At 65.1% G+C, this 56856-nt stretch carries 53 protein-coding genes (1 of these 53 running past the window's edge); 8 read left to right on the top strand and 45 right to left on the bottom strand.

What is annotated here, in order from left to right; genetic code table 11:
• Window positions 1-815, bottom strand: partial view of a ring-cleaving dioxygenase gene (locus ACAD63_RS24300; protein ID WP_135703056.1) — the 5' portion only. The gene continues 136 nt to the left of window position 1, outside the view; the window shows 815 of its 951 coding nt (coding positions 1-815); it begins with the start codon at window positions 813-815; its stop codon lies beyond the left edge, outside the window.
• A 276-nt stretch (window positions 816-1091) separates the two neighbouring features.
• Here ACAD63_RS24300 and ACAD63_RS24295 point away from each other — a divergent pair, with 276 nt between their 5' ends.
• On the top strand, window positions 1092-2003 hold the full coding sequence (locus ACAD63_RS24295; protein ID WP_434034682.1) for a LysR substrate-binding domain-containing protein: 912 nt from the start codon (window positions 1092-1094) through the stop codon (window positions 2001-2003).
• A gap of 271 nt (window positions 2004-2274) precedes the next feature.
• Here the strand turns inward: ACAD63_RS24295 and ACAD63_RS24290 are convergent, their stop codons facing one another.
• Both ACAD63_RS24290 and ACAD63_RS24285 read right to left on the bottom strand, forming a co-directional pair.
• Complete coding sequence (locus ACAD63_RS24290; protein WP_255519633.1) at window positions 2275-2652, bottom strand: hypothetical protein; 378 nt, start codon at window positions 2650-2652, stop codon at window positions 2275-2277.
• Between the two features lie 124 nt (window positions 2653-2776).
• Window positions 2777-3418, bottom strand: coding sequence for a TetR/AcrR family transcriptional regulator (locus ACAD63_RS24285; protein WP_240745825.1), 642 nt, complete (start codon window positions 3416-3418; stop codon window positions 2777-2779).
• Between the two features lie 129 nt (window positions 3419-3547).
• Between ACAD63_RS24285 and ACAD63_RS24280 the strand changes: the two genes are divergently transcribed.
• Window positions 3548-4411, top strand: a complete 864-nt coding sequence (locus ACAD63_RS24280; RefSeq protein ID WP_135703057.1) for an NmrA family NAD(P)-binding protein — start codon at window positions 3548-3550, stop codon at window positions 4409-4411.
• 590 nt (window positions 4412-5001) lie between these two features.
• Here ACAD63_RS24280 and ACAD63_RS24275 read toward each other — a convergent pair.
• Complete coding sequence (locus ACAD63_RS24275; protein WP_240745826.1) at window positions 5002-6033, bottom strand: hypothetical protein; 1032 nt, start codon at window positions 6031-6033, stop codon at window positions 5002-5004.
• A 158-nt stretch (window positions 6034-6191) separates the two neighbouring features.
• On the bottom strand, window positions 6192-7205 hold the full coding sequence (locus ACAD63_RS24270) for a carbon-nitrogen hydrolase family protein (protein WP_135703058.1): 1014 nt from the start codon (window positions 7203-7205) through the stop codon (window positions 6192-6194).
• Window positions 7206-7555: 350 nt separating this feature from the next.
• On the opposite strand from ACAD63_RS24270, the gene ACAD63_RS24265 reads away from it, so the two are divergent.
• Window positions 7556-8515 (top strand): GlxA family transcriptional regulator, encoded by a 960-nt coding sequence (locus ACAD63_RS24265; protein ID WP_133095736.1) that lies wholly within the window; start codon window positions 7556-7558, stop codon window positions 8513-8515.
• 205 nt (window positions 8516-8720) lie between these two features.
• On the opposite strand, the gene ACAD63_RS24260 is transcribed toward ACAD63_RS24265, so the two are convergent.
• The 7 genes from ACAD63_RS24260 to ACAD63_RS24230 form a co-directional block, all read right to left on the bottom strand.
• A complete protein-coding gene (locus ACAD63_RS24260; protein WP_135703059.1) occupies window positions 8721-10178 on the bottom strand; it encodes an AdeC/AdeK/OprM family multidrug efflux complex outer membrane factor in 1458 nt (485 codons plus the stop codon).
• Complete coding sequence (locus ACAD63_RS24255; RefSeq protein ID WP_135703060.1) at window positions 10175-13327, bottom strand: efflux RND transporter permease subunit; 3153 nt, start codon at window positions 13325-13327, stop codon at window positions 10175-10177. The genes ACAD63_RS24260 and ACAD63_RS24255 overlap by 4 nt, the downstream gene beginning before the upstream one ends.
• 27 nt (window positions 13328-13354) lie before the next feature.
• Complete coding sequence (locus tag ACAD63_RS24250; protein WP_434034462.1) at window positions 13355-14512, bottom strand: efflux RND transporter periplasmic adaptor subunit; 1158 nt, start codon at window positions 14510-14512, stop codon at window positions 13355-13357.
• 186 nt (window positions 14513-14698) lie between these two features.
• Window positions 14699-14992, bottom strand: a complete 294-nt coding sequence (locus ACAD63_RS24245) for a DsbA family protein (protein WP_135703062.1) — start codon at window positions 14990-14992, stop codon at window positions 14699-14701.
• A 100-nt stretch (window positions 14993-15092) separates the two neighbouring features.
• Entirely contained in the window at window positions 15093-15584 is a 492-nt protein-coding gene (locus tag ACAD63_RS24240; protein WP_135703063.1) for a YkgB family protein, read from the bottom strand.
• A 207-nt stretch (window positions 15585-15791) separates the two neighbouring features.
• On the bottom strand, window positions 15792-16097 hold the full coding sequence (locus ACAD63_RS24235; RefSeq protein WP_133095741.1) for a carboxymuconolactone decarboxylase family protein: 306 nt from the start codon (window positions 16095-16097) through the stop codon (window positions 15792-15794).
• 163 nt (window positions 16098-16260) lie between these two features.
• Complete coding sequence (locus ACAD63_RS24230; protein ID WP_255519632.1) at window positions 16261-16614, bottom strand: PaaI family thioesterase; 354 nt, start codon at window positions 16612-16614, stop codon at window positions 16261-16263.
• A 4-nt stretch (window positions 16615-16618) separates the two neighbouring features.
• On the opposite strand from ACAD63_RS24230, the gene ACAD63_RS24225 reads away from it, so the two are divergent.
• A complete protein-coding gene (locus ACAD63_RS24225) occupies window positions 16619-17044 on the top strand; it encodes a MarR family winged helix-turn-helix transcriptional regulator (RefSeq protein WP_255519631.1) in 426 nt (141 codons plus the stop codon).
• Between the two features lie 127 nt (window positions 17045-17171).
• Here ACAD63_RS24225 and ACAD63_RS24220 read toward each other — a convergent pair whose 3' ends face one another.
• The 3 genes from ACAD63_RS24220 to ACAD63_RS24210 all read right to left on the bottom strand — a co-directional run bounded on the left by ACAD63_RS24220 (window position 17172) and on the right by ACAD63_RS24210 (window position 20116).
• Window positions 17172-17573, bottom strand: a complete 402-nt coding sequence (locus ACAD63_RS24220) for a cupin domain-containing protein (RefSeq protein ID WP_133095743.1) — start codon at window positions 17571-17573, stop codon at window positions 17172-17174.
• Between the two features lie 387 nt (window positions 17574-17960).
• Window positions 17961-19004 carry a phosphate ABC transporter substrate-binding protein PstS gene (gene pstS, locus ACAD63_RS24215; protein ID WP_434034461.1) on the bottom strand — a complete coding sequence of 348 codons (1044 nt, stop codon included), beginning with the start codon at window positions 19002-19004 and terminating at the stop codon, window positions 17961-17963.
• 326 nt (window positions 19005-19330) lie between these two features.
• Window positions 19331-20116 (bottom strand): SDR family oxidoreductase, encoded by a 786-nt coding sequence (locus ACAD63_RS24210; RefSeq protein ID WP_434034460.1) that lies wholly within the window; start codon window positions 20114-20116, stop codon window positions 19331-19333.
• 99 nt (window positions 20117-20215) lie between these two features.
• Between ACAD63_RS24210 and ACAD63_RS24205 the strand changes: the two genes are divergently transcribed.
• Window positions 20216-21127 carry an AraC family transcriptional regulator gene (locus ACAD63_RS24205; protein WP_195427124.1) on the top strand — a complete coding sequence of 304 codons (912 nt, stop codon included), beginning with the start codon at window positions 20216-20218 and terminating at the stop codon, window positions 21125-21127.
• A 31-nt stretch (window positions 21128-21158) separates the two neighbouring features.
• On the opposite strand, the gene ACAD63_RS24200 is transcribed toward ACAD63_RS24205, so the two are convergent.
• The 22 genes from ACAD63_RS24200 to ACAD63_RS24095 all read right to left on the bottom strand — a co-directional run bounded on the left by ACAD63_RS24200 (window position 21159) and on the right by ACAD63_RS24095 (window position 42976).
• The gene (locus ACAD63_RS24200) at window positions 21159-21743 is read right to left on the bottom strand and encodes an NADPH-dependent FMN reductase (protein ID WP_135703068.1); all 585 of its coding nucleotides are present in this window, start codon (window positions 21741-21743) and stop codon (window positions 21159-21161) included.
• A 27-nt stretch (window positions 21744-21770) separates the two neighbouring features.
• A complete protein-coding gene (locus ACAD63_RS24195; RefSeq protein WP_240745828.1) occupies window positions 21771-22292 on the bottom strand; it encodes a DUF4863 family protein in 522 nt (173 codons plus the stop codon).
• The gene (locus tag ACAD63_RS24190) at window positions 22289-23311 is read right to left on the bottom strand and encodes an amidohydrolase family protein (RefSeq protein ID WP_133095748.1); all 1023 of its coding nucleotides are present in this window, start codon (window positions 23309-23311) and stop codon (window positions 22289-22291) included. Before ACAD63_RS24190 ends, ACAD63_RS24195 begins: the two co-directional genes overlap by 4 nt.
• Window positions 23312-23317: 6 nt before the next feature.
• Window positions 23318-24124: a 2-keto-4-pentenoate hydratase gene (locus tag ACAD63_RS24185; RefSeq protein ID WP_195426915.1), complete on the bottom strand. Its 807-nt coding sequence runs from the start codon at window positions 24122-24124 to the stop codon at window positions 23318-23320.
• Complete coding sequence (gene dmpG / locus ACAD63_RS24180) at window positions 24121-25161, bottom strand: 4-hydroxy-2-oxovalerate aldolase (protein ID WP_135703070.1); 1041 nt, start codon at window positions 25159-25161, stop codon at window positions 24121-24123. Before dmpG ends, ACAD63_RS24185 begins: the two co-directional genes overlap by 4 nt.
• Before the next feature lie 11 nt (window positions 25162-25172).
• Window positions 25173-26123: an acetaldehyde dehydrogenase (acetylating) gene (locus tag ACAD63_RS24175; RefSeq protein WP_133095751.1), complete on the bottom strand. Its 951-nt coding sequence runs from the start codon at window positions 26121-26123 to the stop codon at window positions 25173-25175.
• The gene (mhpD, locus tag ACAD63_RS24170) at window positions 26120-26947 is read right to left on the bottom strand and encodes a 2-keto-4-pentenoate hydratase (protein ID WP_135703071.1); all 828 of its coding nucleotides are present in this window, start codon (window positions 26945-26947) and stop codon (window positions 26120-26122) included. The genes ACAD63_RS24175 and mhpD overlap by 4 nt, the downstream gene beginning before the upstream one ends.
• Window positions 26944-28434 (bottom strand): 2-hydroxymuconic semialdehyde dehydrogenase, encoded by a 1491-nt coding sequence (locus ACAD63_RS24165; protein WP_434034459.1) that lies wholly within the window; start codon window positions 28432-28434, stop codon window positions 26944-26946. Before ACAD63_RS24165 ends, mhpD begins: the two co-directional genes overlap by 4 nt.
• A gap of 143 nt (window positions 28435-28577) precedes the next feature.
• A complete protein-coding gene (locus ACAD63_RS24160; RefSeq protein WP_431189867.1) occupies window positions 28578-29660 on the bottom strand; it encodes a porin in 1083 nt (360 codons plus the stop codon).
• A 158-nt stretch (window positions 29661-29818) separates the two neighbouring features.
• A complete protein-coding gene (locus ACAD63_RS24155; protein ID WP_135703073.1) occupies window positions 29819-30781 on the bottom strand; it encodes a LysR family transcriptional regulator in 963 nt (320 codons plus the stop codon).
• Between the two features lie 25 nt (window positions 30782-30806).
• Window positions 30807-31457: a flavin reductase family protein gene (locus tag ACAD63_RS24150; protein ID WP_135703074.1), complete on the bottom strand. Its 651-nt coding sequence runs from the start codon at window positions 31455-31457 to the stop codon at window positions 30807-30809.
• A 25-nt stretch (window positions 31458-31482) separates the two neighbouring features.
• Entirely contained in the window at window positions 31483-32031 is a 549-nt protein-coding gene (locus ACAD63_RS24145; protein ID WP_135703075.1) for a 3-hydroxyanthranilate 3,4-dioxygenase, read from the bottom strand.
• A 13-nt stretch (window positions 32032-32044) separates the two neighbouring features.
• The gene (locus ACAD63_RS24140; protein WP_135703076.1) at window positions 32045-32494 is read right to left on the bottom strand and encodes a RidA family protein; all 450 of its coding nucleotides are present in this window, start codon (window positions 32492-32494) and stop codon (window positions 32045-32047) included.
• 47 nt (window positions 32495-32541) lie between these two features.
• The gene (locus tag ACAD63_RS24135; protein ID WP_135703077.1) at window positions 32542-34143 is read right to left on the bottom strand and encodes an MFS transporter; all 1602 of its coding nucleotides are present in this window, start codon (window positions 34141-34143) and stop codon (window positions 32542-32544) included.
• Window positions 34144-34352: 209 nt separating this feature from the next.
• Complete coding sequence (locus tag ACAD63_RS24130) at window positions 34353-35507, bottom strand: patatin-like phospholipase family protein (RefSeq protein ID WP_135703078.1); 1155 nt, start codon at window positions 35505-35507, stop codon at window positions 34353-34355.
• A 263-nt stretch (window positions 35508-35770) separates the two neighbouring features.
• Window positions 35771-36190, bottom strand: a complete 420-nt coding sequence (locus ACAD63_RS24125; RefSeq protein WP_133095759.1) for an organic hydroperoxide resistance protein — start codon at window positions 36188-36190, stop codon at window positions 35771-35773.
• 99 nt (window positions 36191-36289) lie between these two features.
• Window positions 36290-37804 carry a fumarate hydratase gene (locus ACAD63_RS24120; protein ID WP_135703079.1) on the bottom strand — a complete coding sequence of 505 codons (1515 nt, stop codon included), beginning with the start codon at window positions 37802-37804 and terminating at the stop codon, window positions 36290-36292.
• Between the two features lie 18 nt (window positions 37805-37822).
• The gene (gene gtdA / locus ACAD63_RS24115; RefSeq protein WP_434034458.1) at window positions 37823-38866 is read right to left on the bottom strand and encodes a gentisate 1,2-dioxygenase; all 1044 of its coding nucleotides are present in this window, start codon (window positions 38864-38866) and stop codon (window positions 37823-37825) included.
• Window positions 38867-38890: 24 nt separating this feature from the next.
• Window positions 38891-39529: a maleylacetoacetate isomerase gene (maiA, locus tag ACAD63_RS24110; RefSeq protein WP_434034457.1), complete on the bottom strand. Its 639-nt coding sequence runs from the start codon at window positions 39527-39529 to the stop codon at window positions 38891-38893.
• Between the two features lie 13 nt (window positions 39530-39542).
• Window positions 39543-40241, bottom strand: a complete 699-nt coding sequence (locus tag ACAD63_RS24105; protein WP_135703082.1) for a fumarylacetoacetate hydrolase family protein — start codon at window positions 40239-40241, stop codon at window positions 39543-39545.
• A gap of 68 nt (window positions 40242-40309) precedes the next feature.
• Complete coding sequence (locus tag ACAD63_RS24100) at window positions 40310-41509, bottom strand: 3-hydroxybenzoate 6-monooxygenase (RefSeq protein ID WP_434034456.1); 1200 nt, start codon at window positions 41507-41509, stop codon at window positions 40310-40312.
• An 84-nt stretch (window positions 41510-41593) separates the two neighbouring features.
• Window positions 41594-42976 (bottom strand): MFS transporter, encoded by a 1383-nt coding sequence (locus tag ACAD63_RS24095; RefSeq protein WP_434034455.1) that lies wholly within the window; start codon window positions 42974-42976, stop codon window positions 41594-41596.
• Window positions 42977-43046: 70 nt separating this feature from the next.
• Here ACAD63_RS24095 and ACAD63_RS24090 point away from each other — a divergent pair, with 70 nt between their 5' ends.
• Window positions 43047-44051, top strand: a complete 1005-nt coding sequence (locus ACAD63_RS24090) for a LysR family transcriptional regulator (protein ID WP_434034454.1) — start codon at window positions 43047-43049, stop codon at window positions 44049-44051.
• Window positions 44052-44168: 117 nt separating this feature from the next.
• Here the strand turns inward: ACAD63_RS24090 and ACAD63_RS24085 are convergent, their stop codons facing one another.
• Both ACAD63_RS24085 and ACAD63_RS24080 read right to left on the bottom strand, forming a co-directional pair.
• Complete coding sequence (locus ACAD63_RS24085; protein ID WP_255519627.1) at window positions 44169-44303, bottom strand: hypothetical protein; 135 nt, start codon at window positions 44301-44303, stop codon at window positions 44169-44171.
• Between the two features lie 9 nt (window positions 44304-44312).
• Window positions 44313-44474, bottom strand: a complete 162-nt coding sequence (locus ACAD63_RS24080; protein ID WP_434034453.1) for a carboxymuconolactone decarboxylase family protein — start codon at window positions 44472-44474, stop codon at window positions 44313-44315.
• Between the two features lie 145 nt (window positions 44475-44619).
• Between ACAD63_RS24080 and ACAD63_RS24075 the strand changes: the two genes are divergently transcribed.
• Window positions 44620-45549, top strand: coding sequence for a helix-turn-helix domain-containing protein (locus tag ACAD63_RS24075; RefSeq protein ID WP_434034452.1), 930 nt, complete (start codon window positions 44620-44622; stop codon window positions 45547-45549).
• 144 nt (window positions 45550-45693) lie between these two features.
• On the top strand, window positions 45694-46155 hold the full coding sequence (locus ACAD63_RS24070) for a DUF6130 family protein (protein ID WP_434034451.1): 462 nt from the start codon (window positions 45694-45696) through the stop codon (window positions 46153-46155).
• A 25-nt stretch (window positions 46156-46180) separates the two neighbouring features.
• On the opposite strand, the gene ACAD63_RS24065 is transcribed toward ACAD63_RS24070, so the two are convergent.
• The 6 genes from ACAD63_RS24065 to ACAD63_RS24040 form a co-directional block, all read right to left on the bottom strand.
• Window positions 46181-47653, bottom strand: a complete 1473-nt coding sequence (locus tag ACAD63_RS24065; RefSeq protein WP_434034450.1) for a benzaldehyde dehydrogenase — start codon at window positions 47651-47653, stop codon at window positions 46181-46183.
• A 188-nt stretch (window positions 47654-47841) separates the two neighbouring features.
• Complete coding sequence (locus ACAD63_RS24060; RefSeq protein WP_135703087.1) at window positions 47842-48399, bottom strand: RrF2 family transcriptional regulator; 558 nt, start codon at window positions 48397-48399, stop codon at window positions 47842-47844.
• A gap of 70 nt (window positions 48400-48469) precedes the next feature.
• Window positions 48470-49939: an efflux transporter outer membrane subunit gene (locus ACAD63_RS24055; protein ID WP_135703088.1), complete on the bottom strand. Its 1470-nt coding sequence runs from the start codon at window positions 49937-49939 to the stop codon at window positions 48470-48472.
• Window positions 49940-50032: 93 nt separating this feature from the next.
• The gene (locus tag ACAD63_RS24050) at window positions 50033-53218 is read right to left on the bottom strand and encodes an efflux RND transporter permease subunit (RefSeq protein WP_135703089.1); all 3186 of its coding nucleotides are present in this window, start codon (window positions 53216-53218) and stop codon (window positions 50033-50035) included.
• 103 nt (window positions 53219-53321) lie between these two features.
• The gene (locus tag ACAD63_RS24045) at window positions 53322-54569 is read right to left on the bottom strand and encodes an efflux RND transporter periplasmic adaptor subunit (RefSeq protein WP_135703090.1); all 1248 of its coding nucleotides are present in this window, start codon (window positions 54567-54569) and stop codon (window positions 53322-53324) included.
• A 303-nt stretch (window positions 54570-54872) separates the two neighbouring features.
• Window positions 54873-56624, bottom strand: a complete 1752-nt coding sequence (locus ACAD63_RS24040) for an FAD-dependent oxidoreductase (protein WP_135703091.1) — start codon at window positions 56622-56624, stop codon at window positions 54873-54875.
• Window positions 56625-56856: the final 232 nt, after the last annotated feature.

The raw sequence follows: 56856 nt of genomic DNA, 5'->3' as shown, positions 1-56856 counted from the left end.
AACATCACGCCGCCGGGCATCTTGAAGTACATCGAGCGGAAATAGTTGCGGTGCACCGATTCGGAGGTGTCGATGTAGCCCAGCGCAAACAGCTTCTCCTTCAGGATCGCCTGCTGTTCGACGTTGTCCACGGCGAACGCCACATGGTGGATCGTACCCTCGCCGTAGATCGACGAGCCCTGGTGCCGGTCCGGCTCGTGCTGGAACTCGACGACCGTGCCCGGGCCGCCGGTGTACGTCTCGAAGCGGTAGTAGGGTCCCGACTGGCCAACGTGGCGGAAGCCGATCGCTTCGCTCATGAAGCGGATCGATTCGGCGACATCGCGCAGCGACAGCGTGATGCTGTGCACGCCGCGGATGGCATGGGCCTCGGGGATATCGCTGGCCACGCAGGCCGGACGCGGGTCCAGATCCGTTTCGACGAGATCGAACTCGATGCCGCACGGATGCTGGAACCGCTGGCGGCGCTCGCCGAAGCGCTCGACGATCTCGCTGTCATACGGCACGTTCATGGCATCGAAGCGGCTGCGCCAGAACTCGAGCGAGCCCGTGGGCACCGAGTAGTTGATGACCCGCACCTGGCCCGATCCCTGGCGCGCCATGACCCCGCGCTGGCGGAACGGGAACGACGTCACCAGGGTCCCCGGATCGCCATTCGCGTTGCCGTAGTAGAGGTGGTAGATGGGATCTTCGCCGTCGAGAAGCACGGTCTTCTTCACGAGGCTCTGCCCGAGCAGCTTGACGTAGAAGTCCACATCCTCCTGCGCGTGCCGCACGCCGGCGGTCAGGTGATGAAATCCCTTGAGCATTGTCATTGTCCTCTCCAGTTTGAAATAAGCATGTAGAAACAGCGCAGAGCCGCTCCTGCGCAACAGCTTATGTCGCCGGATTCCGCTTGGGCAGCCGTCACGGGTTGTACGCAGGGTTCGGCAAACTTGGACAATGGCGCCCGGTGCGGCGCGGTGCGCCCGGTGGGCACCAAGGCTTGCCCGGATGGCAGTGGGCGCCGGCGCTGGAGTATGATCGGGCGTCACCCACTCGCCCCCTCAGCAAACCCGCCGGCATTGGAATGGCCGGCGAATCCCCATGCCATGCTCGATCTGAAGGACGTCTATTACTTCGTGCAGGTGGTCGACCGCGGCGGATTCACCGCGGCCGGCGAGGCGCTCCGGCTTCCGAAGTCCACGCTGAGCCACCGCGTCAAGGAACTGGAAGCCTCGCTGGGCGTGCGGCTCATCAACCGGACCTCGCGCCAGTTCGCGATGACGGAAGTGGGCCAGGAGTTCTACCAGTACGCCATGGCGCTGATGCGCAGTGCCGAGCTTGCCGAAGAAGCCATGCGCCAGCGGCTGGCGGAGCCGAGTGGCGTGATCCGCGTGACGGTGGCTGTGGACATCGCCCAGTTCGCGCTGCGCCACGTGCTGCCGACCTTCCTCTCCGACCACCCCAAGGTGAGAATCGACGAAACCGCCACGGACAGGATCGTGGACATCGTCGGCGAGGGCTTCGACCTGGCGATCCGCGGTCATGTCGGCCAGCTGCAGGACTCCAACCTGGTCCAGCATCCGCTGGCCAGGACGCCGTGGTATCTCTTCGCCGGGCCCGACTATCTCGAACGGACGTCGGTGCCGACGCAGCCCGAGGAACTGGCGTCTCACTCTATCATCGCCATGGCGGGCAAGGGCGCGTCGCAATGGCAATTGCAGGGGCCGGACAAGCGCCTGGCCACCGTGCCGTTTGAACCGAGGTTCCTGAGCAACAGCCTGATCTCGCTGAAAGAAGCGGCGTGCGCGAACGTCGGCATCACCGCGCTGCCGGTGTACGCCTGCCAGGCCGAGCTGAAGGCAGGCGGGCTGCGGCAGATACTGCCGGAATGGATCGCCGCGGACGCCCGTATCACCGCCCTCATTCCCTATCGCACGGGCCTGCTGCCGGCGGTCCGCACACTGGTGGACTATCTCGCCGTGGTGCTGCCGGAGGTGACGGCGTTCGACCGGCACTGAGCCCGCCCGGAACGCAGCAACGCCGCAACGCCGAACGCCGGAACGCTAGCCGGCGGCGCGCTCCGACTTCTTCGCCAGCTCCAGGCACGCTCAAACCGCTCGAACAGGAAATCGATGAAGACGCGCAGCTTCGCGGGCTGGTGGCGGCGGCATTGGTATGCCACGTTTATCGTCAGCCTGGGAAGCTGCCGGTCCGCCAGCACCGCCACCGGCCGGCCGGCCACGATGTCTTCGTAGATGATGTGCCTCACCCACGCCGCGTGCCGCGAGACTATCGCGCCGCGGTCGATTCGCGCTCGAATTCGCGGATCACCGGGTTGCCAAGGATGGCATCCCTTCCCGCTTCGATCAGGCGATCGACGTCACTCTCGGGCAGGCGAAGCCTCGTCGGCAGCTCGTTCAGACTTGCAGCACGCTCCTTGTCGAGGGACTCAAACGAGATCCGCGTGACCAAGAATTCCACTTCGTTGCAACGCCAGCCTGGGCGGCGTGCGGCGATCTCCTGCAGCCGGGAATTCGGCATCCCGCACCGATACGCCACGAGGTCGTCGCGCCACTGCTGCATCATTTGATGGATGGGCGATCCGGCCAGCATGCCGTCCGGCGCCACGATAGTGGTCAGGTATTCGAGCCGTTCAACTGCTCGCACGTCGGCTGTGCATCGGACTGCGGACATCGACCATCTAGCGCGTTCAAAGCCTCGTTGCGCTCCTGTGATGACGGAGCCAGAACGACAATCGCGAGGTCAAGCGGCACCACCCGATAAACGAGCGTTAGTCCAGAGCCGCCCGAGTTTCACGAAGAATCTCTTCTGACAGTTCAGGATCATCCACCGCCCGAGCCAGAATGAGCGCGCCGACGATGCTTGAAAGGGTATGAATCGCATCGCGACGAGCATTCTTCTTTTTTGTCTTTGCACCAGGCTCAGTGAAGCCTTTGAGCATACCCTCGACATGCTGTGTGAAGGCCGGTTGAGCCGCAGGTTCACGCGCAATCTCGCCAGCCAATCCTGCCATCATGCATCCGTTGCCTCTGTCGTCGCGGTGTTGCTCGGTGAGATATCCGTCAACGTATTGAGCCCGCTGCTCACCGCGAGCCCCGCGTTCTCTCATGGACGCGAGCGCTTTGGCCGATGTGTCTTCGATACTCTTCGCGATCAGATCCTCTTTTGACTCGAAGTGATTGTAGAAGGCGCCATGTGTAAGGCCGGTCGCCTTCATGATCTCGCTGAGGCTGACTCCGGAAAATCCGTGTTCGCGAAACAAAATGGATGCCTGTTCCAGGATCCGGGCATGCTTCTCTGCCGTCTCTTCTGGCGGGTAACGCATTGCGTCCTCCGAAAACTGCGAAAAAATTAGTTGACGGCAAACAGTATAACCATCATGCTTGGCAAACGGAAGCATGATGGTCATCATGTTTGACGGGTCGCATTTCAAGCGACCCTGGGGCACGTGCGCGCCCCCTAACATGATGATCATACTGCTTAGTCTTGCGGACACGGCGCACAAGCTTTGGCCGCGCTTCCTTAGTCTCCGGAGATCCATATGAAGAAGTTTCTCGTTACAGGTTCCACTGGCGTTACAGGCACTCCTACCGTTCGCCTCCTGCTCGAAAACGGCCACAAGGTGATGGCTTTCGTTCGTCGTGAAGACGTCCGTTCCGAGGCGATGAAGGAACTGGGCGCGGAAATCGTGACCGGCGATATGCTGAAGATCGAAGATGTCCGTCGTGCGATGAAGGGTGTTGATGGAGTCTACTTCTGCTATCCACTGACACAAGGCGCGGTAGAAGCTACGGCGATCCTCGCCCAGGCTGCAACCGAGCACAGTGTGAAGCAGATCGTGTACATGTCGCACCGACAGTCGCGCCCGCACGCGCGCAGCCCGGCAACGATGAGTCACTGGCTTTCCGAGCAGATCCTCGACCGCTCGGGCATTCCGACAGCACATCTTCGCGTCAATTTCTTCGCCGAATGGATCTTGTACACAGCCGCTGAGATTCGCGCCGGCCGCTATCTGACGCCGTTCGATCCGGAGAGCCGCTTCGTGCCCATCGCCGCTGTCGATATCGCACGAGTGGTTGGAAAGATTCTTGAGAATCCCGAGGCGTTCGGTAGGACGATCATTCCGGTCACAGGCTCGGTCGAAGTCAGCCACATCGAACTCACGGGCATTCTCGCGAGGACGCTCGGAAAGGAGATTCGCTTCGAGCAGGTGTCGCCGGACGAATTCGTAAAGGCCATTGGCCTGGACGGCGATCCTTCCTTTGCTGCCCATTTCAAGGCGGTCAAGGTCGATCAGCAGGAGCAATTGCTTGCCGGTGTCGACAAGAGCGCGGCGGAGATCGTCGGTCAGCCGCTGACGACGCCCGAACAGTTCATCGAAGAGCATCGCCATCTCTTGGCGTAAATGTCACCGCCGAGTCGCTAGTTGCCCCTGGCGCATGCGCACCCCTGGGCGGGTGCGCCGACGTCGGAGACCGGCCACTCAGAGTCGTTCGGCAGAACCGCTTTCTGACTCGAATGCGCCTCCGGGAAGCCATCTCCCATCGCCATTCACGAAAGTAGGAGATTGGCTGACATCGCTGTGAGCTTCCCTGACCTACTACTGAAGCACCATGACACAACGAAGTTCGGAGACAGCAATGAGAAAGCTAGCCTTCCTTGCCGCCCTTTCGTTAGCCGTTGCAGCTTGGGCGCAGGGCGGTCGCTACGGTTCCCCTCCAACACCCGGGACTGACACTGGCCGGCGCGCGGAGCCGTCTGTGCAGGCAGCCAGCGGTGTCTCTGGCGAGCGCGCAAAAACGAACGGCAAGGCTGACCGCGATATGGGGCGTGCCGCCGGCCAGGGCGCGTCCGCGGCAGCAACGCCTGGCCACCCCGCGTCGTCGCCCAGGAGTCGGCCTTGATGCCCTGTTGGCGGCACTCGAGCTGGCCTCGTTGCGCCGAAATGCAGTGCGCTGGATATCCTTGACTACAAGGGCGCAAGGGCACAAAGGCTCAAGGGGGGCCGTCGAAGGCATCAAAGCGTATATCGGGCGCGTCGGTATTATGCCGCGACGGCACGACCCTCCCGAAACGCACGGAACGCGCCTGTAGCGCGGTAGTTTCGGCCACGGAGGTGTGGTGCGCGCGGCCGGCGGCATCACGCCACTCGACACGGCTTATATCGGCGTTGTCGTCGGCAACATACATCGAGCGCAGCATTGCGAAGCCTGACATGTCAGCCGCCGCGGACTTGTTGGAGGATCGATAGCTCGGCTCGAATGTCACATCGAGCGCGGTGCGCTCGCGGCTCACTTCGATCAATCGCACGCTGGCCTCGCCGCCTGCGATGAAGCGCAGTCGAATGGTTCGCCCCTTGGGGTCGATATCGATATCGGCGATCTCCACAACGGGTCTGCCAGCCTCCGTTATCGGGCCAATCAGAAACGATGAGCCGTATGAATTGCTGCTAGCGGGTGCTGCCGGCAATGGCTTGGCCCGCCAGTACCCGTCGGGGGGGTACAACACCAGCACTTGCGTCTCGCGCAATTTTCCAGCGTGCGAGTGCTTTACATAAAACTGCAGCAGATGGAACTCCTGATACACGCTGCCCCACACCGCCACTGGCACAGACCGTGTCCGCCAGAACGTCTCGTAGGTATTGCCTTCGATGGCGAGATCAGGCCCGTCGTAGATTCGCACCTTACGTGGCTCGAAGCGACGGCCCGGATCCGCGCGGGGCGAATTTTCGCCGAAGTCGCAGTTGGAGAAGTCCGGCGGCGGATAACGGAGCTCGCGAACCTTGCCGAGATATGGCGGATGTAGCGCCTCTACGCGGAAACGCTGGATTGCCGGCGAACTCAGTACGAACGAGACGTTGTCCTCCTCGGTGCATTGGGTCGGCGCGGTGAAGTTCCGCACCTCGATGGTCACGGGTGCGGCGCTTGCTGATCGGGGAGCGCCAGGAACCAGCGAATAGACAGCCGCGATTACGGCGGCAAAAAGATTGGCTTGCCATGACCTGGGGAATCCGTCGGATTTTGACATGTAAGCATCGTAGGCGTTGGCGCAGGCTGCAATGAGACTATCGCGCCGTGGTCATTGGCGCTCGAATTCGCGGATCACCGCGTATCTCCATGGCGCACGACCTCCGGATGACGCATGAGCAGCTTCGGAGAACGCGGCGTATTCGAGTGGATACCTCTCTATGCGGTCAGTGTAGGACTGGGTGCTACTGTGGCGTGCAGGTCTCCCGGCTCTTGATGGACGGGCGATCCGGCATGCGCGGCGCGCTCGTGCAGGTGGGCGGTATCCGTGCGGTCGATCATGAGACTAAGCAACTCTGGTCTGTTGTAGTGTCCCGCCGAGTCCATCAATACCTTGCGCCGGTCGATCAAAGAGAAATCAAGATCGGCGACGACCTCACCCTCACCCGAGCGGATAGGTTCGCCCAACAGCATGCCGTCCGGCGCCACGATAGTGGTCAGGCAACCGCCGGAAATCGGCTCGATGTCGCACCCCGTATCCCTAATGATTTGCGCCTGCTGGTCAGGGTCCAGCCACGCTGTTGCGTTCACGACGAAGCAGCCGGACTCAAGCGCATGCTGCCGGATATTGATTTCCATCCTTTTGGCAAACCCTTCGCCGAAGGCTGACCCCGGATACATGGCCGAATGGATCTGCTCGCCGTCGGCGATCATCGCGTAGCGCGCGAGCGGATTGTTGTGCTCAAAGCATGCGAGCTGGCCGATTCGTCCGACCTTGCTGTCGACCGCGCGAAGGCCCGATCCGTCGCCCTGCCCCCAGATCATGCGTTCGAAATAGGTGGGCGTGATCTTGCGGCGGCGCTGGATCAGGGTCCCGTCCGCGTCGAAGAGCAACTGCGTGTTGTAGATGGTGCCTCCGTCACGCTCATTTACACCAATGGACACCACCATGCCGGCCTTGCGGGCCGCCTCGGCGATCGCGTGGGTGGCCGGGGACGGCACCGTCACGGACTGCTCGAGCAACCTGAGATGCTCATTTCCGGCAAGAAGCTGAAGGCCCGTCTGGACCGCTGAAAAATACGGGTAGTACGGCACCACGGTTTCCGGAAACGTGGCGAACTGCACCCCCTTCTCACCAAGCTCCCGGATCTTCCGCACGACTTTATCCACGGTTGCCTCACGGCTGTAAAGCACGGGGCTGATCTGGACTGCTGCTGCTTTGATGACTGTCATTTGAAAAATTTCCTTTGAATGGGACGCGGCATCGTAGTGCCGCATCGAAGTTGGATAGGTGTATCCAGTGCCGAGCGTCGATGTGGCTGCCTCCGGCTCACGGTGGGTCCGTCTCAGAACCCGCTGGGTCCGGGCAGGCGACCAAGGACTTGTTCGACTCGGCGCGACAAGGCAAGCAGCTCACGGCCAGCTGCCGCATCGAGCTCGAGCCCGAGTGGAAGGCCTTCAGAGTTCAGTGCCATCGGGATGCTGATACCCGGCGGTCCGAAGCAATTGGATGGCTTTGACAGATACAGGATAGGGGCCTAGGCTTTAGCTCAAATGACCAACTTCCCTCCTTTTAGGCCAACATGAAACGCGTCGGACTCGTGGTGTTCCCCGGCTTCCAGATCCTCGACATCGTGCCGGTCTCCGTGTTCGAGCTGGCTAACGCTGCTGCACCCAGGGCGGCTTATGACATCCATGTCGTCTCCGAATCTGGCGGTGCGGTGAAGAGCTCGATGGGCACGGCCGTCCAGACCGTTGCGCTGGATCCGAACATCTATGACACAATCATCATGGCCGGCGCGACCACGCCTCAGCCGTCATCGCCCAGGCTCCGAAAGCTGCTCGCGCGTGCTCTCGAGCCCACCCGGCGCATGGCCGGCATTTGCACCGGCGCCTTCGTCCTGGCCGAGGCCGGCATCCTGGAGGGCCGGCGGGTGACAACGCATTGGGCACATGCGCGTGAGCTTCAGCGGCGCTATCCGTCGATCCGGGTCGAAGAGGATCGGATCTTCATACGCGACGGCACCATCTGGACCTCGGCCGGCATGACCGCCTGCATCGACCTCGCGCTGGCGCTGGTGGAGGGCGACCTGGGCAGCGACGTGTCGAGAGCGGTCGCAAGACAGCTGGTCGTACACCATCGGCGCTCGGGTGGGCAGTCGCAGTTCTCGACGCTGTCGGAGCTGGAATCCAGGTCCGATCGCATCCAGGCGGCACTGACCTACGCCAAGAACCACCTGCGCGAAGACCTGTCGGTGGAGCGGCTCGCCCATGCCGTCCACATGAGCCCACGCCACTTCAGCCGAGAGTTCCGCTTGAACACCGGTCAACCTCCTGCGCGCGCCGTCGAGCGGCTGCGCGCGGAAACGGCTCGCATTCTTGTCGAGGCGGATCGGCTCACCATCGAGCGCATCGCGAGTGAAACCGGCTTCTCCGATCCGGAGCGAATGAGGCGGGCGTTCCTGCGCGTCTTCGGCCAACCGCCTCAGGCGTTGAAGCGGGCGGCCCGCTCGCGGCTTGCAGCGGATTCGGCTCAGCTCTAGTGCTAGTGCGAGTGCGCTTTCGCGCCCTCAGGCACGGTGAACGCCAGTGTCACTATCTGTCCGGGGAACACGCTGCTTAAAGAATCTCGAACAGCACGTTGACGTTGCCGCGAAGGGAGCGCGAGTATGGGCAGGTCTGGTGAGCGGTTTCCACCAACTGCCTTTTCACAGAGCCCAAATGAGAACGCGCGGGAGATTCACAAATCTACAAATCCCCGCCAACCCTCGTATCGGTGCGCTTGCCGGTCTGGTCGTGCCAGCCGCCGCCCAGGGCCTTGTACAGGTTGACTTCACTGGAGAGTTGTTCGAGCCGGGCTTCGATCAGCAATTGTTGCGCGTTGTAAAGCGAGCGCTGCGCGTCCAGCACGGCAAGGTAACTGTCGACACCCGTGCGGTAGCGCCGGTCGGCCAGGCCATAGGCGTCCTGGGCAGCTTCCACGAAGCGGACCTGGGCCTGGAGCTGGCTGGTGTAGGTGCCCCGCGCCGCCAGCCCGTCGGCCACCTCGCGGAAGGCGGTCTGCACCGTTCGCTCGTACTGGGCGACGTTGACGTCCTTCTGGATGGTGGCGTAGTCCAGACTGGCCCGCAGGCTGCCGGCGGTAAACAGCGGCAGATTGATGCGCGGCTGGAACAACCACGTGCCGGAGCCGGCCCCGAACAGGCCGGAAAGCTGGCTGCTGGCGGTGCCCGCCGATGCGGTCAGGCTGATGCTGGGGAAGAACGCCGCCCGCGCGGCGCCGATATCGGCGTTGGCGGAGCGCAGCCGGTGCTCGGCCGCGAGCACGTCCGGACGGTTTTGCAGCAGGTCTGAGGGCAGCCCGGCCGGCACATCGGCGAACAGCTTCTGCTCCAGCGGCAGGCCTTCCGGCAGGTCCGCTGGCAGGTTCGTGCCGAGCAGCAGCACCAGCGCATTCTCATCCTGGGCAACCAGCCGGGTGTAACGCGCAAGGCTCGCACGGGCGGTTTCCACGGCGGTCTGCGCCTGGCGCAGGTCCAGCCGGGAAGCGATCCCTTCCTCGTAACTGCGCCGGGTCAGGCCATAGCTGCGCTCATAGTTGGCCAGGGTTTCCCGGGTCAGCCGCAGCAGGGTTTCATCGGCGCGCTGGGTCAGGTAGGCGCTGGCAACGCCCGCCACCAGCGAGATCTGCGCACTGCGGCGTACCTCTTCGCTGGCGAAATACTGTTCGAGCGCGGCTTCGCTGAGGCTGCGCAGGCGGCCGAACAGGTCGATCTCCCACGCCGTGGTGCCCAGCGACACGCCGTACTGGCTGCTGATCAGGCGCTGTCCGGTGGCGGACAGGTCGGCGGGAATGCGCTGGCGCGTGCCCTGTGCGGCCGCGCCGATGGCGGGAAACAGGTCGGCGCGCTGGATGCGGTACTGTGCCCCGAACGCCTCCACGTTAAGGACGGCCACGCGCAGGTCACGGTTGTTCTCCAGCGCCAGTTCGATGAGACGGCGCAGGCGCGCATCGGCGAAGAATTCGCGCCAGCCCAGCTCGACCGCGGGCACCTGGCCGGCTTCGGCGGCGGCATCGGCGGGCAGGTAGGCCGGGCCCTGCGGGTACGCTGCCGCCACCGGCGAGGCCGGGCGCTCATACGTGGGAATCAGGCTGCAGCCGGCCAGCATGGCCATGGCGGCAGCGCAAGACAAGGTCTTCTTCATTCGAGCGCGCCTTTTTCCACGGAGGCGCCATGCGGCTGCGGCCTGCGCTTGCGTCCGAACATGGAGGTGACAGCAACAAAGAACAGCGGCACCCAGAAGATCGCCAGCACCGTGGCAGTGATCATGCCGCCGATCACGCCGGTGCCGATGGCGTGCTGGCTGCCGGCACCGGCCCCGGTCGACACGGCCAGCGGGAACACGCCGAGCATGAAGGCCAGCGAAGTCATCACGATGGGGCGCAGGCGCAAGCGGCACGCCTCCACGGCGGCCTCGACCAGCCCCTTGCCCTGCTCGTACTCGCTCTTGGCGAATTCCACGATCAGGATGGCGTTCTTGGCTGAAAGGCCGATGGTGGTCAGCAGGCCCACCTGGAAGAAAACGTCATTCGACAAGCCGCGCCCCAGCGTGGCAAGCAGTGCGCCGATCACGCCGAGCGGCACCACCAGCATCACCGAGAACGGGATCGACCAGCTTTCGTACAGCGCAGCCAGGCACAGGAACACCACCAGCAGCGAGAGCGCATAGAGCGCCGGAGCCTGCGAGCCCGACAGCCGTTCCTCGTAGGACAGGCCAGTCCAGGCATAACCCACGCCTGGCGGCATCTGCTTCATGATCTCCTCGATCGCGCTCATGGCCTCGCCGGAACTGCGCCCCGGCGCAGGCTCGCCGAGCACTTCCACCGCGGCCACGCCGTTGTAGCGCTGCAGCTTGGGCGAGCCATAGCCCCACTTGCCGTCGGCAAAGGCTGAGAACGGCACCATTTCGCCCTTGTCATTGCGTACAAACCATTTGTCGATATCGTTCGGGTTCATGCGGGAATCCGGGCGGCCCTGCACGTAGACGCGCTTGACCCGGCCGCGGTCGATAAAATCGTTGACGTAGCTGGAACCCCAGGCGATCGACACCGTGCTGTTGATGTCAGCCAGCGAAACGCCGAACGCGCGCGCCTTCTCGTCGTCGATCACCAACTGGTACTGCGGCTGGTCATTCAGGCCATTGGGACGCACGCGCTGCAGCACCGGGCTTTGCGCGGCCAGCGCCAGGAACTTGTCACGCGCGTTCATCAGCGCCACGTGGCCAATGCCGGCCTGGTCCTGCAGGTAGAGGTCAAAACCGGTGGCATTGCCCAGCTCCTGCACCGCGGGCGGGGCGAACGCGAACGACATCGAATCGCGAAAACTCATGAACTTGCGCTGTGCGCGCGCGGCCAGGTCGAATACGCTGGTGCTGTCCCCGCTGCGCTGCGCCCATGGCTTGAGCAGAATGAATGCCAGGCCCGAGTTCTGGCCGCGGCCGGCAAAGTTGAAGCCGTTGACGGTAAACAGCGATGCCACCACGCCGCCCTCTTCCTTGAGCAGGTACTCGCGCATCTGGTCGAGCACCTTCTGCGTGCGCTCGGCGGTGGCGCCGGCAGGCGTCTGCACCTGGGCGTACAGCACGCCCTGGTCTTCTTCGGGCAGGAATGAAGTGGGGATGCGCGTGAACAGGAAGCCCATCACCACCAGGATGGCCACGTAGATCAGCAGGAACGGCAGGCGGCGCTTCAGGATGCCCGACACGCTGCGTTCGTAGCGCTGGGTGGTCGCGCTGAACCTGCGGTTGAACCAGCCAAAGAAGCCGCCCTTGTTCTCGCCATGATCGCCCTTTTCGATGGGCTGGAGCATGGTGGCGCACAGGGCCGGCGTCAGGATCAGCGCGACCAGCACCGACAGCACCATGGACGAGACAATGGTGATGGAGAACTGCCGGTAGATCACGCCGGTCGAACCGCCGAAGAACGCCATCGGCAGGAACACCGCCGAGAGCACCATGGCAATGCCCACCAGCGCGCCCTGGATCTGGCCCATCGAGCGCCGCGCGGCCTCCCTGGGCGGCAGGCCTTCCTCGGCCATCACGCGTTCGACGTTCTCGACCACGACGATGGCGTCATCCACCAGCAGCCCGATGGCCAGCACCATGCCGAACATGGTCAGCGTGTTGATGGTGTAGCCGAACGCCGCCAGCACGCCAAAGGTGCCCAGCAGCACCACCGGCACGGCGATGGTGGGAATCAGCGTGGCGCGCACGTTCTGCAGGAACAGGTACATCACCAGGAACACCAGCACGATGGCTTCCATCAGCGTCTTCACCACTTCCTGGATGGAGCCTGCGATTACCGGCGAGGTGTCATACGGAAAGACCACCTTCATCCCGGGCGGAAAGAACGGCTCCAGGCCATCCAGCGTCGTGCGGATGGCGCGCACGGTTTCCAGCGCGTTGGCCCCCGCGGCCAGCCGCACGGCAATGCCCGAGGCCGCCTGGCCGTTGTATTGGGCGTTGATGTTGTAGTCCTGCCCGCCCAGGCCCACCTCGGCCACGTCCTTCAGGCGTACCTGGGAGCCGTCCGGATTGACCTTGAGCAGGATGTTGCCGAACTGCTCGCTGGTCTGCAGCCGGGTCTTGCCGATCACGCTTGCGTTGAGCTGCTGGCCCCGCACCGCCGGCAGGCCGCCCAGCTGGCCCGAGGCCACCTGAACGTTCTGCGCCCTGATCGCGTTGCTCACGTCCAGCGGCGTGAGCTGGAAGCTATTGAGCCGGGCCGGGTCAATCCATACCCGCATGGCATACTGCGCGCCGAACACCTGGAAGTCGCCCACGCCGTAGGTGCGCGACAGCGGGTCCTGAAGGCTCGAGACAATGTAGTTCGACAGGTCTTCGCGCGTCACCTTGGGATCAGTGGAAATCAGGCCCACGATGACCAGGAAGTTGCGCACCGACTTGGTCACGCGGATGCCTTGCTGCTGCACTTCCTGCGGCAGCAGAGGCTGCGCCAGCGCCAGCTTGTTCTGCACCTGCACCTGGGCAATATCCGGATTGGTGCCCTGCTCGAAGGTCACCGTGATCGTCATGTTGCCGTCGGCGTTGCTTTCGGAGGAGATATAGCGCAGGCGGTCCAGGCCGTTGAGCTGTTGCTCGATCACCTGCACCACGGTGTCCTGCACCGTCTCGGCGGAGGCGCCGGGGTAGTTGACCGAGATGGCGATGGTGGGCGGCGCGATGGCCGGATACTGGCTGATGGGCAGCGCACGGATCGACAGCACGCCGGCCAGCATGATGACCAGCGCGATCACCCACGCAAAGATGGGCCGGTCGATAAAGAAGTTGGACATGGCTACTCCCTCGCCCGGGCGGTGCGCTCAGCGCTTGGCTGCGGATGGGGCTGGTGCGGATGCACCCGCCACCGGCGCACCCGCCCCGCTCCCGGCCTGGGCTACGCGCACTTTTGCCCCGGGCCGCACGAACTGCAGGCCCTCCACGATGACGCGGTCGCCGGCACCGAGCCCATCGGACACCAGCCACTTGTCGCCAACGGCGCGCTCGGTGCGGATCTGGCGCAGTTCCACCTCGTCCCTGGCATTGACCACCAGCGCCGTCGCCTGGCCCTTGAGATCGCGCGTCACGCCCTGCTGCGGCACGAGCAGCGCATCGGTCTTGACGCCTTCACGCAGGCGGGCATGGACAAACATGCCCGGCAGCAGCTCATGGCGCGGGTTGGGAAACACCGCGCGCAGCGTCACCGAGCCGGTGCCCTGGTCCACGGCCACTTCAGAGAACTCCAGGCGGCCGGTTTCGGGATAGCGGGTACCGTCTTCGAGCACCAGGCTGACCTGGGCCGCGTTGGTGCCGGCACTCTGCAGCGCACCATTGGCCAGTTCGCGCCGCAGCCGCAGCAGCGACGAAGAGGCCTGGGTCACGTCGACGTAGATCGGGTCGAGCTGCTGCACCACTGACAGCGCGGTAGCCTGGCCGTTGGTCACCAACGCACCCTCGGTCACATTCGAGCGTCCGATGCGGCCGGAGATCGGCGCCAGCACCCTGGTATAGCGCAGGTTGATTTCTGCGCGGTCCACCGCTGCCTGCGCCTGCAGCCAGGCAGCCCTGGCCTCGTCATACTGCTGCTTGCTGACCGCCTCGTCACCGACCAGGCGCCCGTAGCGCTCCGCCAGCAGGCGGGCGGATTCCAGCGTCGCCCTCGCGCTCTTGTAGGTGGCCTCGTAGGTAGATGCGTCGATCTGGTAGAGCTGCTGGCCCTGCGTGACGTCGCTGCCTTCCTTGAACAGGCGGCGCAAGATGATGCCATCCACTTGCGGCCTGACCTCGGCAATGCGGAACGCCGTGGTGCGCCCCGGCAGCTGGGTATCCAGCGTCAGTTGCTCGGTCTTGAGCGTGACCACGCTCACTTGCGGTGGCGGCGGGCCCGCGGCCTCCTTCTTGTTGCCGCATCCGGCAAGCATTGATATGGCGATGGCCAGTGTGACCGGAACCCGGGCGCTGCAGCCGCGTGATCGTTGCATTGCGATGTCCCGCTAGGAATGAAGCCGAGTCTGTCGCTGGCGAACCGGTTAGCCGGCGAAGAGTTCCAGGTGACGCAAACGCCATGCCCGCAATTGGTCCAGCGGCAGCGTCGGTTGCTGGCGTAGCCAACGAAGTCTAGCGCGACTCGAAGAATTGGTTCGGCCGATTATCGGCCGCTCGTATTTTCAATCACTTACGCGGTGGCCTGACAGATGATGGGCCTGGTCGTAGCGGGACCGATCCCGCAAACGGCCAAGCCCTTTGAACTGGGACATTTGTGAGAGCCCCTTACCGCAGAAATCCTCCGGCAACGGGGGCGCAGCAGGCGGCCGGAGCATCAAGGCACGCGCGGTGAGCTCAACTGGCATGACCTGTGCCAGACGCTGAACGCGTAGTGTCGTCAAATAGCAGAAGGGGCAAAGAAAATCGGTCCAGATATCGATTTTCAACGGACGCTGGCCCTTGGAAATGGCATTCATGATGTTCCCTTTGTCGTGGGCGACGTTAAGCGCGATAGAACCGGAGCTCACGGAGAATTGCCCGCTTCAGTCACGGAACATGTGCGTGGCATGTATTACGTCAGGATTGCTCCGCCTGCCAACGTGCCAGCGCCGTGCGCAGCAGGGAAGCCGACGCTGCCAGCAGCACGAGGTCCTTCAGCAGGAACTGGCCGATCGGCGCGGAGATCGCCGGAAACCCGCCGGCAGTCGGCTCGGCAACGCCGGGGGTGGTGACAAAGAACGTCAGCGTGATGGCGTACGTCGCGCATGACATGGCTGCACCCAGTACCGCCACCCTGTGATGGAATGCGCCGACGGCCAGTGTCACCGCGGTGGACAGTTCCATCACGCCAATGACAGCGCTGGCGCCACGTACACCGAATGCGTCGATAAGCCAGGCCATGAAGGGGCTATTCGCGATGAACGGCGCAATGCCCTGCGCTTCATAGCCGGTGAACTTCATCCCGCCGAACCAGAGAAAGACGACAACCAGCGACCAGCGCAGCAACGCCTCGTGGTTGTTGGTGGCTTCGCTGGTGCGCGTTGTGGCGACGGATGTGATGGGTTGCATATTTACTCCTCAACGGATAGGTGGTGTGGTGGAGGAGCACGCCCCGGTGGCGCAGGCCTCCTTTCCTGTCATTGCGAGGACGCGCATGCGCGCGTTCCGGCGGCCGGCTCCAGCTGTGCCGGAGCCTGCGATTCAAAAAAACCTTTGTCCCAGGGACGTATCAAGCGCGTCCCTTACGTGGATTCAGTCGTGGGTTCAGTCGTGGGTTCAGTCGCGGAACAGGTGCGTGGCATGCGTGACTGCACCGCCCGCCCGGATTGCAGCGGCCACGAGCGCGGCTTCCGCAAGTTGCGCATTGGTAGCGCCGGCATCGTGGGCGGCCTTGGTATGCAGGGCGATGCAATACGGGCACTGCGTCGTCAGCGCCACGGCCACCGCAATAATCTGTTTCTGCTGCACCGAAAGCGCGCCATCTGCAAAAGCTGCGTGGTCAAATGCACGGAAGCTCTTCATCGCTTCAGGAGCGTTTTCGTCCAGCTTCTTCAAACGGGCAAGATCCTTCATATCGAACATCGAAAACTCCATCAAGGTTGGGATTGGAGTAGGTATGATAGGAAGGGCAAGGTTCCACTTGGTCTTAGTTTGGTTTCAATTCGTCCAATGATGGCATCCGCCCCTTCCGCACATCGTGTGCTCGAACATTTCCTTGCCACGCTCGGCATTGGCCTCACGCACATCACACGGGGCAACATCCGCGATGGGTTGGGGCGTGCGTTTCGAAGCATGCGAGACGGCAAGCCTCCACTACTGCCTGGACGGGCGATAGCACGAGCAGCGTAGATGTGCCATGTGACAGGACGCGTCCGTCCATTGCCAGCACGCGAGCTTCCGCAGTGATGATTTGACGGCCCTGGCTGGCAACGCGGCCTTCGGCGCGGACCCTGCCCGTGTCAGGCTTGATCGGTCTGGAGAAACTGCCCTTTGTCTCGACAGTGGTGTAACCAACGCCGGCGGGAAGAAGGGAGTTGGCCGCACAGCCAGTGGCGCTGTCAATGAGCGTCAGGGGCCATCCGCCGTGCACCGAGCCCATTGGATTGAGCAGCCGTGACGACGGCTCGCCTTCGAACGCGGCGAATCCGTCGCGCTTGCTGGCGCTTAGAATCACAGCGGCGTTGGATGAGGCGCTGGCGCCGTCTGGCCTGACCAGTACTCAATTTGGATTAATGTGCCTGATTGCGTCGGCAACAGACGACACGCTGGCCGCATTGGCGCAACGGGCCGGGCTGAATCAATCGACCATGTCAAGGAACGCGGATCAACTTGTCGGCACGGGGATGGTGGAAGTTGTCATGGCGGAAGCCGGTCGCCGCCGCCGCGCGGTTTGGCTGACAGAGGCGGGCGCCTTGACATTGCAACAGGCTCTCGCGCTGTGGCAGCCAGCGCACCGCGCGTTGCTTCGGAAGCTGGGTTTAGAGGCGCACAACATCGTGGGCGCCGTCGCAGCAAGGCTGGAGGAGTAGCGTCGAGCCCTGCTTCGCCTCGGCGGCCTGGCACAGGCTTAGCTGACGCCCAGAGTCACCGCTGACTCATTGGTGCGCCTGGTCCACGACGGACGCGCATGATACCGGCTGCCAAATTGTGCCCGGCCTATTTGGCCGGTGCCACCAGCGGTGCGCCCTTCTTCACGATGTAGGTCGCCAGTTCCGATGCCGTGCCGCTGCCGACATTGCGCGCCGAGTGGGGCGTACCGGCCGGAATGAACAGGGATTCACCGGTCTTGAGCGTGACAGGCGGATTGTTGCCAAGCTGGTACTCCAGCGTCCCCTGCAGCACGTACGCAATCTCCTCGCCCGGATGGGAATGCATTGGCGCGAACGCGCCGGGATCGAGGTCAACGCGGACCTGTACCCCCTCGCGACCCGGCACGCTGAGATCGTGCTGAACGAGATCGGTGCGATGGACGCCTGCCATCTGAGCTTGCGCCGTCTGCAGCAACAAGCCGCTGCCGACGAAGAGCATGGCCGCAGCCATCATTCGGGTCGATTTCATCTGCTGACTCCTGTGTCCTGATTGACATTAACGATGAGATTGCATTTCGCCCAGGGGATGGGCGACGACGTGCAGGCAACGTGCGGTCCTGGCAGCAAGCCATGTGGTCCGGGAACCCCCAATGCAAACCCGCACCAATCCCCTGCACATGGCACATTGAAAGATGGCCATGTATCTGGCCTGTGTCTGCGCACGTTTGCCAATGTATCTTCATGTAATCAGGACTCGGATGGATACCTCCGCACACAAAGCCAAGCCACGACGTCGTGCCGCGGCTCCGTACTTTCAAGCACCGTCCCATCAAGGACGACCTGGGTTGACCTGGGGACGCTGTCCCCGTCGCCTGGCCTGGGGTGACCGCGACTGGCTCCGTGCGAGGCGTTCCCATCATCGGAACGCCTCCTTCCAGTACGCTTCAACATGCCTGACCACGCCGGCCGGAAGCGCGACATAATGCTCGGCTGCGGCGTCTGCCTGCCCCTCCGACAGCGCCCACCGGAAGAACGCGATTGCGTCGTTGGTCTCGGCAGCGTTGCCGTTCGCCTTGGAAATCAGGACGAATACGACCCCGGTGATAGGCCAGGCCTGAGGGCCCGAAGCATCTGTCAGCACCTGATAGAAATCCGCCTTCGGATTCCACTCTGCCGCGGTCACCGCCGCGCTGAAGGTTTCGCGCGATGGCTGCACATAGATGCCGTCCCGGTTCTTGACGGCGGCATAGGCGAGCTTGCGCTGCAATGCGTAGGTCAGCTCGACATAGCCAATGGAGCCCTTCACATTGCGAATGTAGGTTGCAACGCCATCGTTGCCATTTGCCCCGACGCCGACGGGCCATTTCACCGTCGTTCCGGCGCCCACGCGTTCTCCCCATTGCGGGCTGACCTTGGTGAGGTAATCCGTCCAGTTGAAGGTGGTCCCCGAACTGTCGTTGCGATGGACGACCACGATCTTCAGGTCCGGCAGCGCCAGGCCAGGGTTTTCCGCGGCAATCGCCCGGTCATTCCAGTTGACGATCCTTCCCTGGTAGATATCCGTCAGCAACGCGCCGGTCATGCGCAGCTGCCCCGGGCCAACACCATCCAGGTTGAGCACCGGGACAACGCCACCGACCACGATCGGAAACTGCACCAGGCCCGCCGCGCGCAGATCCTCGGGCTTGAGCGGCATGTCGGTGGCGCCGAAGGTCACCCGGGCAGCGCGAATCTGGCGAATCCCGTTTCCCGAGCCCGTGGGTTGATAGTTAACCTGATGGCCGGTTCGGGCGTAGTACGTTGCCGCCCATTTGGACATCAAGGGATAAACAAAGGTGGAACCCGCGCCGGTGATATCGCCGGCGCGTGCCAGTAAAACGGTGCCGAGCAGGAGCAACAGAATCGCAACTTGGCGGATCGCTGGCAGAATCCGCAATCCGCAATCTGGCGCTGGCTTCATGATTGTTCTCCCGCTTCTTCGCCCACGTTTCTGTGCTTGCGCAATTCAGGCTAGCAGATGGCGAGAGACATGACGACAGTAGTCGTGACACCCTGCGGGAAAAAAAACGACTCACTCCATGGACCGTTGCCCGCCAGACGGTGGCAAGCAGTCCATTTATCTCTGCCCCAAAATTGTTTGTGACTGTCATGTTTCTGACATCAGTTGCCAGTGCGCCGACGCATCGACATTGGATCTGCGCAATGGCAGATGAAATCGCCAATGGCGGGCATTTCGCGGCATGGGAGCGATATGGTTGAACACGTAGCGGATGAACGGCAATGGCGTCAGTCGAAACGTGATACCGCGGTACGCTCGCCCGCCGGCAATATGTCGCCATGGACCAGGGCGACAGCGTCGGCTCCGGCCGGGAAGCGCAGCTGCCGGGACCGGTCATTTGCCGCCCGCCACACGGCTTCGGCCACATCGGATGCTTTGGTCACCCTGGCAGGCTGCGCGAATCCGGCCAGCACGGACATCGCATACGCGCCGTACGCTTCGGGGATCATGCCGGCCATGCGCGGCCCTGCGTTTTCCGTGAAGCGGGTGTCCGGGCAATAGCCGGGCTCGACCAGCTTGGCGCTGACGCCGAACTCCCCAAGTTCATGGGCCAGCGAAGCGGTGAAACCTTCGATGGCGGTTTTGCTCGCGGTATAAGCGGCCACGAGCGGCATCGGCGCCAGCGTCGCGCTCGAGGTCACGTTGACGATCACGCCGGCACGGCGCTCGCGCAAGCGCGGCAGCATGGCCTGCGTCAGGGCCATCACGCCGAAGGTATTGGTTTCGAATACCTCGCGCACCGTCGTCATCGGCGTCGCCTCGAAGGCGCCGAACAGGCCCACGCCGGCATTGTTGACGAGCACGTCGATGGGCCCGCACACGGCCAGCGCGGCGTCGATGCTTTCGGCACGGGTCACGTCAAGCGCCAGCAGGCGCAGGCGCTCCGACCGGGGCAACAGGTCTTCACGCGGCGAGCGCATGGTTGCGATGACGTGCCAACCCTGGGACAGGAAATGGTGCGCGGTGGCAAGGCCGTAGCCGGACGAGCAGCCGGTGATCAGGACGGTCTTCATGGTGTTGCTCCTTGTTCGATTGCGATGGCATAACGATAGGGAAGCCTGGCCGGACCATCTATAATCAGACGTCCATATAACTTTCGCATTCGTCCAGACATCATGGATCCGCTGTCTGAAGTGATCGCACTGCTCCGGCCGCGTACGGTGTTTTCCAAGGGCATCAGCGGTGCGGGCCGGTGGAGCGTGCGCTACACGGCGTTCGGCCACCCCAGCTTCTGCGCCGTGCTGGAGGGCGGTTGCGTGCTCGGCGTCGACGGCCAGCAACCCGTCACGCTGCAGGCCGGCGATTTCGTGCTGCTGCCTGCGACGCCCGGCTTCACCATGTCAGGCGCCGAGCCGGCGACGCCGGTGCTGATCGACCCGACGGCGATCCCGGAGCCCACGGAGGACATGCGCCACGGCACGCCTGACGGGCCACCGGACTTGCGCATGCTGGGCGGCTACTTCCTGTTCGACTCGCCCGATGCCGCGTTGCTGGTGTCGCTGCTGCCCGGCATGGTCCATATCCGCGACGCAGAGCACCTGTCGGTGCTGGTGCGACTCGTCGGCAGGGAAGCGTCGGCGCAACGCCCGGGGCACAGCCTGGTGCTGACGCGCCTGGTGGAGATCCTCCTGGTCGAGGCGTTGCGCTGCGCGCCCGGTGACCCCGCGCCGGCCGGCCTGCTCCGCGGGCTCGCCGACGAACGGCTCGCGGTGGCGCTGAACCACATGCACGCTGACCCCGCGTACACATGGACGGTGGCGGAACTGGCCGCGAAGGCAGCGCTCTCCCGCTCGGGATTCTTTGAGCGGTTCACGCGGGCGGTCGGCCTGCCGCCCATGGAATACCTGGTTGCCTGGCGCATGGCGCTGGCAAAGGACATGCTGCGCAGGCAAGACGTTGCGCTTGCGCAGGTCGCCGAACGGGTCGGCTATGGATCCGCCAGCGCCTTCAGCACGGCGTTCAGCCGACACGTCGGACAGTCGCCGAGCCAGTTCGCACGGCAATCCACGCAGGCGGCGGCCTGACGACTTTGGTGCGCCAGGGCCGCCGCGGTCGCTATCCCTTGTTCGACAGCCGCCCGGCGGTGCGGCTCAGCGCCACGCCAACCTGGATGACCGCCTTTTCCGCCCCCTTGTCCCGGAGGCCGGTCTCGCCTTCGAAGGCCTCGTGCGCCGTGCCCAGCGCGAATGCGTCGGGAATGACCACTACGCCCAGCTTGTCGAGCACGGTGCGCAGCGCCAGCTGCGAGCGCAGGCCGCCCAGCGGCCCCGGCGACGCCGAAAGCAGCGCGGCGGCCTTGCCGGCCAGCAGCGCGACGCCGGAGGTGCCGTCCTCCTGGGGCCGGCTGACCCAGTCCAAGGCGTTCTTCAGCATTGCCGTGTAGCCGCCGTTGTACTCCGGCGTGGCAATCAGCAACGCATCGTGGCCGGCGAATTCGCGCTGCAGGCGGCGCGCTTCGGCCGGCACGCCCTGCTCCGCCTCGTCATCGCCGTCGTAGAGCGGCAGCGCATAGTCCGCCAGCCGGATGGATGTCACCACCGCGCCCGCGTCGCGCGCGCCATACGCCGCGATGTCGAGCAGCTTCTGGTTAAGCGAGCCGCGACGCGAACTTCCGCTTACTGCAAGGATCCTGATACTCACTCGAATGCTCCGGAGCAAAGGTTGAAGTCATGCGGCGGGCGCCGCGCGGTACTCGATCTCGCCGCCAGGCAGGAAATACATCATCAGCGCCTTGCCCGTGACCGTCGGGAAGTGCTCGCTCATCGGCGGGAACACGCGCCAGCCCGCGCCATGCCCGCAGAACTGCGCGCCCGGTTCAAGCGGGACGATCATGTTGATCTCGCCCCGGGTGTGGCAGTGGTACTGGCCCATGACGTCGCGCAACAGCCCGCTTTCCACGCTCATGCCGGCAGTTTCCGGCGAGGGCTCGGCGATCCTGCCGCGCCGGTAGGTGGCACCCTCGATCTCGACATAGCCCGCCCAGCCCTCCTCCACGCCGAGCTGCAGCAGGCGGCACAGCTCCTGGTAAGGGCGAGTACCCGCGCCATATTCGCGGTTCAGATAGGCCTCGAGGTCCTGATCGAGCGGGCGCGAGCGAATCTCGTCGCACAGCTGACGCACCCATTGCAGCAACTCTTCCTTGTGCGGACCGTGCGGCAGCATCTGGCGCTCCTTCTCTGAATCCATCATTCGTCTCCGCTGCCGTCGGCAGGCAAGTTGAAGAACCTGGCGGCATTGCCGCCGAGGATAAGGCGCCTGGCCCGCTCGCCCAGGTGCGGGTGATTCTCCACCAGGGCCCCGATCTTCTGCTCGCCAAGCGGATAGGGATAGTCCGAGCCGAGCAGGACCCGTTCCTCGCCCATCACGTCCACAAGCAGGCGCAGCGCGCCTGCGTCGAATACCGCGCTGTCCACCGAGAACCGGTCCACGTACGACGACGGCAGGTTCGGACAGTCTTCGCGCACGATATCCCGATGCAGCCAGGCGTTGTCGACCCGCCCGAGCAGGAAGGCGAAGCTGCCGCCGCCATGCGCGAAGCACAGCTTGAGCGAGCGCGGGATACGCTCGAACGCGCCGGATAGGATAAGCGAGAGGATGCCCAGCTGGGTCTCGGCCGGCATGGCCACGAGCCAGGGCAGCATCCACCGCTTCATGCGCCCGTCGGTCATCATGTCCCACGGATGGACCAGCACGGGAATGCCTTCCTGCGCGCAATGGCAGAGAAAGCGGACCAGCGCTTCGTCATCGAGGTCCCGCGAACCGACGTGGTTGCCGATCTGCACGCCGCGATGCCCGGCCGCGACGGCACGCGAGGCTTCGCGGCAAGCGAGCTCGATATCCTGCAGCGGCACCTGCGCCAGGGCCATCAGCCGGTCCGGCGCCACCGAGCAGAGCTCCAGCGCCTTGTCGTTCATCCGTTGGGCCCACTGCAGCGCCGCCGGGGCGTCGTAGCGGTAGCCGAACATCACCGGCGTCGCGCACATCAGCTGCGCGTCGATGCCCTGTTCGTCCATCTGTTCAAGGCGCCGCACCGGGTCCCACAGGGGCCGGCTCACCGGCCGGAAGGGCCGCCCGTCCAGCATGATCATGCCGGACTCGCCATCCTCCGCCACGGCAAGCCACGGCACGCCGGGCTGGTCGGCGCGCTCCGCCTCTTCCCGCGAGATCGTGGGGAAGAAGTGGGCGTGCATGTCGATTCGCAATGTCATGGCTTGCTATGCCTCTTCCAGGTTCTGCGCTACCATCTGCCCCACGGTCAGGCAGGTCGTGAACTCGACCTCGCCGACACCATTCACCACCGCCTGCACATGGCTGCCCGGCAGGAGCGGATGCGCGGCCGTGGCGGCGCCCGCCATAATCAGCGTGCCGGCCGGCAGGACCGTTTCCGACGCGCTCGCCAGCCGCGACGCTTCGACCACGGCCCGCAGCGGGTGCCCGAGGATGGCGCCGGTGGAGCCAATCTGCACATCACGCCCGTCCACGCGCAGGATCACGCCCGCATTGCGCAGGCCGTCGACGTCCCTGGCCCAGTTGCCGACGACAAGGCCCGCGCTGGAGCAGTTGTCGGCGACCACGTCCGCGAGCGTGAAACGGAAGTCCTGGTAGCGCGAATCAATGATCTCCATCGCCGGCGCCACGGCTTCCAGGTAGTCTTTGGCCTCCAGCGCGGTCAGCGGCCGCTCGATGGCGCGCCGCGTGAGAAAGCACACTTCGGGCTCGACCCGCGGATGGATAAAGCGGCGCAGGTCGACGCGGCCGCCGTCGTCCTCCAGCATGGTGTCCGTCAGCCAGCCCCAGATCAGGCTGTCGACGCCCATCTGCACCATCTTGGCCCGGCTGGTGAACCCGAGCTTGATGCCGACGCGCCGTTCGCCCCGCTGCACCCGCCGCTCGATCGACGCACGCTGGATCCGATAGGCATCCGGCACCGGGAAGTCTTCGGTGGCGGTGAGCTGGTTGATGGCCCTGGCGTGCAACGCCGCGTCATCCAGCAGGCGCGCCGCAGCTTCGATATCGATCATGCTGCCCTCGCTTGTCGTTCGCCGCGCCGGACCAGGTCGAGCGCAACGTCAATGATCATGTCCTCCTGGCCGCCGACCATCCTCCTGCGGCCCAGTTCGACCAGCACGTCGAACGCGGACAGGCCGTACCGCTGCGCCGCGGCCTCCGCATGGCGCAGGAAACTCGAGTACACGCCGGCGTAGCCAAGCGCCAGCGTCTCCCGGTCGACGCGCACCGGCCGCTCCTGCAGCGGGCGGACGATATCGTCCGCCGCATCGATCAGCTTCTTCACATCGCAGCCGTGGTGCAGTCCCTGGCGGTCGATCGCGGCAATGAACACTTCGAGCGGCGCATTGCCGGCCCCGGCTCCCATGCCGGTCAGCGAGGCATCGATGCGATCGCAGCCTTCCTCGATGGCGACCATGGAATTGGCGACACCGAGCGCAAGGTTGTGGTGCGCATGCATGCCCGTCTGCGTAGCGGGATCGAGCACGTCCTTGAGCGCGCGGAAGCGCTCGGCAACGTCGCGCATGTTCAGCGCCCCGCCCGAGTCCACCACGTAGATGCACTGCGCGCCGTAGCTTTCCATCTTCTTCGCCTGCTGCGCGAGCAGTTGTGGCGTCGTCATGTGGCTCATCATCAGGAAGCCGACGGTGTCCATCCCCAGCGAGCGGGCGTATTCGATGTGCTGGCGCGAGATATCGGCCTCGGTGCAGTGCGTCGCCACCCGGACCACGCGGGCGCCCGCGTCATGCGCCTCGCGCAGGTCGTGCAGCGTGCCGATGCCCGGAATCAGCAGGGTCGCCACCTGCGCCCGCCTGACCACGGCTGCCACCGCGGCGACCCACTCGATATCGGTGTGCGCGCCGAACCCGTAGTTGAAGCTCGATCCGGCGAGCCCATCCCCGTGCGCGACCTCGATGCTGTCGACGCCGGCGTCGTCGAGTGCCTGCGCGATGGCAACGGCCTGCGGCAGCGTGTATTGATGGCGCACGGCATGCATGCCGTCGCGCAGCGTCACGTCCGAGACATAGATCTTCTTGCTCATGGCGGTCATCGTCTTCTCCTTCAGGCAGCGACCCAGGCAGCGAGCCGCCTGGCGGCAATCTGGTCGGCGGTGCGCAAGGCGGCCGAGGTCATGATGTCGAGATTGCCGGCGTATGCGGGCAGGTAATGCGCCGCGCCTTCGACTTCCAGCAACACGCTGACCTTGAGGCCGGTCGACGATGCGCCGTGCTTAGCGAACTGGCGCGGCAGCGCGACGCGGTCAAACTGCACCGCCTGCTTCAGGCGGTAGCCGGGCACGTAGGCGGCCACCTTCGCCACCTGGGCATGGATCGATGCCTCGATCCGCGCCGTGTCCGCATCGGCGTCGACCAGGCAGTAGACGGTATCGCGCATCAGCAGCGGCGGCTCGGCCGGATTCAGGATGATGATGGCCTTGCCGACCGTCGCCCCGCCGATGACCTCGATGGCGCGCGACGTGGTTTCCGTGAACTCGTCGATATTCGCGCGCGTGCCCGGGCCGGCCGACCGGCTCGCGATCGATGCCACGATCTCGGCATAGTGGACCGGGGTGACGTCCGAGACCGCGCGGACGATGGGAATCGTCGCCTGGCCGCCGCACGTCACCATATTGACGTTCTCCGAATCGAGGTTCGCGTCGAGATTGACCGACGGCACGACGAACGGGCCGAGCGCGGCCGGGGTCAGGTCGATCACCGTGACGCCGTGCCGAGCCAGGACCAAGGCGTGCCGCGCATGCGCGCCGGCCGAGGTCGCATCGAAAGCGATGCGGATGTCGCGAAACCCGGGCATGGCGACCAGGCCGTCGAGACCGTCGGCCGTGGTGGCCACGCCCATCCGCGCGGCGCGCGCCAGGCCGTCCGATTCCGGATCGATGCCGACCATGACAGCCATGCTGAGATGTTCGGCATGGCGCAGGACCTTGATCATCAGGTCCGTGCCGATGTTGCCCGAGCCGATGATGGCGACGGGGACTCTGGTTTTGTCATTCACGATTGGATTTCCGGTTGCTTCGAGAAAGCGGCGCGCACCTCGCCCAGGCCTTCGATGCGCGCGCTGAATACATCGCCCGGCACCACCGCTGCCATCGGGCCCAATGCGCCGGTCAGCACCACATCGCCGGCGCGCAGCGGCTCGCCCATCCGGGCCATGGTGTCGGCGAGCCAGATCGCCGCGTTCAGCGGATTGCCCAGGCACGCGGCACCGGCTCCGACGCTGACCTGCTCGCCATTGCGCTCCATCAGCATTCCGCACCTGACCAGGTCGAGCGCTTCCAGCCTGACTGGCTGCGAGCCCAGGACGAAGCATCCGCTGGACGCGTTGTCGGCGACGGTGTCGAGCAGGCGGATGTCCCAGTTCGCGATCCGGCTGCCGACCACCTCGATGGCCGGCAGCGCAAATGCCGTGGCACGAATGATGTCCGCCACCGTATGCCGCGCATGCGGCAGGTCGCGCTCCAGCACCAGCGCAATCTCGGCTTCGACCTTGGGCTGGTGGGTCCGCGAGAACGGGATTTCCTCGCCATCGCCGAACGCCATGCCGTCCAGCAGCGTGCCGAAATCCGGCGCATTCACGCCGAGCTGCGCCTGCACGCTGCGCGACGTCAGGCCGATCTTCCGCCCGACGCGGCGCGCGCCCGCCAGCACCCGGTGCGCAACGTTGATCTGCTGGATGCGGTAGGCGTTCTCCAGCGGGTTACCGTCGATCGCCGCGATCGCCTCGCGCACCGGCGGCACGGGCGCGAACGGCAGCCCGTCATGGGCCTTCCTGAGGGCATCGGCGATGGCCTGCCGGGCTGTGTCATGTGCCGCGCTCATGCCACCCTCACACAGATATTGGTCAGTTCGGAATAGAAGTCCATCGAATGGCGCCCGCCTTCACGGCCGAAGCCGGACAGCTTGGTGCCGCCGAACGGCGTGCGCAGGTCGCGCGCATACCAGGCGTTGACCCAGACGATGCCGGTCTCGATGCGCTGCGCGACGCGGTGGCCGCGCGCCAGGTGCGTGGTCCAGACGCTTGCCGCCAGGCCATAGTTGCTATGGTTGACGCGCGCCACCACTTCGTCCTCGGCGTCGAACGGCGCGATATGGCATACCGGGCCGAACACTTCCTCGTTGACGCAGCGCGCGCTGTCCGGTAGCCCGGTCCAGATCGTCGGCTGCACGAAGGCGCCGTTGTCGCAGGCATCGCCGAAGCGCGGCACGTCGCCGCCGGTGACAACGGTGGCGCCCTCCTCCACGGCGAGCCGCAGATAGCCCAGCACCTTGTCGCGGTGCGCGGCGGAGATCATCGGGCCGGTCGTCACCCCGGACACATACGGCGATCCGATCCGCAGGGCCTCGGTCCGCGTCTTGAGTTCCGCGACGAAGCGCTCGAAGATCGGGCGCTCGACATAGACGCGCTCGGTGCACATGCACACCTGCCCGGCGTTGGTGAAGCTGGAGCGCAGCACGCCTTCCACGGCGGCATCGAAGTCGGCATCGGCAAAGACAATGGCCGCGTTCTTTCCGCCCAGCTCGAAGGAGATGTTCTTCACGCCATCGGCCACCGCCTTCATGATCGTGCTGCCGGTGCGCGACTCGCCAGTGAAGGTGATGGCATCGATGTCCGGGTGCCGGGTCAGCCATTCGCCGGCAGCGCTGGGCCCGTGGCCGTGAACCAGGTTGAAGACGCCGTTGGGCAGGCCGCTGTCGCGGATCACCTCGGCCAGCAGCGTCGCACTGGTGGGGGCTTCTTCCGAGGGCTTGGCCACCACGGAATTGCCCATCGCCAGTGCCGGCGCCACCTTCCACGTCAGCAGCAGCAGCGGCAGGTTCCATGGGGAAATCACCCCGACCACGCCCAGCGGCTTGCGCGTGACGTAGTTGAGCAGCTGCGTGCCATCGGCACCGGCAGACTCGAAGCACTCGCTGTGCGCGGTGCTCGCCAGGTCGGCAAAGGTGCGGAAATTCGCGATGCCGCGCGCGATATCCAGCTCCCTGGCCTGCGCGATGGGACGTCCGGTATCGGCCACTTCGGCGGCCACGAACTCGTCGAAGCGTTGCTGGATGCCGTCCGCGATGCGCTGCAAGGCTGCCGCGCGCTGCGCCGTGGTGAACTGGCGCCAGGGCCCGCGCTGGGCCCGGCGCGCGGCCTGCACGGCGGCATCGACCGCGTCGGCGTCGGCCTCCGCCACGCGCGACAGCTCACGCCCGTCGATCGGGCTCAGCTTGGCGAACGAGCCCGCAGACGCCACGAACTCTCCATCAATGAAATGCCGCAGCTGTCGGGGCAATCCCTCTGCGACCTCGGCGTAGTACTCCATGGGTTCTCCTGCACATTGTTGGTGAAAGCAAGTGTAGGAGTGCCCGTTTGCCTTGGATAATCAATCCTTGGCGGGTTGATATAAGGGCGTGGAATAGTGAGACGCCGACACAGCGCGGATGGCGGCCGCAACGGGGACGCGCATCAGAAGATGTGCTTGATGCCCAGCATCGCGCCAAGCTGGTTGCCGCCCGCGGTCGGCGGTGCGGCCGGCGTACCGCCCGAACTGACCGACAGTGCAAGGTGCCCGCCGTTGTCGATGAAGCCGGCGGTGCCGTAGACCGTGGTGCGTCTGGACAACGCGTAATTCGCCCTTGCTGCATATAGCCAGGCCTTGTTGGCACTGTGGTGATAGCGCAGGAAAAGGACCTCTGCGTCGACGCTGAAGGCCGGCGTCACCGTATACGAGGCGCCGCCGTACCAGAGATCGCTGCGCGGCGTGGCAGGGTTGGCGTCGTTGTCCCGCCGGATCCAGCCGCCGCCGAGCTTTGCCTTGCCGATATTGGCGTACCCGCTCAGTGAAAGCCGGTCGTCCTTCATGCCGCTGCTGCCCAGCCCGGCGCCGGCCCTCGCCGCGCCACGCAGCGAATCGTAGGCAACGGCCATGCCCCATGCGCTGGTGTTGTAGCCGATCAACGCCGACCACTCCCGGCACGCACGGCGGTCGGCAGGGTTCTCTCCTGCGCAGGGGGCGCCGGCCGGCGCGGCATCCCGGCCCAGGCTGTAGGTGGCGCCGAGCGTCACGCCACCAAACGTTCCCTTGTAGGAAATCGCATTGTCGGCGCGCGGATTGGCGAGGTAGCTGTCCAGCGAGGATGAGCCAAACGTGTTCGGCCCGAGCATGTCGGCATCGAGCGTCGCCCAGAACAGCATGGTGTACTGTCGCCCGAGCGCCAACTGGCCCCAGCGCCCGTTCAGGCCGACCCACGCCTGCCGCCCGAACAGGCGCCCGGCCTGGTTGGACACGCCGGAATCCGGCGCGAAGCCGGATTCCAGGACGAATGCAGACTTGAAGCCGCCGCCCAGGTCTTCGGTGCCTCTCAGGCCCCAGCGCGATGGCACGGTTCCCGAGAGATTGTTCATTCTGACGAGCGCGCTGTTCTTGGCACCGGTGTGGTTGAGAACCTCCACGCCGGTGTCGACGACACCGTACAACGTCACGGATTGAGCAAGGGCGATGGTTGGCAAACTCATCGCGCCAGCCCAGATGGCTCGGCCTGGCTTCACGTCTCCTCCTTCTTTGTATTGCGGCAGTTGGTTCTGGTAATTCACGGAAAGCGGACAAAGCGGTCCACTCGAGCCTGCGTGGCGCAGGCTCGGTCAGTCGGGGTTATCGCGTTGTCTTGAGGGGTCTGGGCAGCGCTGCTGAGGCCGGATCCGCGCAGTCAGGACGCCTTGTCGGTGCCGGAGACCTCTTTCAGGCATTCGATAAAGACCTCGCACGCCGGCGTGAGCGCCTTGTTGGCCCGCACCGAGTAGCCCACCGTGCCGAACGCGCCGAGTTCAGGAATCGACAGTGTCCGCAGCAGCCCGGCCTGGACAAACTGCCTGGCCGCGACCCGCGGCATTACCGCGATGCGGTTGGTTGTCAGCAGCAACCCGAGGTTGGTCAGGACGGACATGGACTCCACCAGGTCGCGCGGCAGCTCGATGCCGGCGTTGCGGAACATCCGTTCGACGGCGTAGCGCAACGGAGAGTCCGGCGTGGGCAGGATCCATGGATGCTGGTCCAGCTCGTGCAACGATGTCACGGACTGGCCAACGGCGTCATTGGCGCTGCCGACCACCACGTCCAGCAAATCCTCGAACAGCACCTGGTGCGTCAGCGGAAAGGCATCCGAGATCGGCAGCTCCAGTTCAGGCAACCTGCCGACGACGATGTCGACCTCGCCGGTGGCCAGTGCCGGGAACAGCTGTGCGGTCGGCCCTTCGCGCACCGTGACGATGATGTTCGGCGCCCGCTCCTTCAGCCTGGCGATCGTGGAAGGCAGCAGGTGCGCCGATGCGGCGATCATCGTACCGACCACCACCCGGCCCGCGCTGCCGAAACGGAATTGGTCGAGCTCCTCGGTCATGTAGCGGAACTCGGCCAGCAGCGACTTCACCCGCCGCGCCAGCACCAGCCCCAGTTCGGTCGGCACCACGCCGCGATTGGAGCGGGCAAAGAGGGTGCCGTCGACACAGCCCTCCAGCTCCTGGATGATCTTGGTGACCGCCGGCTGGGTGAGTCCCATGTCGTTGGCGGCATGCAGGATGGAACCGGTCTCGATGACGCGGTCGAACACCAGCAGCTGGCTCAGCTTCAGATTCCGGCTCAGCCGGATCTGCGTTAGCGGATGAATGTGCATGGCAGGATCACCCCCGGGGCGGCACTCACTCTCTAGCAACGCCCACCGTCGGCAGGTAGGTCGGCACCGCAATCCGGCGACGGTCGGACGAGCGGCAGTAGTTTGGCCCGCCCAGGCGCCCCACCGGGTAGAACCGGTCGACCCTGATACGGAGCTTCTCGTCGTCGAACAGGTCGTCGCGGATATACATCGACACGATCTCGCCGAAGACGATGGCGCGCTGCGTCGAAAACTCGAAGACCTTGAACAGCCGGCATTCCCACGCCACCGGCGCCTCGCGGATCCGCGGCACCGCGACCGCCTCCGAAGTCGCGAGCGACAAACCCACCGCCTCGGCCTCGCAGACATGCGCCGGATAGTCGCTGCCGCACATCACCGCGCGCTCGACGATGGGCTCGTCGACCATGTTGACGACGAATTCGCGCCGATCGAGGATGTTCCTGAGCGTGTCCTTGACCTCGCCGGGCCGGTGGCTCTCGTCGCCGTAGTGATCGACCGCGATCGCAAACAAAGGCGGGTCCTCGCCCATGTAGTTGAAGGCACTGTATGGCGCCGCGTTGCAGACGCCGTCGCTGCCGAGGCTGGTGACCAGCGCAATGGGGCGCGGCCCCACGCTGCCGGTAATCAGCCAGTACTTTTGCCTGGCCGACAGGCCCGACATGGCAATAGTTGTCATTGGTGGTCCCGTTTGCAAACCCTTATCAACGCACCGGCGAACGCACCGGCGCTGCGCCGCGGCCCGGATGGATGGCGCCGCAATGGCTGCAGCGCCGCTTGTCTTCGGAAGCATAGAAAGCCGCGAACAGCGGCGGCAGGTCATCGACGATGCTCCTGAGCTGGACCTCCGCCCGGCAGACCAGGCCGTCGCAGCTGTCGCAATACCATTCAAAGCCGTCGACGGCCCCGGCCGGACGCTGGCGCTCGATGACCAGGCACACGCTGTCCTCCTCGGGCCGCTGCGGCGAATGGCGAACGTGCGGCGGCAGCAGGAAGACGTCTCCTTCCCGCAGGTCGACCCGCTCGCGCCTGCCTTCCACCATCAGGTTCAGGTACGCGTTTCCCCTGAGCTGGTAGAAAAATTCCTCGAACGGGTCGTCGTGATAGTCGGTACGCAGATTCGGGCCGCCGACCGCGGTCACGATCAGGTCCGCGTCCTGCCATACCTGCTGGTTGCCCACGGGAGGCTTGAGGAGATGCCGGTGCGCGTCGATCCAATGGTTAAAGTTGAATGGCGCTCCGTACTTCAGCATAGTGTTCTCCATGTCATGGCTCGTGGGTCTGCGCTGCCTCGGCGCGGGGCGCGTAGGCAACGGCCTTGATCTCGATGGTCAGCAACGGATGCGGCAGCTGGTGGACGGCGACGGTCGTCCGCGCCGGCCCGGCTTCGTCGAAATACTCCGCATACACCTCGTTATAGCCGCCAAAGTCATTCATATTCACCAGAAATGTGGTGATCTCGACCAGATTGGCCAGGTCTGCGCCCTCCGCCCGCAGGATGTCGCGGATGTTCTCGATCACGGCTCGGGTCTGCGCCCGGATATCGACGCGGGACGTACCCATTTCGTCCACGGCCGCCCCGACGAAGCTGTTGTCGGGACGCCTTGAACTGGTGCCGGAAACGAACAGGAAATCGCCGGCGCGCACCACGTGGGGAAACCGCCCCCGGGGCGTGGCCTTGCCTTGCACCAGCCGCGCCTGAGCAGACTGCTTCATATCAATGCTCCATTTACTTTCAGGTTGAGCGGGACACTGCCTGTGTGTCACTGGTTCACGTCGACGTCCTTGGTCTCCTTCAGCAGGAACATGCCGAGGACGACCGAGATGCCGCCTACCGCAATCGCGTACCACAACCCGCCCAGCACGCTGCCTGACTTGACCGCCAGCACCGTGGACATGAACGGCGCCAGGCCGCCGAAGTAACCCGCACCGATGTTGTAGGGGATCGAGATCGAGGTGTAGCGCACCGCCGCCGGGAACAGCTCCACGTAGTACGCGGACATCGGCCCATAGGCCATCGCGCCCCAGATCATCAGCAGGAACAGCAGCAGGTACATCATGGGCCGGTTGATTGCCGCTTCATCGGCCGCCGGGGGATAGCCCGCGGCAACGAGCGCGTCCCGATAGGCCTTCTCATCGAAGCCGGCCACCGGCTTGTCGCCGATATACGTCACCAGCGGCTCGCCGGCCAGGCCAGGCTCCACGCGGTAGGACAGGCCCGCCTGCGTCAGGAAGTCGCGCGCCTTGTCGCACGCGGTCTGAGTGCTGGAGAAAATGCTGTCCGAGCAGTCCGAAGACGCCACGCGGATGGTGACGGACTGCTGGAACTGCGCGAGGGCGGGATTCACCGCCTTGCCGAGTTGCGAGAAGATCGGCAGGAAGGTCAGCACTGCCATGCCGCAGCCGATCAGCACGATCCATTTCCGGCCGACCTTGTCCGACAGCCAGCCGAAGAACACGTAGAGCGGCAGCGAGAAGACCAGCGCGACGACGAGATAGCTGTACGCCTGGCTGGACGGCACCTTCAGCGTCGACGTCAGGAAATACAGGACATAGAAGTTGCACGTGTACCAGACCACGCCGACCGCGGCCTGCGCGCCGAACAGGACCGCCAGCATCCGCCGCACGTTCTGGCCGACCATGAGGCTGTCGCGCAGCGGTGCGCTCGATGTGCGGTTTTCTGCCTTCATGCGCTGGAACACCGGCGACTCGGAAAGGGTCGTGCGGATGTAGGTCGATACGGCAAGCAGCAGCACCGACGCCAGGAATGGCACGCGCCAACCCCAGACTGCGAAGTCCTCCGCGGAAATCCACAGCTGGCAGAGCTGCGTCACGGCCAGCGAAAGCAGGAAGCCGAATGTCGCCGTGGTCTGGAGCCAGCCGGTGGCATAGCCCCGCCGGCCGGATGGCGTATGTTCGGCGATGTAGGCCGCGGCTCCGCCATACTCTCCACCCAGCGCGAGCCCCTGCAGCAGGCGCAGCACGATCAGGATGGCCGGCGAAGCCCATCCCAGGGTTTCATAGGACGGCAGCAAGCCGATGCCCGCCGTCGAAATGCCCATCAGCACGACCGTGGCAAGAAAGGTTGCCTTGCGCCCGGCCTTGTCGCCGAACCGTCCGAATACGACGGCACCTAGCGGCCGGATAATGAAGCCGATGCCGAATGTCGCCAGCGATGCGAGATAGCTGGCGGTTGAATTTCCGGCGGGAAAAAAATGCGACGAAAAGAATATCGCCAGGCTTCCATAAAGGAAGAAGTCATACCACTCGAGTACGGTGCCGACGCACGCGCCTACGACCACCTTCGCCTCTTCGCGCTTCGACGCGCCGTGCGCTCGCACATTCGCTGCTAGTTCGCTGCTCATCCAGTCTCTCCTCCGTCCATCGGCTTACGGGCTACGAAGCGCCGTTGCTGCCGTCGAAGAGGAGTCTAAGAGCCGCGCCGGTCAGGCCATAATCAATCCTCAGGTCATTGCTATTCCATGCCGGAATAGCAGCGCCGCAAGCCAGACCACAGCGTGGAAAGCGGCGCGCGCAAGCTTTCGCGGCGCCTGCTCGCCAGGTGATTCGCATCTCACCCGGGGAGGCTCGCCTGAACCCGGTGCACGGCGATTCCCTCGATCGGGTCGAGCGGTTCACGCCAGGGGGCACGGCCAATCGCATCCCGCGTGTCCTGGTACCCGGCCGCCCAGCGGCGTTCGATGCCGTGCGTGGAGAAGTCGATATCGCGGTTCATATCGTTGCCGTCGAGTTGCGGTGCATCCAGCTCGACCACATGCATGGTGGTTCCGCAACCCCAGTCGAGCAGTTCCTGCACGGCGGGCTGCGCGCGCTCGCTTTCCGGAATGTGCTTGCCCAGTTCGCGGATCACGTGCCGCAGGCGGTGTATCTGCCGCTGCCGCTCAAGGTGGCATTCCGCGCGGCTGGAGTACTGGATGTCGCGCAGCCGGCTCATTACCTGCCAGATCGAGGTCGGGTCCGGGCCGCTGGCCGGCCACAACTGCACGGCGAAGATCAGCGAACTGCGGCGGGGACGGTCATCCAGGACAGCTTCCAGCGGCGTGTTCGAATAGATGCCGCCGTCCCAGTATGCCTCGCCGTCCACCTGCACCGAGGGAAACCCCGGCGGAAACGCTGCCGAGGCCATCACGTGCGCGACCTTCAGTGGCGCGTCGCGGTTGGTGAAATAGCGCATGCGGCCATTGCGCACGCCGACCGTGCCAACGGTCAGCCGCGTGTTCCCGGCGTTCAGGTAATCGAAGTCGATCAGGTTGCCCAGCGTCGCGCGCAGCGGCTCGGTGGAGTAGAAGGCCGACTGGGCAAGGCCGACCGTGGCGCGCAGCCCCAGCCACCAGGCGGCGGGACTTGGCGTGAAAAACGACGGAATGCCATGGGTGGTAATCGACAGCACCCGCGCCCAGTTTTCCCATTCGCGGAAGTGGCCGCTTGCCTCGCCGGCGCCGCGGTAGGCAATGCCATCCCAGAACCGCTTGAGCCGGGAAAGCCGCTCGGCTGGCGGGTTGCCGGCGATAATGGCCCCATTGATCGCCCCGATCGACGTACCGATCACCCACCGCGGCTCGAGGCCGGCCTCATGCATGGCCTGGTAAACGCCGACCTGGTAGGCGCCAAGCGCGCCGCCACCTTGCAGGACCAGCACGACCTGCCCGGGCAGTTCCGCGAGCGCTTCCGCTGGCGCGGAGACGGATACTTTTGCTGTCTCGCCCATTGCATTCCTTCCTGCCGTGGCACAGGGGCACGACTGTTCGGAAGTATCGTCCTACGTCCGGGGCCAGGCAACCGCGGCGCACTGGCGGCCACGCTGCCCGAACTGCTGCAGGCCCGGGGCGTGAGCTGGCGCATCTACCAGGCCCCGAACAAGAACTGGGGCGGACTGTTGCACGGCGGACTGGCATTCAAGAGCTTCCGCGAATCGGCGCGGCTCTCGCCGACGCATCGGCGCGAGCCGATGCGTGCGAGGCCCTGCCGTCCTCAGACGATATTGATCTCGACATCAATATTGCCGCGCGTCGCCTTGGAGTACGGGCAAAGCTGGTGTGCGGCCGCGGCCAGGGACTGCGCGACCTCCCGGTCAATCCCGGGCAAGCTCACATTGAGCCGTGCCGCCAGGAAGTAGCCATCACCGGCCTGGCCAAGATCCACTTCAGCGTCAACGGCCGCGTCGGCCGGAACCGTGACTTTCGCCACCTGTGCCGCCTTGGCGATTGCGCCGAGGAAGCAGGCCGACCAGCCGGCGCCCAGGAGCTGTTCCGGATTGGTACCGGCGCCGTTGCTGCCGGGCCCTGACAGATCGACGGCCAGACGGCCGTCGGTGCTGCGGGAGTTGCCGTTGCGGCCGCCGACGGTATGGGTCTTGCCGGTGTAGATGACTTTATCGAACTGGTTGATCATTGCGGGGTATTTCAGTTAAGGATGTTGATCGCCACGCGGGGTTGAGCGTCGTCCGGGGTGGCGGCTACCGGCGACGCGATAATCAGGGCAAGTGGATCTTCATGCCGCCGCGATGCGCCAGGTGCGCGGTCCGCTTTCGTGGACACTGTTGCCGCCGGCGTCCACGGCAACGACAACGGGCAGGTTCTCCACATCGAACTCGTAGATGGCTTCCATGCCGAGATCGCCAAACGCCAGGATGCGGGAGGACCGGACCGCCTTGGAGATCAGATAGGCGGCCCCACCGGTTGCCGCCAGATAGACGCAGCCGTTCTTCACGATGGCGCTGATCGCATCCGGCCCGCGCTCGGCCTTGCCGATCATGCCGAGCAAGCCGGTGGATGGCAGCATGCGCCCGGCAAATTTGTCCATCCGCGTTGACGTGGTCGGGCCGCAAGGGCCTACTACTTCGTCACGCACGGGATCAACGGGCCCGACGTAGTAGATCATCCGATTGCGGAAGTCCACCGGCAAGGGCTCGCCACGCGCGAGCATCTCGTCGATCCGCTTGTGCGCGGCGTCGCGCCCGGTCAGCATGCGCCCCGACAGCAGCAGCGTCTCGCCGGCGCGCCAGGTGCGGGTTTCCTCCCGGGTCAGGGTGTTCAGATCGACCCGGCGGCTCGCCGTGCCGTCAGGCAAAGGCAGATCCGGCCAGAGGTCGGGCCAGCGATCCGGCGAGAGCGGCGTCAGCATGACCGGGCCGCTGCCATCGAGTTCGAAGCGCGCATGGCGCGTTGCCGCGCAGTTCGGCACGATGGCGACAGGCATGCTTGCCGCATGCGTGGGGTAGGTCGCAATCCTGACATCGAGCACGGTGGTCAACCCGCCGAGCCCCTGCGCCCCGATGCCGAGCGCATTGATGCGGTCATGGATCTCGATTCGCAGCGCCTCCAGTGCGTTGCGCGGGCCCCGGACCTTGAGATCGAGCATGTCGAGCGGCTCGGTCAGGCTCTGCTTGGCCAGCAGCATGGCCTTCTCGGCCGTGCCGCCGACGCCGATGCCGAGCATGCCGGGAGGACACCAGCCGGCCCCCATCGACGGCACCATGCTGACGATCCAGTCTGCGACCGAATCGCTGGGCATCAGCACCGCGAACTTGCTCTTGTTCTCGCTGCCTCCGCCCTTTGCCATCACGTCGACCACGACGGTGTTGCCTGGCACCAGCTCGACGTGGACGACCGCCGGGGTGTTGTCGCCGGTATTGCGCCGCGCGAACAACGGGTCTTCGACGATGCTGGCACGCAGCGTATTGTCGGGATCGAGATACGCACGACGCACACCAACATTGGCCGCATCGACGATGCCCGACGGGAAGCCGGCGAGCCGGACGTCCATGCCGACGCGCAGGAAGATATTGACGATGCCCGTATCCTGGCAGATCGGACGCCGGCCTTCCGCGCACATCCGCGAGTTGATCAGGATCTGGGCAATCGCCTGCTTGGCCGGCTCGCTGGCCTCGCGTTCATAGGCTGCGGCAAGGTGCCGGATATAGTCGGGAGGGTGATGGTGACTGATGAACTGCAGCGCCGCGGCAATGCTGTCGACAAAGTCTCCATAGGAAACGATGGTGGTCATGATGCCGGCCACCCCGCCTCAGCAACGCTGCTCGCGGAACAGGCCGAGCTTTTCCTGCGCGACGCGGTCCGAATACGAGAACAGCACCAGGTCCTGGCTGGCATGCAGCGTGTAGCGGCTCCAGCCCGGCACCACCACCACGTCGTGCGGCGCAATCTCCAGCTGCTGATCGCCGATCGTGACATGGCCACTACCTTCCACGCAGACGAAGACGATGCTGTCGGTCGAGCGGTACGGCAACGTCGCGAAGCCGGACGGCAGCAACCGGATCATGGTGGCGATGGTCGGCATGGCCCAGCCGCCGTCCACCGGATTGGTGTAGCGCATGAGGTAGCCCGCGTGCGGATCGGGAGCACCGGCGCGTGGCAACGCGAACAACGCCTCGCGCGTACGCGCGTAGGGATAGTTGAAGACCGGGGAGTTCATCGTGGACGCCTGGTAGCCCACCGGCATCAGACCTGTGCCATAGCGCGCGAGTGCGTCGCCTGCAGGGCGCGTGACCGGCGCTTCGCCGGATTTGAATTCCTCGCGGAAGCCGCCGTTGAAGAGCGACACGATAGGAATATCGAGTCCGTCCAGCCAGACCATCGGCGCGTTGCCCTCGTGGCCGTGATGGTGCCATGTCCATGCCGGCGTGATGACGAAATCGCCGGGTTCCATATAGGTTTTCTCGCCGTCCACGGCGGTGTAGGCGCCCGAACCTTCGACGATGAAGCGCAATGCCGATTGGGTATGGCGATGCGCGGGCGCGACTTCGCCCGGCAGGATGAGCTGCAGGCCGGCGTACATCGTTCTGGTGATGCACGAAGTGCCGGGCAGGCCCGGATTCTCCATCAGCAGCACGCGCCGTTCAGCTTCCTCGGCCGAGATCAGGCTCGCCGATTCCATCAGGTACGGGCGGGCCGTTGCATATGCCCAGCGGTGCGCCACGCCCGCCGGTGTGGGTTCCGATGGAATCAGCTTGCGCAGCCGGGTCCAGAGGGCTGCCATCGCATGCGGTTCCAGCTCGCGGTAAAAGGCGTCGCGCCGGGTCAACACGTCAGGCGTGGGATTGGTTGTCATGATCGGATGCCTCCTGCATCGGTATCAGTGGGCGGCTATGTAATCGGGCTGGGCACTCGGCGCCGCCACGCGGAAGGCCTCGTGACGCATGCAGTGCTCGTAGGCAAGGCGCACGCGCGGGAACGGGTCGAGGCTGAACCACGCACGCTGCGCATTGGCAACTTGCGGTACCAGGCAGCAGTCGGCCAGGGTCGGGGCGTCGCCGACGCACCAGCCGCCATCCGCGGGCAGCCACGGTTCCAGTGCGCTGAAGCCCGCGGTGAGCCAGTGGGCGATCCATTCGGACTTGTCGGCGTCGGCAATGCCAAGGCGGGCGCTAAGGTACTTCTGCACACGCATGTTGTTCAGCGGGTGCAGGTCGCAGGCGATGGTCAGCGCCAGCTCCAGCACGCGTGTGCGAGCCTGGCCGTCGGCGGGAACCAGCAGCGGCACGGGGCACTTGCGATCGAGATAGTCGATGATCGCCAGGGATTGCGTGATGGTCTGCCCGCCATCCTGGATCGTCGGCACCAGCCGGTTCGGATTGAGCGCCTGGTACCCGGGCCGGTCCTGCTCGCCGGCGCGCAGATTCACGCCGATATGGTCCCAGGGAAGACCCTTCAGTGCCATGGCGATGCGCACCCGGTACGCCGCCGAACTGTTGAAGAAGTTGTACAGATCCATGCTCGTACCGCCTTCAGGCTACGCGCACTTCGACGTCGGTGAGCCCGGCGATGCCGCCACGCATGACCTCGCCGCTGCGCACCGGCCCGATGCCTTCCGGCGTGCCGGTGAAGATGAGGTCGCCGGGCTGCAGTGTGAAGAACGTCGACAGGTTTGCGACGATCTCGGGCACCGACCAGATCAGCTTGTCCAGGTCACTGCGCTGGCGGTCCTGTCCGTCGACCTGCAGCCAGATCTCTGCGGCTGCCGGATGGCCGACTTCGCTGGCAGGATGCAGCAGTGAAACCGGCGCGGACTGGTCGAAGCTCTTGCCGAGTTCCCACGGGCGGCCCCGGTCGCGCGCCGCGATCTGCAGGTCGCGCCGCGTCATGTCGATGCCGACCCCATAGCCCCAGATATGCGCATTGGCCTGCTCGACCGGTATATCCCGTCCCGCGCGGCCGATCGCCACCACCAGTTCGATCTCGAAGTGGAACTGCCCGGTCGCCGGCGGATAGGCGATCTGCGCGCCGGCGCCCGCGGGGGCTACCACGATCGCATCGGCAGGCTTGCAGAAGAAGAACGGCGGCTCGCGGCTCGGGTCCATGCCCATCTCGCGTACGTGCGCGGCGTAGTTGCGGCCAACGCAGTAGATGCGGCGCACGGGAAACAGTCCGTCGCCACCGGACACGGGAATCGTGACGGCGGGAATGGGCGGAACGACAAAGGTCATGCGGAACTCCAGGTTTGGGATCTGCAAGGTCAGATCCCGGGTCGATCAGGGGATGAGGGAAGTGGCCGTCATACGGTCAGGCAGGTCTCGGCCTTCCAGCCGTAGAGCCATTCCAGAGAGTCATAGAAGCGCTCCGGCGAACGGCTCTTCCACAGGGAATTGCGCACCAGGCGCTCCACGCCCGACGCGTGGCACAGCCGGCCGAACTCGCGGGTCGACAGGACGACGCGCGCGGTACGGGTGATGCGTGCGTCCTGGTACGCGGAAAAGGCGCGCGGCAGGTCGCCGTCGCACGCGCGTACCGCGGCCCCGAGCGTGACGGCGTCCTCGACGGCCATGCATGCGCCCTGCGCCAGGTATTGCAGCAGCGGATGCGCGGCGTCGCCGAGCAGCGTGATGCGGCCGTGCGTCCATTGACCGATGGGTTCGCGGTCTGCGGTGGCCCAGCGGCGCCAGGTCGGCGGCAGGGAGAGCAGGCTCAGCGGACGGGCATCGATGCCCTGGAAGTACGAAAGCACCTCCTCCTGGCTGCCCTCGCTGACGCCCCAGGTCTCCTGCTGGCGGCTGTGGAACGTCACCACGAGGTTGTACTGCTCGCCGGCGCGGACCGGGTAATGCACGACGTGGCAGTTCGGCCCGACCCAGAGCACCGGTGCGTTCCATTGCATGTCGCGCGGAAAATGCCCGGCATCGATCACCGCGCGGTACACCACGTGCCCCGATACGCGCGGCGGGTCGCCGACCAGTTGCTGGCGGATGGCGGACTTCACGCCGTCGGCGCCGACCAGGGCACAGCCGTGGTAGCTGTTGCCCTGTTCGTCGAATGCGGTAACGCCGTCCGCCGACTGCCGGACCTCGATGATGCGCGTTGCGGTGACGAACTCGATCCGGTCGGTCTCGCGCACACCCTCGAGCAGCGAATTGTGGACGTCGGCACGGTGCGTGACCGCGTACGGATTGCCAAAGCGCTTGCGGAAGGCTTCGCCGACCGGGATGTCGGCAACGGTCTTCCCGTCGATCGCATCGATCATCATCATGTGATCGGTGTAGACCGCATGGCTGCGCGTGCGCTCGCCCACGCCAAGCGCGTCAAAGGCGGCGAAGGCATTGGGGCCGAACTGCACGCCCGCGCCGATTTCGCCGATGACGCTGGCCTGCTCCAGCACCTTGACATGGCAGCCCTCGCGCGCCAGCGCGAGCGCCGCCGCAAGCCCGCCGATGCCGCCACCGACGACGAGCACGGGGGATGACTGAGTAGTAATACGCATGACACTCCTTATTTCTGCGGGCGGCATCGGCCACGAAAAGCCGTGACAGGCGCCCCATGCAACGGCGATGAATGAATCAGGTGGCTAGTGGCCGTCCAGTGCGGCGGGCAGCGCGGCGTTCTGCACCGACGCGTCCCCCTGTGCCCTCGGCGCGGCGCGCACCACCCGCAGCACGAGAATCGCGGCAGCGGCAATGGCGGCAGGAACGGCGCTGCACACGAAGATGGCCTTGATGCCGAATCCGCTCGCGAGCAAGGCGCCGACGACAAGCGGCCCGCTAACCTGGCCCATGCGGCCCAGCGCCATGGCCCAGCCCACGCCGGTGGCGCGCATCCCGCTCGGGTAGCTCAGCACGGCCAGGCCCAGCAGCCCTGAACTGCCGGCGCCCAGGAAGATGCCGGACAGCGTGGCCGCGAGCGCCAGCGCGGGCAGCGACCCGGTGGCGTAACCGAGCACGGACACGCTGAGCGCACCGAGCAGGAACAGCGGCGGCAGCGTCAGGTACGGACCGAAGCGGTCCACCAGGCGGCCACCCGCGGCGGTACCAGCCACGCTACCGAGATTGATCAGGGCGACCACGAGCGCGGCATCGTGCTCGCCGACGCCCTCGCCGCGCAGCAGCGCAGGCGTCCACAGCACCAGCACGATCAACAGCACAAAGCACATGAAGAATCCGGTCCAGAGCAGCAGCGTGGCAACGAGCCGCCCTCCCGACAGGAGTTCCCGGAATGGCAGGCCGCGCACGCGTTCCTCGGCATCGACATAGGTGACCTGGCGATCGGACGCTGACGGCTGGCCCGCGATGCGCGCGACGATGGCGCGTACCGCCTCCTGGCCGTCCTTGCGGCGCAGCAGGAACGGGAGCGATTCAGGCAGGCCCACGATGACCAGCAGCGCCAGCCCCAGCGGCAGCGCGCCGCCGAGATAGAACAGCGCGGGCCAGCCGTAGTGCGGCACGATGTACGAGCTGGCGAGCGCGCCCACGGCACCACCGAGCGGAAAGCCGGCATAGAGCACGCCGGTCATCATGCCGCGCATGGGCCGCGGCGTGTATTCGGCAGACAGCGCCAGCAGGTTCGGAATCGCGCCGCCAAGGCCGAGGCCGGCGAGGAACCGCACCAGCAGCAGTTCCGGCAGCGTGGACGCATGCGGCGTCAGCAGCGAAAACACCGAGAAGACCACGATCGCCGCCGCCAGCAGCCAGCGGCGGCCAAAGCGGTCCGCCAGCGGGCCCAGCAGGAAGGCGCCAAGCATGGCGCCCAGCAGGCCCGCGGAGAAGACCTGCCCGAACAGTGCGATGGCAATGTCGAGCGAGGAAGACATGGCCTTCGCCGCAAAGCCGATCGCCTGGGTATCGAAACCATCCATCAGCACGATAAGGAAGCAGACGATGAAGATGCGAAGCCGATAGGCACCTAGAGGCCGTGCGTCGATGACCGACGCAATGCTGGTTGGGGGCGTGTACATGGGTCTCCTTGTTTGCGCGGTCTGTTGTTTGATTGAGGCCTGACCCGGTCAGGCCCGATCCGGCCGGCCGTTGCGCCGCGCTGCGGGCAAACCGGATGACGGAAGTCTCGTTCCTCGCCTATCATTCGGCAATCAAATGAACGGAATGACGGTCATGAACGAAATGGATAATTTCGATATGAACCTGCTGCGCGTGTTCGATGCGCTGTGGCGGCATGGTCACCTGGGCCGCGCGGCCGAGGAGATCGGCGTGAGCCAGCCGGCCATGTCGCACGCGTTGCAGCGGATGCGCGACCAGCTCGGCGATCCGCTGTTCCTGAAGGTCCGCACCGGCATGCAGCCGTCGCCGCGCGCCGTAGTGCTGGCACCCGTGGTGCAGGGCGTGTTATCCGAGGTGCGGGAGCATCTGCTGACGGCGCCGCGCTTCGATCCCGCGCAGGCGCGGCGGACCTTCACGCTGGCGCTGTCCGACGTCGGCGAAGCGGCATTCCTGCCGCGCCTGCTGGCCCGGCTCATGAAAGAGGCGCCGCATGTGGACGTGCGCACGGTATCGGCGCGGCACACGGACATCATGGATCAGCTCGAACGCGGCAGGATCGACCTGGCCATCGGCTACTATCCGGACCTCGGCGGCTCGGATGTATTCCAGCAGCGCCTGTTCCGGCACGGGTTCGTGTGCCTGGCGCGCAAGAATCACCCGGTGGCACGCGGACGCATGACCGCGGAACAGTTCCGTGAACTGCCGCATGCGGTGATCCAGAGCGAAAGCCGCAGCCAGGAGCTGGTCGAGTCGTATCTGCGCCAGCATGGCATCGCGCGGCGCGAGATGCTGCGTTCCCCGCATTTCCTCAGCATTCCGCTCGTGGTCGCATCGACCGACCTGGTCGTCACGGTGCCGCTGCCGGTGGGCGAGCTGTTCGCGCGCATCGCCGATGTACAGGTCCTCGAGCCACCGTTCCCGATTCCCGCCTTTGATCTCAGGCAGCATTGGCACCGCTGTCAGCATGACGACCCGGGCAATCGCTGGCTGCGCTCGGTCACCCAGGAACTGTTCGGCGAATCTCCTGGCGAGTAGCGCGCCCGTGCATCGCATCCATTAAAGGCAACGAGGGCGATCATCGGATCGCCCTCGTTCATGATTGCCTGCGCGTTCGTCGCGAAATGCCGATCGACAGACAGTCCTCCAGGAGAATCAGGAACGCGCCGCATGGCAACGTGCCAGCGCCGTGCGCAGCAGGACGACAACCAGCGACCAGCACAGCAACGCCTCGTGGTTGTGGACGGCTTCGCTGGTGCGCGTCGTGGCGGCGGATGTGATGGGTTGCACATTTACTCCTCAACGGATAGGTGGTGTGGTGGAGGAGCACGCGCCGGTGGCGCAGGCCACCGCAATGATCTGTTTCTGCTGCACCGAAAGCGCGCCGTCTGCAAAAGCCGCGTGGTCCAATGCACGGAAGCTCTTCATCGCTTCAGGAGCGTTTTCGTCCAGCTTCCTCAAACGAGGCACGATCCTTCATATCGAGCATGGAAAACTCCATCAAGGTTGGGATTGGAGTACGTATGATAGGAAGGGCAAGGTTCCGCCTGGTCTTAGTTTGGTTTCAATTCGTCCAATGATGGCATCCGCCCCTTCCGCACATCGTGTGCTCGAACATTTCCTTGCCACACTGGACATCGGTGTCACGCACATCACACGGTGCGACATCCGCGACGGGTGGAGCGTGCGCTTCGAAGCGTGTGAAACAGCCAGCCTCCACTACTGCCTGGACGGCCGCGGCACGCTCGACGCAGGCAATGGCCACCGCGTCGCGTTGCAGCCGCACAGTTTCGTCCTGATGCCTCCCGGCGTCTCCTACCGGCTCGAATGCGTGTCCGAGTCGCCGGCTATGTCAGTGGATCGGGCAAGGCTTGGCTCATGGTCCGCGCGCGAAACGGCGCCGACGCTGAAGGTGGGCGAAGCGGCAGCGGGGATCGAGTTGGCGTGCGGGGAGTTGCGCTTTGCGACGGACACCGCCGATCCCTTCAGGATGCTGCGGCATCCGATCGTGACGCGCTTCGATGGCCCAGCGGGGCTGAGAGACCAGTTCGTCATGCTGCTGGCGGAATCCGCGCAGCCCGGACTGGGATCGAGGGTGCTGATCGAGGCATTGCTCAAGCAATGCCTGGTCATGCTGCTGCGGCGTCAGATGGAAAGCGATAACGCGCAGCTGTCGTGGACGGCGGCCGTTGCCGATCCCCGGCTGCTGCTCGCGCTGGAAAAGCTCTTTGAACAACCCGAAGCACCACTGTCGGTGCAGCGACTGGCCGATCTGGCGGGAATGAGCCGTTCAGCGTTCGCTTCGCACTTCGAACGGGCGTTCGGCCAGACGCCGATGGCCATGCTGCGAACGGTGCGGCTGCACAAGGCCGCGGAATTGCTGGCGACCACGACGCTGCAGATTTCCCAGGTGGCGCACGCCGTGGGTTTCTCCAGTCGCAGCAATTTCTCGCAGGCGTTCCACAAACAGCATGGTGTGGACCCAAGCGGATTCCGGCAGCGAACGGCGCCTCGTCGGCGCGTGGGTGGCGACTGATTCCGGTTGCGGATTCAACCGATCGCGGCGTGCTGTGCAAATACTGTCGCCGGCTGTGCCAGCGACTACTCTGTACTTACGCACGGACCGGCATCGGCTCGTGCGTCGACGAAACTCCTCCTCCAAAAAGGAAGGACAACAATCATGCGTTCCCCCCTGAGACATGCGTCCGTCGCCGCGCCCGCCCTGGCACTCTGCGTGACGGCTTTTGCACAAGGCGCACCGGATCCCATCCGCCCCCCGGCAATCCTTCCACTCGAATCCGAGCAGGCGCCCAGGCTGGTCCCGTATCCGCCGCTGGCCGAACCGTTGGCCCGCGGTGTCGTCATCGTGCAGTTCCGGACCGAACACTTCCGTGTCATGCCGGTGTTCGGCAAGACCGCCACACAGGTATCGCCGCGCATCGGGCATCTTCATGTGACGGTCGACGACTCGCACATTACCTGGGCCCACACCAACGAGGATCCCGTCATCGTAGTGGGGCTGCCCCCGGGGGCCCACAAGCTTCGGCTCGAACTGGCCGATCCCAGCCACAAGATCCTGGCCACGGAGACCATCGCCTTCACCTTGCCTGACCCGAAGGCGCCGGCGGCGCTCAAGCATTGATCTCTGATTGTTGCTTCTGGAAGCCCTAGATCGGGTACTGCGGCGCTTCGCCCTGAATGGTCATCCATTGCCACTGGGTAAATTCCTCCCAGTTGGCCGCTCCGCCGATGCTGGTACCGTTGCCAGACGCGCCCACGCCGCCGACCGGGTTGATGGCCTCGTCGTTGACGGTCTGGTCATTGATATGCAGCATGCCGGTGCGCAGGCGCTCCCCCATGCGCAATGCCCTGCCGACATTACTGGAGACGATGCCCATCGACAGCCCGTACTCGGTACGGTTGGCCAGCGCAATCGCATCTTCATCCGTGTCGAACGGCACCACCACGGCCACCGGCCCGAATATCTCTTCGCTGAAGGCAGGACTATCCGGTGTGACGTCGCTGAGCACGGTCGGCTCGAAGAACAGGTCGCGATACCCGCCGCCGGTTGCGATGCGGGCACCGGAACGCTGTGCGTCGCTGACGATCCTGGCAACGTTATCGCGCTGGCTTTCATTGATCAGCGGCCCTAGCGCGACGTCGCCTTCAGCGGGATCCCCGACGGTCAGGCTCGCGGCCTTGGCCGCCAGCTTCCCGACGAACCGGTCGTGGATGGCACGCTGCACCAGCACGCGCCCGGTGGCCATGCAGACCTGGCCCTGGTGCAGGAAGGTGCCCCATGCGGTGTTTGCAACCGCGAGATCGAGATCGGCATCATCGAGGACGATCAGCGAATTCTTGCCGCCCAGCTCCAGCGAGACTTTCTTCAGGTGCCGGCCCGCGGCCTCCCCGACCTTGCGGCCCGCGGCCGTGGAACCGGTGAACTGAATCATCGCCACATTCGGATCGGCCGTCAGCGCCGCACCGGCGGCACCATCGCCCGGCAGCACGTGCAGCGCGCCAGCCGGCAGGCCGGCGAGTTCAAACAGCCGCGCGACCACGAAGCCACCGGACACCGCCGTGCGCGGATCGGGCTTGAGCACCACCGCGTTGCCCAGCGCCAGCGCCGGCGCAACGGCCCGCATCGCCAGGTAGAGCGGGAAATTGAACGGCGAGATGACGCCAACTACGCCAAGCGGCCGCCGGCGTGCCAGCGACAGCCGCCCGGGCACGGAAGGCAATACCTCTCCGGCTGAGCGCGATGGCAGCCCTGCGGCTTCCTGCAGAACCTTGATGGTGATCGTGGTCTCGAACGCCGCCTTCGCTCGCGTGGAGCCGCCTTCGCGCACGATCCAGCCGACGATCTCGTCGAAATGTGTCTCGGCAACTCGCACAGCCCTGCGCAGCACACATGCGCGTTCTTCATAGTGCAGGCTGGCCCAGCCCGGCTGCGCCTTCGCCGCGGCCTCGGCCGAACTGGCAATCGTCGAGATATCGGCCATGCCGATACGGCCCAGTTCCCGGCCCGTAGCGGGCTCGATCACGCCGGTCGCGAAGCTGCCAGCCTGCCAGCGCCCGGTAAAGAGCTGGCCGGTCCAGATGTTCTTGTCGAGCAGGCCGGGGGAATGCGTAAGGTTCATCAAAGCTCCAGTTCCTGTGGTGTGGGGATCAAGAGCAAGTATAGACGTAAACAACGAGTAAAGCAGTCGCTGTTTAGTCACGCATCGCTGGCAGGTCAGATGTGACGAGTTTGAAAAAGCCGGCGAAAAAAAGCCCCTCAAGCGATGAGGAGCCTCAAGGCAATGCCGGTGACCTGAACGCGCGGACCTCAGGCGTTCTTGCGTGAACCCCCGCGCGTGGGCGCAGCTCTTTCGCCCCGCCGGTTGGCCGCACGATCCGACAGCCAGTTGACAACCTGCACCCCGTAGCTGGCCGGCGTCTTGTCATTGACGCGCTGAGAAAGGTCGGCCAGGGTATGCCGTTTCAGTTCCGCTCGCATCGCCTTCTCCGCCGCCTGCATGACGGCGTGAATCGAACAAACGCCACGTGTCGCCCAACCCGGTGCGTCGTCATTGAAGACGGCACAGCGGCCGCGGATCTCGAGGCAGTCGAACAGCGGCTTCTCGCCGTCGATCGCGACCACGACATCGTGAACGGTAATGTGGTTGGCAGGCCGCGCGAGCCGGAATCCGCCCTTGATGCCCTCCGTGGCGACTACCAGCTTGGCCTTGGCCAGCTTGGTGAACAGCTTGGCCAGGAAGTCGTGTGGAACGCCCTGAAGCTCAGCCAGGTCACGGACACTCGCCTCTTCCACAGCCGCCGGCGACCGCGTCAGGTACAGCAGGCAGTGGATGCTGTATTCAACGCCTGTACTGATTTGGGACATAGCATACTAGGACTTTGTATATCGTAGTTGAAATGCTATACAACTTCTGCGGGAACCGCAAGGCGCGCCGTCAGGATTGTTGCCGCTGGCTCCATCCGCCCCCGAGGCTGCGCACCAGCGACACCGTCGCCGCGGCACGCAAGCCTGCCACCGCATTAGCATCGCGCTGCGACTGCAGCACGGTGCGGTCGGCGTCGATCACGGTCAGGTAGTCAACGGCACCGGCATCGTAGCGGCTGCGCGAAATGCGCTGCGCCCGTTTCGCGCCGGCCAGGGCGCCGTCGAGCGCCGTGGCCTGCTGGCTGAGCCAGCGCACATCGGCCAGGCTGTCCTCCACCTCACGGAACGCCGACAGCACGGTCTGCCGGTAGCGCGCCACGCTCTCCTCGTGCGCGGCGCGGGTGCCAGCCAGGTTTGATCGGTTGCGGCCACCGTCGAGCACGGTCTGCGCCACCGTCGAACCGACCAGCGGGCCCAGCAGCCACGTGCGCGACGACCACTGGAACAGGTTCGACAGGTCCGAAGACTCGAAGCCGAACAGCGCCGTGAGCGAGATGCGCGGGAAAAACGCCGCGCGGGCGATGCCGATGCGCGCATTGGCTGCTGCCATCTGGCGCTCCGCCGCCGCAATATCGGGCCGGCGCTCGAGCAGTTCCGACGGCAGCCCCGCCGGCACGGCCACCGGAGCGGTATCGAACGGCCGGGCGGCGAGTCCGAACTGCGCGGGCGCCACGCCGGTCAGTACGGCCAGCGCGTGTTCCTGGTTGGCTCGGCGGCGTTCGATGCCGGCCAGGTCGGAGCGCGCCGTGCCCAGTTCGCTTTCGGCGCGGGCCGGATCCAGGTTGGTGGTCTCCCCTGCTTCGTAGCGCTTGCGCAGCAGCGACAGCGCGCCCTCACGCAGCCTGATCGTCGCATTGAGCAGCTCGCGGTCACTGTCCAGCGTGCGCAGCGCGAAGTAGGCCTGCGCCACGTCGGCCTGCAGCGCCAGCTGCACCGACCGGTACAGCTCCTCAGCACCCCGCTCGTCGGCGCGCGCGGCGTTCACGCTGCTGGCCACGCGGCCAAACAGGTCAAGCTCATAGCTGGCGAACGCACGGGCCTTGAGCACCGTCCGGGGCGCCACGCGCGCGCCATCGGGCAGCCCCTGCGAGGCGGCCGACGACTGGGAGCGCGTCGGGTCCAGGCCCACGCTCAGTTGCGGGTACCGGTCCGCCTCGGTGGCGCCGGTGAACGCACGCGCCTGCTTCAGGCGCGCCGCCGCCGCGGCCAGCTCCTGGTTGTGAGTGTTGGCCGCGTCGATCAGCCGGTCCAGATCGGCATCGCCAAACAGCTTCCACCACTCACCGCGCTGCTGGCCTTCGGCGGGCGTGGCGGTCTTCCATTGCGCGCTCTCGGCCTGCGCGGCTTCAGCTTCCTTGAAGGCCGGCACGGTGACGGTCTCCGGCACCTTGTAGGTCGGCGCCAGCGAGCAGCCGGCCAGGATCAGCGCGGCCGCTAGTGTGGCGATTCGGGGCAACTGCGTTGTGATGTGGGCAATCATTTGTGTTTCCTTGACTGTTCTGTGCTCCGGCGGCTTCAACGCCGCCGAGGTAGCTCCCCTCTCCCGCTTGCGGGAGAGGGAAGCAAACATGCGTTATTCAGCCAATGCCACAGCATGGTGTTCGACTTGCGCCGTCTGCGCGCGGCGCTGGCCACGGGTGGCCAGCAAACGCAACGCCACATAGAACACCGGCGTCAAAAACAGACCGAAGAAGGTCACGCCGAGCATGCCCGCGAACACCGCCACGCCCATTGCCTGGCGCATCTCCGAGCCGGCACCGCTGGACACCACCAACGGCACCACGCCCATGATGAAAGCGAACGACGTCATCAGGATCGGGCGCAGGCGCAGGCGGCTGGCCTCGATCGCGGCCTCGACCACGGTGCGGCCGTGATGCTCCAGCTCCCGCGCGAACTCCACGATCAGGATCGCGTTCTTGGCCGATAGCCCCACCAGCACGATGAAGCCGATCTGCGTGAAGATGTTGTTGTCGCCTTGCGTCAGCCATACGCCCGTCATGGCGGCGAGCAGGCTGGTCGGCACGATCAGGATCACGGCCAGCGGCAGCGTCAGGCTTTCATACTGGGCGGCCAGCACCAGGAAAACCAGCAGCACGCACAGCGGGAAGATCCACACACCCGCATTGCCAGCCAGGATGTCCTGATAGGTCAGCTCGGTCCATTCGAAGCCGATTCCCTTCGGCAGGGTTTCGGCGGCGATGCGCTCGGCGGCAGCCTGCGCCTGGCCCGACGAAAAGCCCGGCGCCGGGCCGCCATTCAGGTCGGCGGCGGTGAAGCCGTTGTAGCGGATCACGCTGTCCGGGCCAAAGCCCTGCCTGACCTGCACCAGCGACGACAGCGGCACCATCTCGCCGCTGGCGCTGCGCGCCTTCAGCTGCAGGATGTCCTCGGCATGCTGGCGGTACTGCGCATCCGCCTGCACCTTGACCTGATAGGTCCGGCCGAACTTGTTGAAGTCGTTGACGTAGGCGGAACCGAGGTAGGTCTGCAGCGTATCGAACACATCGGTCACCGGCACGCCGAGCTGCTTGGCCTTGGTACGGTCCAGCTGCACATCAAGCTGCGGCACGTTCACCTGGTAGTTGCTGAAGATGCCGGCAAGCTCAGGCGTGGCGCGCGCCTTGGTCATGAACGCGTTGGTGGCGTCGAACAGTGCGTCATAGCCCAGTGCGGCGCGGTCCTCGATCATCAGCTTGAAACCGCCGATCGTGCCCAGGCCCTGAACCGGCGGCGGCGGGAACACGGCAATAAACGCGTCCTGGATCGCGGCATACTTCTTGTTCAGGTCCGCGGCAATGGCCTTGCCCGACAGCTCCTTGCTCTTGCGCATTTCGAACGGGTCCAGCGTGACAAAGACGATGCCGGCGCTCGGACTGTTGGTGAAGCCGTTGATCGACAGGCCCGGGTAGGCAACGGCCGATTCCACGCCCGGATGCTTGAGCGCGATCTCCGACATGCGGCGCATCACGTCCTCGGTGCGGTCCAGCGTGGCGCCGTCCGGCAGCTTGGCAAAGCTGACCAGGTACTGCTTGTCCTGCGCCGGCACAAAGCCCTTCGGCACCAGCTGGAACACGCCCCAGGCGGCCACCAGCATCACCGCGTAGACGCCGAAGACCGAGCCCTTGCGGCGGATCACACCCTTCACGCCACGGCCATAGCTTTCGGAGCTGCGGCCGAAAAAGCGGTTGAAGCGGACGAAGAACTTGCCGAAGACCTTGTCCATGCCACGCGTCAGCCAGTCCTTGGGGGCGTCATGACTCTTCAGCAGCAGGGCCGATAGCGCGGGTGACAGCGTGAGCGAGTTGAAGGCCGAGATGATGGTCGAGATCGAAATCGTCAGCGCGAACTGCTTGTAGAACTGGCCGGTCAGGCCGGTCATGAAGGCCAGCGGCACGAACACGGCGATCAGCGTCAGCGCGATGGCGATGATCGGGCCGCTCACCTCGCGCATGGCCTTGTAGGTGGCTTCCTTCGGCGACAAGCCTTCCTCGATATTGCGCTCGACGTTCTCCACCACCACGATCGCATCGTCCACCACGATGCCGATCGCCAGCACCAGCCCGAACAGCGACAGCGCGTTGATCGAGAAGCCGAACGCATGCATCAGTCCGAAGGTGCCGACGATCGACACCGGCACCGCCAGCAGCGGGATGATCGACGCGCGCCACGTCTGCAGGAACAGGATCACCACCAGCACCACCAGCAAGATCGCCTCGAACAGCGTATGGACCACCGCCTCGATGCTGTGGCGCACGAATTGCGTGGGGTCATAGACGATGCTGTAGGCCACGCCTTCCGGCATGTTCTGCTTTAGCTCGGCCATGGTCTTGCGCACTTCGTTGGAGATATCGATCGCGTTCGCTCCCGGCGACTGGAAGATCAGCAGTGACAGGGCGGACTTGTTGTCGAGCTGCGAACGCAGCGCGTATTCCGACGCGCCCAGTTCGATGCGCGCGATGTCCTTCAGGTACGTGACCACACCGTCGGGCGAACTCTTGACGATGATGTCACCGAACTCTTCCACGGTCTGCAGCCGGCCCTGCGCGTTCACCGACAGCTGCAGGTCGGTGCCCGGCAGCGCCGGCGACTGGCCGAGCACGCCTGCCGCCACCTGCACGTTCTGCTCGCGGATGGCGCGCACTACGTCCGATGCGGCGAGGCCGCGCTCGGCGATCTTCTCCGGATTCAGCCACACGCGCATCGAATAGTCGCCCGCGCCGAACAGCCGCACCTGGCCCACGCCCTGGATCCGCGCGATGCGGTCCTTCACGTTGATCAGCGCGTAGTTGCGCAGGTAGGTCGTGTCGTAGCGGTCGTTGGGCGAGACCAGGTGGACCACCATGGTCAGGTCCGGCGAGCTCTTGACCGTGGTGATGCCCAGCCGGCGCACATCCTCCGGCAGGCGCGGCTCGGCCTGCGAGACGCGGTTCTGCACGAGCTGCTGGGCCTTGTCCGGGTCGGTGCCCAGCTTGAAGGTCACCGTAAGCGTCAGCGTGCCGTCGGTATTGGCCTGCGAGTTCATGTAGAGCATGTCCTCGACGCCATTGATCTGCTCTTCCAGTGGCGTGGCCACGGTCTCGGCGATCACCTTCGGGTTGGCGCCCGGGAACTGCGCGCGCACCACCACTGACGGCGGCACCACTTCCGGGTACTCCGAGACCGGCAATTTGAACATCGAGATGGCGCCAATCAGGAAGATCAGGACCGACAGCACGCCCGCGAAGATCGGGCGGTCGACAAAAAATTTCGAGAAATTCATCTTGGTCTCGGCGAAAGCAGTCCCCGCTGGCGGTCCGCCGGAGCAGACGCCATGTGCAACCTCGGCGGGAAATTCGGATTCGGTCTGTGACGGAGGTCGGGACTCAGCTCACGCTGCCCTTGCCGGCCTTGCCGGCCTTCCCCTCAGCCGCGGCCTGCTTGCGGTCGGTCGTGCTGCCACGCGACTCAAGTTCGCTGCGGTAGGCCATCGCCACCGGCCTCGGGGTCACGGTGTCGCCGGGGCGCACGCGCGACAGGCCGTTCACGACGATGTTCTCGCCCGGTTGCAGGCCCTTGCGGATCACGCGCAGCCCTTCGTACGTCGGCCCCAGTTCGACTTCGCGGTACGCGAGCTTGCCGCCCTTGTCCACCAGCAGCACGAACTTCTTGCCCTGGTCGGTACCGATGGCGCGGTCGTTGACCAGCGCGGCGGGATACGGCGAGCCGCCCCCGAGCCTGACCTTCGCATACAGCCCTGGCAGCAGGCGGCGGTCCTCGTTGTCGAAGACCGCGCGCACGCGGATCGTGCCGCTGCGCGTGTCGAGCCGGTTGTCGATCGAATGGATCCGGCCCTGGTGCGGATTGCCATCCTCGTTGGCCAGCCCCAGTAACACCGGCAGGTCGCCCTTGCCACCACCAGCGCTCGGCGCCGTGTAGCGCAGGTAGCTCTGCTCGTCGACATCGAAGCTCGCGTACACCGGCGAGACCGATACCACCGTGGTCAGCGGCGGCGATGCCGCGCCGGCCGCCACGAGGTTGCCCACCGTGATCTCGGCGCGCGACGCCCGGCCTGTGACCGGCGCAACGATGCGCGTGTAGCCCAGGTTCAGCTTCGCCACCTCCAGCGCCGCCTGCGCGCCGCGGACGTCGGCCGACATCTCGCTGGCCGCGTTGATGCGCTCGTCGAACTCGCGCCGCGAGATCGCGCTATCGTCGAGCAGGCGTTGCGCGCGCGCCTTTTCGGTCTGCGCATGCGACGCCCGTACCTGCGCCGCAGCCAGCGCCGCCTCGGCGCGCGCCACTTCGGCCGCATAGGGGCGCGGATCGATCGTGAACAGCGGGTCGCCCTTCGTCACCATCGAGCCATCGCGGAAATGCACCGTTTCGATCGTGCCGGACACACGGGGACGGATCTCCACACGGTCCACGGCCTCGATGCGGCCCGAGAATTCATCCCATTCGGTGATGGTCTGGCCCACCACTGCCGCCACTTCCACAGCCGGTGCCGGCGGCGGCGTGGTGGCCTGCGCTTCCCCGCCGTGCCAGGGACGCAGCACGGAGGCTGCCACACCGGCCCCCAGCATTGCCACGAGGGCAGCGGCGAGCAGCGTTTGTCGAGACTTGCGATTCATCGTTCTTCACTCCATGCATCTTTGAGACTCTTGAGTCGATGCGCCCTTACCTCAATCCAGCCTCAAAACTGGAGGTCGCTGGTGCGCTGGTGGCCATAAAAGCTCCGATCGCCATTTCAGCGTACGGAACATGCAGTTCCCGACTCTTGACCCAGGCAGCGCACCCTTGGCATATCGGCGGCACCCGAACGGACCATAACTACGATTCTATTAGTCGTAGTTATGAAGCGCAAGCAGTTTTTGATGGTGCAACGCTGCCCACCTGCATGTGCAGCAGTGGGATCTTGTCGCTGGGCTGGCCCCTCAGGCAGGCGTAGCCTGACGTGCGGTGCGTGCTTCTGTCAGGAAGCGATGAATCTGTGCGACCACGGCCGCGCCCTCGCCGACCGCCGACGCGACGCGCTTGGTGGAACCCGAACGTACGTCGCCGGTCGCGAACACGCCTTGCACGCTTGTCTGCAGCGGCAGGGCTTGCGGCGGCGCATCGGCGACGTCGGGGCCAGTCAGCACGAAGCCCTTGTCATCGAGCGATACCCCGCAGGTCCGCAGCCACCCCGTGTTCGGCTCGGCCCCGATGAACACGAACAGGTGATGGGTCGTCATGCTGCCCTCGGCGCCTCCTGCGCCACGATAATGCACCCGTTCAAGTTGCGTCTTGCCTTCCAGCGCGCGGAGCTCGATGCGCGTATGCAAAGTCAGGTTCGGCAGCGACTTGATGCGTTCCACGAGATAGCGCGACATGCTGTCGTCCAGCGTCGTGCCCCGGATGAACATGTGCACATGTTCGGCGTGCAATGAAAGGAAGACGGCCGCCTGTCCCGCCGAATTGCCGCCCCCGATCAGCAGAACGGGCTCGTTCCGGCACAACCTGGCCTCGAGCGGCGTTGCCCAGTAATAGACGCCGCCGCCCTCGAAGCGCGCCAGGCCGTCCACCGCCGGACGTCGATACTCGGCGCCCGAGGCGATCACCACGGTGCGCGAGCAGATGCGTTGACCGTCGGCAAGCTCGACGACAAGCGGCTGCTTGTCGCAATACAGAGCCTTGACTTCGCACGGGATACCGATATGGGCGCCGAATTTCTGCGCCTGGACGAAAGCGCGGCTCGCCAGCTCGTGCCCCGTGATGCCGGTCGGGAATCCGAGGTAGTTCTCGATACGCGCGCTCGAGCCCGCCTGCCCACCCGGCGCACGACAGTCGAACACAACCACGGACAAGCCTTCGGATGCTGCATAGACAGCGGTCGCCAGTCCGGCGGGCCCGGCGCCGATGATTGCCACATCGTAGACGTGGCTCGGCTTGAATTCCGGCACCAGTCCCAGGCACGATGCAAGCTGCCCCACATCCGGATTCCGCAAGGTAGTGCCGTTGGGACAGACTACCAGCGGAAAGTCGTCAGGCTGGGGCGTCAGGTGCTCGAGCAGTGCAATGGCATCCACATCGGCTTCGGCGTCGAGGGCCATGTATGGAAAGCCATTGCGCCGCAGGAAATCCTGTAGCGCCAGCAGGCGCGGATTGCCGGCAGCGCCGACGATCACGAGCCCGCGCCCACGCTCGACCGCCAGCGCACGCCGCAGGATCAGCGCGCGCATGATTTTCTCGCCGATATCGGCTTCCCGAATGATCAGTGCGCTGAGGTCATCCGGTCGCAGCAGCAACGCGTCAACATCTTCATCGACGTGCGCATCCACCACGGCCGGCTTGCTCGATAGTTGCGTGATATCCGAAGTAAATTCGCCGTGCTGCGTATAGATGTGGATGATCCGCTTTTCACGCAGGCCTTCGGGAGCAACGATGCGGACCTTCCCCGAGAGGATGACGAATACACCGGGACACGTATTGCCAACCCGGTACAGATATTCCCCGCGAGCGTAGTGGCAGACGCTGGCGAAGCGCCGCACCCGTTCGATTTCCGCTTCCGTCAGGACCGGGAACATCTGCTGATAACGAGGGTGTTCCCGCACGCTGGAGTCCTCGGCATCGCCGCTGGCGTACTGCTCCCCGCCCGGCACTTCCCGGGCATGCATGTCGCCTTCCGCATTCGATTCGATGCTCATCGCTAATCCCCCTGCTTGGCACTGCCACGATCACTATAGGTGAGGTGGCTGCAAGCATGGGACGGTTCCGGCGGCTGCCGCCGGGACCTCGGGGGCCGCGCATCGATGAAGAGCAGAGCGCTGTCGTTCACAGCTTGCCATGTACCGTTGGCGACACTGCACAGCCTGTGAGTTCCTGGCGGCCCTGACCGCGGGGCTGGCACAGGAAGCACCTCATGAGGCGGATCGAAAG

Source organism: Cupriavidus sp. a3, from assembly GCF_051015765.1.
Classification (GTDB): domain Bacteria; phylum Pseudomonadota; class Gammaproteobacteria; order Burkholderiales; family Burkholderiaceae; genus Cupriavidus; species Cupriavidus oxalaticus_A.
Note: the sequence above shows the minus strand (reverse complement) of the source record. Positions and strands in the feature narration are given on the sequence as shown.

What these genes read in the sequence shown, in the direction of transcription:
- ACAD63_RS24165 (WP_434034459.1), bottom strand. Translation starts at nt 28,434, where the DNA reads ATGGAGTACTACGCCGAGGTCGCAGAGGGATTGCCCCGACAGCTGCGG.
- ACAD63_RS24040 (WP_135703091.1), bottom strand. Translation starts at nt 56,624, where the DNA reads ATGAGCATCGAATCGAATGCGGAAGGCGACATGCATGCCCGGGAAGTG.
- ACAD63_RS24220 (WP_133095743.1), bottom strand. Translation starts at nt 17,573, where the DNA reads ATGAAATCGACCCGAATGATGGCTGCGGCCATGCTCTTCGTCGGCAGC.
- ACAD63_RS24120 (WP_135703079.1), bottom strand. Translation starts at nt 37,804, where the DNA reads ATGACCACCATCGTTTCCTATGGAGACTTTGTCGACAGCATTGCCGCG.
- ACAD63_RS24260 (WP_135703059.1), bottom strand. Translation starts at nt 10,178, where the DNA reads ATGAAGAAGACCTTGTCTTGCGCTGCCGCCATGGCCATGCTGGCCGGC.
- ACAD63_RS24280 (WP_135703057.1), top strand. Translation starts at nt 3,548, where the DNA reads ATGAAGAAGTTTCTCGTTACAGGTTCCACTGGCGTTACAGGCACTCCT.
- ACAD63_RS24195 (WP_240745828.1), bottom strand. Translation starts at nt 22,292, where the DNA reads ATGATGGATTCAGAGAAGGAGCGCCAGATGCTGCCGCACGGTCCGCAC.
- ACAD63_RS24125 (WP_133095759.1), bottom strand. Translation starts at nt 36,190, where the DNA reads ATGATCAACCAGTTCGATAAAGTCATCTACACCGGCAAGACCCATACC.
- ACAD63_RS24105 (WP_135703082.1), bottom strand. Translation starts at nt 40,241, where the DNA reads ATGACCTTTGTCGTTCCGCCCATTCCCGCCGTCACGATTCCCGTGTCC.
- ACAD63_RS24240 (WP_135703063.1), bottom strand. Translation starts at nt 15,584, where the DNA reads ATGCAACCCATCACATCCGTCGCCACAACGCGCACCAGCGAAGCCACC.
- ACAD63_RS24140 (WP_135703076.1), bottom strand. Translation starts at nt 32,494, where the DNA reads ATGAAGCAGTCTGCTCAGGCGCGGCTGGTGCAAGGCAAGGCCACGCCC.
- ACAD63_RS24065 (WP_434034450.1), bottom strand. Translation starts at nt 47,653, where the DNA reads ATGAACCTTACGCATTCCCCCGGCCTGCTCGACAAGAACATCTGGACC.
- ACAD63_RS24190 (WP_133095748.1), bottom strand. Translation starts at nt 23,311, where the DNA reads ATGACATTGCGAATCGACATGCACGCCCACTTCTTCCCCACGATCTCG.
- ACAD63_RS24130 (WP_135703078.1), bottom strand. Translation starts at nt 35,507, where the DNA reads ATGGGCGAGACAGCAAAAGTATCCGTCTCCGCGCCAGCGGAAGCGCTC.
- ACAD63_RS24135 (WP_135703077.1), bottom strand. Translation starts at nt 34,143, where the DNA reads ATGAGCAGCGAACTAGCAGCGAATGTGCGAGCGCACGGCGCGTCGAAG.
- ACAD63_RS24295 (WP_434034682.1), top strand. Translation starts at nt 1,092, where the DNA reads ATGCTCGATCTGAAGGACGTCTATTACTTCGTGCAGGTGGTCGACCGC.
- dmpG (WP_135703070.1), bottom strand. Translation starts at nt 25,161, where the DNA reads ATGACCGCCATGAGCAAGAAGATCTATGTCTCGGACGTGACGCTGCGC.
- ACAD63_RS24185 (WP_195426915.1), bottom strand. Translation starts at nt 24,124, where the DNA reads ATGATCGATATCGAAGCTGCGGCGCGCCTGCTGGATGACGCGGCGTTG.
- ACAD63_RS24255 (WP_135703060.1), bottom strand. Translation starts at nt 13,327, where the DNA reads ATGTCCAACTTCTTTATCGACCGGCCCATCTTTGCGTGGGTGATCGCG.
- ACAD63_RS24050 (WP_135703089.1), bottom strand. Translation starts at nt 53,218, where the DNA reads ATGAATTTCTCGAAATTTTTTGTCGACCGCCCGATCTTCGCGGGCGTG.
- ACAD63_RS24235 (WP_133095741.1), bottom strand. Translation starts at nt 16,097, where the DNA reads ATGTTCGATATGAAGGATCTTGCCCGTTTGAAGAAGCTGGACGAAAAC.
- gtdA (WP_434034458.1), bottom strand. Translation starts at nt 38,866, where the DNA reads ATGACAACCAATCCCACGCCTGACGTGTTGACCCGGCGCGACGCCTTT.
- ACAD63_RS24210 (WP_434034460.1), bottom strand. Translation starts at nt 20,116, where the DNA reads ATGAAGACCGTCCTGATCACCGGCTGCTCGTCCGGCTACGGCCTTGCC.
- ACAD63_RS24060 (WP_135703087.1), bottom strand. Translation starts at nt 48,399, where the DNA reads ATGTCCCAAATCAGTACAGGCGTTGAATACAGCATCCACTGCCTGCTG.
- ACAD63_RS24070 (WP_434034451.1), top strand. Translation starts at nt 45,694, where the DNA reads ATGCGTTCCCCCCTGAGACATGCGTCCGTCGCCGCGCCCGCCCTGGCA.
- pstS (WP_434034461.1), bottom strand. Translation starts at nt 19,004, where the DNA reads ATGAAGCCAGCGCCAGATTGCGGATTGCGGATTCTGCCAGCGATCCGC.
- ACAD63_RS24150 (WP_135703074.1), bottom strand. Translation starts at nt 31,457, where the DNA reads ATGACAACTATTGCCATGTCGGGCCTGTCGGCCAGGCAAAAGTACTGG.
- mhpD (WP_135703071.1), bottom strand. Translation starts at nt 26,947, where the DNA reads ATGAGCGCGGCACATGACACAGCCCGGCAGGCCATCGCCGATGCCCTC.
- ACAD63_RS24145 (WP_135703075.1), bottom strand. Translation starts at nt 32,031, where the DNA reads ATGCTGAAGTACGGAGCGCCATTCAACTTTAACCATTGGATCGACGCG.
- ACAD63_RS24055 (WP_135703088.1), bottom strand. Translation starts at nt 49,939, where the DNA reads ATGATTGCCCACATCACAACGCAGTTGCCCCGAATCGCCACACTAGCG.
- maiA (WP_434034457.1), bottom strand. Translation starts at nt 39,529, where the DNA reads ATGGATCTGTACAACTTCTTCAACAGTTCGGCGGCGTACCGGGTGCGC.
- ACAD63_RS24230 (WP_255519632.1), bottom strand. Translation starts at nt 16,614, where the DNA reads ATGGGCTCGGTGCACGGCGGATGGCCCCTGACGCTCATTGACAGCGCC.
- ACAD63_RS24270 (WP_135703058.1), bottom strand. Translation starts at nt 7,205, where the DNA reads ATGACAGTCATCAAAGCAGCAGCAGTCCAGATCAGCCCCGTGCTTTAC.
- ACAD63_RS24265 (WP_133095736.1), top strand. Translation starts at nt 7,556, where the DNA reads ATGAAACGCGTCGGACTCGTGGTGTTCCCCGGCTTCCAGATCCTCGAC.
- ACAD63_RS24250 (WP_434034462.1), bottom strand. Translation starts at nt 14,512, where the DNA reads ATGCAACGATCACGCGGCTGCAGCGCCCGGGTTCCGGTCACACTGGCC.
- ACAD63_RS24285 (WP_240745825.1), bottom strand. Translation starts at nt 3,418, where the DNA reads ATGATGACCATCATGCTTCCGTTTGCCAAGCATGATGGTTATACTGTT.
- ACAD63_RS24275 (WP_240745826.1), bottom strand. Translation starts at nt 6,033, where the DNA reads ATGTCAAAATCCGACGGATTCCCCAGGTCATGGCAAGCCAATCTTTTT.
- ACAD63_RS24045 (WP_135703090.1), bottom strand. Translation starts at nt 54,569, where the DNA reads ATGAATCGCAAGTCTCGACAAACGCTGCTCGCCGCTGCCCTCGTGGCA.
- ACAD63_RS24100 (WP_434034456.1), bottom strand. Translation starts at nt 41,509, where the DNA reads ATGCGTATTACTACTCAGTCATCCCCCGTGCTCGTCGTCGGTGGCGGC.
- ACAD63_RS24095 (WP_434034455.1), bottom strand. Translation starts at nt 42,976, where the DNA reads ATGTACACGCCCCCAACCAGCATTGCGTCGGTCATCGACGCACGGCCT.
- ACAD63_RS24245 (WP_135703062.1), bottom strand. Translation starts at nt 14,992, where the DNA reads ATGAATGCCATTTCCAAGGGCCAGCGTCCGTTGAAAATCGATATCTGG.
- ACAD63_RS24155 (WP_135703073.1), bottom strand. Translation starts at nt 30,781, where the DNA reads ATGCACATTCATCCGCTAACGCAGATCCGGCTGAGCCGGAATCTGAAG.